General features: G+C 66.2%; 52 protein-coding genes and 2 pseudogenes (1 of these 54 cut by a window edge). 24 read left to right on the top strand and 30 right to left on the bottom strand.

Annotation, left to right across the window (positions count from 1 at the left end):
- Positions 1-698, top strand: partial view of an SH3 domain-containing protein gene (locus ACFOOR_RS11245; RefSeq protein WP_343164684.1) — the 3' portion only. The gene continues 226 nt to the left of window position 1, outside the view; the window shows 698 of its 924 coding nt (coding positions 227-924); the start codon falls outside the window, past its left edge; it ends in the stop codon at positions 696-698.
- Between the two features lie 119 nt (positions 699-817).
- Entirely contained in the window at positions 818-1,240 is a 423-nt protein-coding gene (locus tag ACFOOR_RS11250) for a hypothetical protein (protein ID WP_343164683.1), read from the top strand.
- Between the two features lie 7 nt (positions 1,241-1,247).
- Here ACFOOR_RS11250 and ACFOOR_RS11255 read toward each other — a convergent pair whose 3' ends face one another.
- Entirely contained in the window at positions 1,248-1,391 is a 144-nt protein-coding gene (locus ACFOOR_RS11255) for a hypothetical protein (protein WP_343164682.1), read from the bottom strand.
- A gap of 155 nt (positions 1,392-1,546) precedes the next feature.
- Here ACFOOR_RS11255 and ACFOOR_RS11260 point away from each other — a divergent pair, with 155 nt between their 5' ends.
- The gene (locus tag ACFOOR_RS11260) at positions 1,547-2,212 is read left to right on the top strand and encodes a glutathione S-transferase family protein (RefSeq protein ID WP_343164681.1); all 666 of its coding nucleotides are present in this window, start codon (positions 1,547-1,549) and stop codon (positions 2,210-2,212) included.
- A 3-nt stretch (positions 2,213-2,215) separates the two neighbouring features.
- Here ACFOOR_RS11260 and ACFOOR_RS11265 read toward each other — a convergent pair whose 3' ends face one another.
- The gene (locus ACFOOR_RS11265) at positions 2,216-2,941 is read right to left on the bottom strand and encodes an MJ0042-type zinc finger domain-containing protein (RefSeq protein ID WP_343164680.1); all 726 of its coding nucleotides are present in this window, start codon (positions 2,939-2,941) and stop codon (positions 2,216-2,218) included.
- Between the two features lie 50 nt (positions 2,942-2,991).
- On the opposite strand from ACFOOR_RS11265, the gene ftsE reads away from it, so the two are divergent.
- From ftsE to ACFOOR_RS11290, 5 genes are all read left to right on the top strand, one after another.
- Complete coding sequence (gene ftsE / locus ACFOOR_RS11270) at positions 2,992-3,714, top strand: cell division ATP-binding protein FtsE (protein WP_380214563.1); 723 nt, start codon at positions 2,992-2,994, stop codon at positions 3,712-3,714.
- Positions 3,711-4,616: a cell division protein FtsX gene (locus tag ACFOOR_RS11275; protein WP_343164679.1), complete on the top strand. Its 906-nt coding sequence runs from the start codon at positions 3,711-3,713 to the stop codon at positions 4,614-4,616. The genes ftsE and ACFOOR_RS11275 overlap by 4 nt, the downstream gene beginning before the upstream one ends.
- Positions 4,617-4,730: 114 nt before the next feature.
- A complete protein-coding gene (locus ACFOOR_RS11280) occupies positions 4,731-5,294 on the top strand; it encodes a YdcF family protein (protein ID WP_343164678.1) in 564 nt (187 codons plus the stop codon).
- Positions 5,295-5,324: 30 nt separating this feature from the next.
- Positions 5,325-6,047: a lysophospholipid acyltransferase family protein gene (locus tag ACFOOR_RS11285; RefSeq protein ID WP_343164677.1), complete on the top strand. Its 723-nt coding sequence runs from the start codon at positions 5,325-5,327 to the stop codon at positions 6,045-6,047.
- On the top strand, positions 6,044-7,072 hold the full coding sequence (locus ACFOOR_RS11290) for a DUF2125 domain-containing protein (RefSeq protein ID WP_343164676.1): 1,029 nt from the start codon (positions 6,044-6,046) through the stop codon (positions 7,070-7,072). Before ACFOOR_RS11285 ends, ACFOOR_RS11290 begins: the two co-directional genes overlap by 4 nt.
- On the opposite strand, the gene hisC is transcribed toward ACFOOR_RS11290, so the two are convergent.
- Both hisC and ACFOOR_RS11300 read right to left on the bottom strand, forming a co-directional pair.
- A complete protein-coding gene (gene hisC, locus ACFOOR_RS11295; RefSeq protein ID WP_343164675.1) occupies positions 7,073-8,161 on the bottom strand; it encodes a histidinol-phosphate transaminase in 1,089 nt (362 codons plus the stop codon). It abuts the gene before it with no gap.
- A gap of 4 nt (positions 8,162-8,165) precedes the next feature.
- Complete coding sequence (locus tag ACFOOR_RS11300; RefSeq protein WP_343164674.1) at positions 8,166-8,933, bottom strand: class I SAM-dependent methyltransferase; 768 nt, start codon at positions 8,931-8,933, stop codon at positions 8,166-8,168.
- 81 nt (positions 8,934-9,014) lie between these two features.
- Here ACFOOR_RS11300 and gloB point away from each other — a divergent pair, with 81 nt between their 5' ends.
- Both gloB and ACFOOR_RS11310 read left to right on the top strand, forming a co-directional pair.
- On the top strand, positions 9,015-9,785 hold the full coding sequence (gene gloB, locus ACFOOR_RS11305; protein ID WP_343164673.1) for a hydroxyacylglutathione hydrolase: 771 nt from the start codon (positions 9,015-9,017) through the stop codon (positions 9,783-9,785).
- Positions 9,786-9,794: 9 nt separating this feature from the next.
- Positions 9,795-10,226 carry a cupin domain-containing protein gene (locus tag ACFOOR_RS11310; RefSeq protein ID WP_343164672.1) on the top strand — a complete coding sequence of 144 codons (432 nt, stop codon included), beginning with the start codon at positions 9,795-9,797 and terminating at the stop codon, positions 10,224-10,226.
- A gap of 3 nt (positions 10,227-10,229) precedes the next feature.
- Here the strand turns inward: ACFOOR_RS11310 and ACFOOR_RS11315 are convergent, their stop codons facing one another.
- Both ACFOOR_RS11315 and phbB read right to left on the bottom strand, forming a co-directional pair.
- A complete protein-coding gene (locus tag ACFOOR_RS11315) occupies positions 10,230-10,976 on the bottom strand; it encodes a DUF4908 domain-containing protein (protein WP_343164671.1) in 747 nt (248 codons plus the stop codon).
- 99 nt (positions 10,977-11,075) lie between these two features.
- Positions 11,076-11,804: an acetoacetyl-CoA reductase gene (phbB, locus tag ACFOOR_RS11320; RefSeq protein WP_343164670.1), complete on the bottom strand. Its 729-nt coding sequence runs from the start codon at positions 11,802-11,804 to the stop codon at positions 11,076-11,078.
- A gap of 172 nt (positions 11,805-11,976) precedes the next feature.
- Between phbB and phaR the strand changes: the two genes are divergently transcribed.
- Positions 11,977-12,576, top strand: a complete 600-nt coding sequence (gene phaR, locus ACFOOR_RS11325) for a polyhydroxyalkanoate synthesis repressor PhaR (protein WP_343164669.1) — start codon at positions 11,977-11,979, stop codon at positions 12,574-12,576.
- A 16-nt stretch (positions 12,577-12,592) separates the two neighbouring features.
- Here the strand turns inward: phaR and ACFOOR_RS11330 are convergent, their stop codons facing one another.
- Complete coding sequence (locus tag ACFOOR_RS11330) at positions 12,593-12,910, bottom strand: helix-turn-helix domain-containing protein (RefSeq protein ID WP_343164668.1); 318 nt, start codon at positions 12,908-12,910, stop codon at positions 12,593-12,595.
- Complete coding sequence (locus tag ACFOOR_RS11335; RefSeq protein WP_343164667.1) at positions 12,910-13,266, bottom strand: type II toxin-antitoxin system RelE/ParE family toxin; 357 nt, start codon at positions 13,264-13,266, stop codon at positions 12,910-12,912. The genes ACFOOR_RS11330 and ACFOOR_RS11335 overlap by 1 nt, the downstream gene beginning before the upstream one ends.
- Positions 13,267-13,466: 200 nt before the next feature.
- Between ACFOOR_RS11335 and ACFOOR_RS11340 the strand changes: the two genes are divergently transcribed.
- Positions 13,467-13,781 carry a hypothetical protein gene (locus ACFOOR_RS11340; protein ID WP_343164666.1) on the top strand — a complete coding sequence of 105 codons (315 nt, stop codon included), beginning with the start codon at positions 13,467-13,469 and terminating at the stop codon, positions 13,779-13,781.
- 88 nt (positions 13,782-13,869) lie between these two features.
- On the opposite strand, the gene ACFOOR_RS11345 is transcribed toward ACFOOR_RS11340, so the two are convergent.
- Positions 13,870-14,277, bottom strand: coding sequence for a hypothetical protein (locus tag ACFOOR_RS11345; protein WP_343164665.1), 408 nt, complete (start codon positions 14,275-14,277; stop codon positions 13,870-13,872).
- Between the two features lie 117 nt (positions 14,278-14,394).
- Positions 14,395-15,129, bottom strand: coding sequence for a glycosyltransferase family 2 protein (locus tag ACFOOR_RS11350; RefSeq protein WP_343164664.1), 735 nt, complete (start codon positions 15,127-15,129; stop codon positions 14,395-14,397).
- 106 nt (positions 15,130-15,235) lie between these two features.
- On the opposite strand from ACFOOR_RS11350, the gene ACFOOR_RS11355 reads away from it, so the two are divergent.
- Both ACFOOR_RS11355 and ACFOOR_RS11360 read left to right on the top strand, forming a co-directional pair.
- Entirely contained in the window at positions 15,236-16,879 is a 1,644-nt protein-coding gene (locus tag ACFOOR_RS11355; RefSeq protein WP_343164663.1) for an ArnT family glycosyltransferase, read from the top strand.
- Positions 16,876-17,787: a hydroxymethylglutaryl-CoA lyase gene (locus tag ACFOOR_RS11360; protein ID WP_343164662.1), complete on the top strand. Its 912-nt coding sequence runs from the start codon at positions 16,876-16,878 to the stop codon at positions 17,785-17,787. Before ACFOOR_RS11355 ends, ACFOOR_RS11360 begins: the two co-directional genes overlap by 4 nt.
- Here the strand turns inward: ACFOOR_RS11360 and ACFOOR_RS11365 are convergent.
- The 6 genes from ACFOOR_RS11365 to cysS all read right to left on the bottom strand — a co-directional run bounded on the left by ACFOOR_RS11365 (position 17,768) and on the right by cysS (position 24,583).
- Positions 17,768-18,685 carry a glycosyltransferase family 2 protein gene (locus ACFOOR_RS11365; RefSeq protein ID WP_343164661.1) on the bottom strand — a complete coding sequence of 306 codons (918 nt, stop codon included), beginning with the start codon at positions 18,683-18,685 and terminating at the stop codon, positions 17,768-17,770. The two genes, ACFOOR_RS11360 and ACFOOR_RS11365, sit on opposite strands and share 20 nt — an antisense overlap.
- A complete protein-coding gene (locus ACFOOR_RS11370) occupies positions 18,685-19,899 on the bottom strand; it encodes an O-antigen ligase family protein (RefSeq protein ID WP_343164660.1) in 1,215 nt (404 codons plus the stop codon). The genes ACFOOR_RS11365 and ACFOOR_RS11370 overlap by 1 nt, the downstream gene beginning before the upstream one ends.
- A gap of 14 nt (positions 19,900-19,913) precedes the next feature.
- On the bottom strand, positions 19,914-21,845 hold the full coding sequence (gene thrS / locus ACFOOR_RS11375) for a threonine--tRNA ligase (protein ID WP_343164659.1): 1,932 nt from the start codon (positions 21,843-21,845) through the stop codon (positions 19,914-19,916).
- Positions 21,842-22,201 (bottom strand): membrane protein insertion efficiency factor YidD, encoded by a 360-nt coding sequence (gene yidD, locus ACFOOR_RS11380; RefSeq protein ID WP_343164658.1) that lies wholly within the window; start codon positions 22,199-22,201, stop codon positions 21,842-21,844. Before yidD ends, thrS begins: the two co-directional genes overlap by 4 nt.
- Before the next feature lie 158 nt (positions 22,202-22,359).
- Positions 22,360-22,806, bottom strand: coding sequence for an iron-sulfur cluster assembly scaffold protein (locus ACFOOR_RS11385; RefSeq protein ID WP_343164657.1), 447 nt, complete (start codon positions 22,804-22,806; stop codon positions 22,360-22,362).
- A 400-nt stretch (positions 22,807-23,206) separates the two neighbouring features.
- A complete protein-coding gene (gene cysS, locus ACFOOR_RS11390; RefSeq protein ID WP_343164656.1) occupies positions 23,207-24,583 on the bottom strand; it encodes a cysteine--tRNA ligase in 1,377 nt (458 codons plus the stop codon).
- A 196-nt stretch (positions 24,584-24,779) separates the two neighbouring features.
- Here cysS and folE point away from each other — a divergent pair, with 196 nt between their 5' ends.
- The 4 genes from folE (at position 24,780) to ACFOOR_RS11410 (ending at position 29,006) form a co-directional block, all read left to right on the top strand.
- Positions 24,780-25,424, top strand: a complete 645-nt coding sequence (gene folE / locus ACFOOR_RS11395; protein WP_343164814.1) for a GTP cyclohydrolase I FolE — start codon at positions 24,780-24,782, stop codon at positions 25,422-25,424.
- Between the two features lie 4 nt (positions 25,425-25,428).
- Positions 25,429-26,433 (top strand): RluA family pseudouridine synthase, encoded by a 1,005-nt coding sequence (locus ACFOOR_RS11400; RefSeq protein ID WP_343164655.1) that lies wholly within the window; start codon positions 25,429-25,431, stop codon positions 26,431-26,433.
- A gap of 600 nt (positions 26,434-27,033) precedes the next feature.
- Positions 27,034-27,936 (top strand): RNA polymerase sigma factor RpoH, encoded by a 903-nt coding sequence (gene rpoH, locus ACFOOR_RS11405; protein ID WP_236955723.1) that lies wholly within the window; start codon positions 27,034-27,036, stop codon positions 27,934-27,936.
- A gap of 83 nt (positions 27,937-28,019) precedes the next feature.
- Complete coding sequence (locus ACFOOR_RS11410; protein WP_343164654.1) at positions 28,020-29,006, top strand: DUF481 domain-containing protein; 987 nt, start codon at positions 28,020-28,022, stop codon at positions 29,004-29,006.
- Here ACFOOR_RS11410 and ACFOOR_RS11415 read toward each other — a convergent pair.
- Both ACFOOR_RS11415 and ACFOOR_RS11420 read right to left on the bottom strand, forming a co-directional pair.
- A complete protein-coding gene (locus tag ACFOOR_RS11415; RefSeq protein WP_343164653.1) occupies positions 29,003-29,662 on the bottom strand; it encodes a lysoplasmalogenase in 660 nt (219 codons plus the stop codon). The two genes, ACFOOR_RS11410 and ACFOOR_RS11415, sit on opposite strands and share 4 nt — an antisense overlap.
- A 1-nt stretch (position 29,663) precedes the next feature.
- Positions 29,664-30,953 (bottom strand): trypsin-like serine peptidase, encoded by a 1,290-nt coding sequence (locus ACFOOR_RS11420; RefSeq protein WP_343164652.1) that lies wholly within the window; start codon positions 30,951-30,953, stop codon positions 29,664-29,666.
- Positions 30,954-31,151: 198 nt separating this feature from the next.
- On the opposite strand from ACFOOR_RS11420, the gene ACFOOR_RS11425 reads away from it, so the two are divergent.
- Complete coding sequence (locus ACFOOR_RS11425; RefSeq protein ID WP_343164651.1) at positions 31,152-31,616, top strand: hypothetical protein; 465 nt, start codon at positions 31,152-31,154, stop codon at positions 31,614-31,616.
- Positions 31,617-31,668: 52 nt separating this feature from the next.
- On the opposite strand, the gene ACFOOR_RS11430 is transcribed toward ACFOOR_RS11425, so the two are convergent.
- The gene (locus tag ACFOOR_RS11430) at positions 31,669-32,487 is read right to left on the bottom strand and encodes a PhzF family phenazine biosynthesis protein (protein ID WP_343164650.1); all 819 of its coding nucleotides are present in this window, start codon (positions 32,485-32,487) and stop codon (positions 31,669-31,671) included.
- A 19-nt stretch (positions 32,488-32,506) separates the two neighbouring features.
- Entirely contained in the window at positions 32,507-33,148 is a 642-nt protein-coding gene (locus ACFOOR_RS11435; protein WP_343164649.1) for a MarC family protein, read from the bottom strand.
- A gap of 77 nt (positions 33,149-33,225) precedes the next feature.
- On the opposite strand from ACFOOR_RS11435, the gene ACFOOR_RS11440 reads away from it, so the two are divergent.
- A complete protein-coding gene (locus ACFOOR_RS11440; protein ID WP_343164648.1) occupies positions 33,226-33,648 on the top strand; it encodes a group III truncated hemoglobin in 423 nt (140 codons plus the stop codon).
- Here ACFOOR_RS11440 and ACFOOR_RS11445 read toward each other — a convergent pair.
- From ACFOOR_RS11445 to argH, 6 genes are all read right to left on the bottom strand, one after another.
- Positions 33,612-34,487 (bottom strand): thioredoxin family protein, encoded by an 876-nt coding sequence (locus tag ACFOOR_RS11445; RefSeq protein WP_343164647.1) that lies wholly within the window; start codon positions 34,485-34,487, stop codon positions 33,612-33,614. The two genes, ACFOOR_RS11440 and ACFOOR_RS11445, sit on opposite strands and share 37 nt — an antisense overlap.
- Positions 34,488-34,619: 132 nt before the next feature.
- The gene (locus ACFOOR_RS11450; RefSeq protein ID WP_343164646.1) at positions 34,620-34,775 is read right to left on the bottom strand and encodes a CsbD family protein; all 156 of its coding nucleotides are present in this window, start codon (positions 34,773-34,775) and stop codon (positions 34,620-34,622) included.
- Between the two features lie 76 nt (positions 34,776-34,851).
- Positions 34,852-36,030 (bottom strand): serine hydrolase domain-containing protein, encoded by a 1,179-nt coding sequence (locus tag ACFOOR_RS11455; RefSeq protein WP_343164645.1) that lies wholly within the window; start codon positions 36,028-36,030, stop codon positions 34,852-34,854.
- Positions 36,031-36,081: 51 nt separating this feature from the next.
- Positions 36,082-38,604 (bottom strand): DUF4175 domain-containing protein, encoded by a 2,523-nt coding sequence (locus tag ACFOOR_RS11460; RefSeq protein ID WP_343164644.1) that lies wholly within the window; start codon positions 38,602-38,604, stop codon positions 36,082-36,084.
- Between the two features lie 63 nt (positions 38,605-38,667).
- Positions 38,668-38,802: an LPS translocon maturation chaperone LptM gene (lptM, locus tag ACFOOR_RS11465; protein WP_343164643.1), complete on the bottom strand. Its 135-nt coding sequence runs from the start codon at positions 38,800-38,802 to the stop codon at positions 38,668-38,670.
- A complete protein-coding gene (gene argH, locus ACFOOR_RS11470) occupies positions 38,799-40,229 on the bottom strand; it encodes an argininosuccinate lyase (RefSeq protein WP_343164642.1) in 1,431 nt (476 codons plus the stop codon). The genes lptM and argH overlap by 4 nt, the downstream gene beginning before the upstream one ends.
- A gap of 36 nt (positions 40,230-40,265) precedes the next feature.
- Here argH and ACFOOR_RS11475 point away from each other — a divergent pair, with 36 nt between their 5' ends.
- Positions 40,266-40,850 (top strand): TlpA family protein disulfide reductase, encoded by a 585-nt coding sequence (locus ACFOOR_RS11475; protein WP_343164641.1) that lies wholly within the window; start codon positions 40,266-40,268, stop codon positions 40,848-40,850.
- Positions 40,851-40,933: 83 nt separating this feature from the next.
- Here ACFOOR_RS11475 and ACFOOR_RS11480 read toward each other — a convergent pair whose 3' ends face one another.
- Positions 40,934-43,783, bottom strand: a complete 2,850-nt coding sequence (locus ACFOOR_RS11480) for a TonB-dependent receptor (RefSeq protein ID WP_343164640.1) — start codon at positions 43,781-43,783, stop codon at positions 40,934-40,936.
- Positions 43,784-43,979: 196 nt separating this feature from the next.
- Here ACFOOR_RS11480 and ACFOOR_RS11485 point away from each other — a divergent pair, with 196 nt between their 5' ends.
- The 3 genes and pseudogenes from ACFOOR_RS11485 (at position 43,980) to ACFOOR_RS11495 (ending at position 45,639) form a co-directional block, all read left to right on the top strand.
- A complete protein-coding gene (locus ACFOOR_RS11485) occupies positions 43,980-45,017 on the top strand; it encodes a phytase (protein WP_343164639.1) in 1,038 nt (345 codons plus the stop codon).
- A 45-nt stretch (positions 45,018-45,062) separates the two neighbouring features.
- Positions 45,063-45,275 (top strand): annotated as a pseudogene (locus ACFOOR_RS11490) (type II toxin-antitoxin system RelE/ParE family toxin); the annotation flags it as partial.
- A gap of 43 nt (positions 45,276-45,318) precedes the next feature.
- On the top strand, positions 45,319-45,639 hold the full coding sequence (locus ACFOOR_RS11495; protein WP_343164638.1) for a HigA family addiction module antitoxin: 321 nt from the start codon (positions 45,319-45,321) through the stop codon (positions 45,637-45,639).
- Positions 45,640-45,694: 55 nt separating this feature from the next.
- On the opposite strand, the gene ACFOOR_RS11500 is transcribed toward ACFOOR_RS11495, so the two are convergent.
- From ACFOOR_RS11500 to ACFOOR_RS15285, 3 genes and pseudogenes are all read right to left on the bottom strand, one after another.
- The gene (locus ACFOOR_RS11500) at positions 45,695-46,636 is read right to left on the bottom strand and encodes an electron transfer flavoprotein subunit alpha/FixB family protein (RefSeq protein ID WP_343164637.1); all 942 of its coding nucleotides are present in this window, start codon (positions 46,634-46,636) and stop codon (positions 45,695-45,697) included.
- A gap of 2 nt (positions 46,637-46,638) precedes the next feature.
- Positions 46,639-47,388: an electron transfer flavoprotein subunit beta/FixA family protein gene (locus tag ACFOOR_RS11505; protein WP_343164636.1), complete on the bottom strand. Its 750-nt coding sequence runs from the start codon at positions 47,386-47,388 to the stop codon at positions 46,639-46,641.
- Between the two features lie 160 nt (positions 47,389-47,548).
- Positions 47,549-47,672: pseudogene (locus ACFOOR_RS15285) on the bottom strand (IS30 family transposase); the annotation flags it as partial.

Raw genomic sequence — 47,672 nt, forward strand, 5'->3', positions numbered from 1 at the left:
TGCTCTCGCTTCTGCTCTTCCTTCGCGGCACCCTGCTTCGGGTGGAAAATGCCGGGGCCTGGGTCAGTCATATCCGCGGCGGCGCGGAACACTGGAACATGCGTATCGTGATCGGCCTGTTCGCGATCGTGTTCTCGGCGGTGCTCTATTACACGTTCGGCGGCATCTGGACCGAGATGCAGATCGAGATCGACCTCGACACCGCGCATTCCGATTTCTGGTACGGCGCCTTCCTGGTGACCGCGTCGGTGCTGATCCTCGCCGTGTCCGCGGTCTTCCTGTTCTTTTATCCCCGCGTCCTGATGGCGGCCTGTGTCGCGGGCGGGTTGCTGCTCGGCCTCGATCTCGCGCTCGACCGGTTTGCCGAATCGACGGTCGAACGGGTAGCGGACGATTTCGGCGTCCGGTTTTCCGGGGCGTGGGCCGATACCGGCGTGATCGACGGCACGATCAACGGCTTCCCGATTGTCGACGGCACGATTGACGGACGCCCCGCCGCAGGCAGTTTCCGCGCCCGCACGAATGCGCGGTTGCGCGCCGGACCGACGATGAACAGCGACCATCTCGCAACGGTGCCCCAGGGCGGACGCCTGTCCGTTCTTGGTGTCTCGGCGGATGGCCGGTGGATCGCGGTGCGCTACGAGTCGCCACTTGGTCCGGTGACGGGTTTCGTCCACCGGTCGCTGATCGTTCACTAGCGGTGCGACCGCTTCCCGCTTGCCGCCCCGCTCCCGGAGGAAACGGACGGGACAATGCTTCCGGTCGACACAGGCGGCACTTGTGGGCACCATGAGCGACCGAGATATCAGGGGGCGGCATGAAACGCACCGCAATCACCGCTGGCGCGCTGGCGCTGCTGACGTCATCGCTCGCGCTGGGCGACCATCACGGCCGCGGCGCCGAACAGGTGAACGGTTTTCCGGGCGTCTATGTTCACCCGCAGATCACGATGACCTTCACCGGCGACGGCTATCTGATCACCACCGTGAATGCGAGCAATGTGACCGCCGGGGTCCAGACCTACACCGTCGCCGACGGCATTCTCACGGTGCAGGACGTGTCGCCGCCCGCCTTCTATTCGCAGGACATGGCCGATTGCGTGCGCGACAATCCGGCCACCTATCAGATCAATGATCTGCCGGACGGATTTTCCATGACGGCGATCGACGAGCCGTGTCCGCCCCGCGCCGGTCTTCTGACGCGGTTCGAATTGCGCGACTATGTCCGCCCGGCGGAATAGCCCGCCGCTAGCGCTTGTTCTTCATGTGCTCCAGGCCGCTGACCGAGCCGGTCTTCTGCGACGGCTGCGAGGCATTGGTCTTTTTCTTCTGATTGTGTTCGGCTTTCGGTTTCTTGGTCTCGCGGCTGGACTTCTGTTGACCCTTGGCCATGGCTTTGCCCTTTCAGGGGACGAGGCGTCCCCGGCACGGTTCAGGCTACGCCTTTTCGCGGTGTCGCGATAGCGTCGCGGATTTGACGCTGGCCGGATGCGGCGTATCTCGACTAGCCTCTGGCTACCCAATCCCGACCGCGAAAGCGCCGCCCCATGATCATTGTTCATCACCTTGAGAATTCCCGCTCGCAGCGCGTCCTCTGGCTGCTCGAGGAGTACGGGCTCGAATACGAGATCCGCCACTACAGGCGCGATCCGAAGACGATGCTCGCCCCGCCGGAGCTGCGCGCCGTCCATCCGCTGGGCAAGTCGCCGGTGATCGAGGATGACAGCATCAGGGTCGCCGAGACCGGCGCGATCTTCGAATGCCTGGCCGAGACCTATGACAAGGGAAGGCTGATGCCGCCGCGCGGCACGCCCGAGGCCCGCGCCGTCACCTACTGGCTGCACTATGCCGAGGGCTCGGCGATGACGCCGCTGCTGCTGAAGTTGATCTTCTCGCGCATGCCCGACAATGCCGGGGCGCTGGTCCGCCCGCTGGTCAGGGGCGTGGCGAAGAAGGCGATGGACAGCTTCGTCGATCCGCGCGTCAAGGAGCATGTCGACTACTGGGACGCCTCGCTCGACGCCACGGGATGGTTCGCGGGCGCGACGATGACGCTCGCCGACCTGATGATGAGCTTCCCGCTGGAAACCGCCGCCGCGCGGGGCGGCGCGGGCGAACGCACCAATATCCGCGACTTCCTGAAGCGCATCCATGAACGGCCGGCCTACAAGACGGCGCTGGAGCGCGGCGGACCCTACGCCTACGCCGGCTAGCGACTAGTGAGGGTCGGCGGGCGCGGCGTCATGCCCGGTATCGGCCAGGCGTGTCCCGCCGGGCTCCGTGGCCGGCAGGCTGGCCAGCGTGACTTCCGCCTGCACGGCACTGGCCGGGGCGTCGGAAACCAGCGTCCGGAAAGTGCGGGTCTCGCCCGGGCGCATCGGCCCGCCTTCGACCAGCACCGTCCATTCCAGCACCGCGGCCGCTTCGCCGTTCAACAGCGCCGCGCGCAAGGCCGGGGCGGTGCGTTCGCGGCGGTCGATATTGCGGATCGCGCCCTCGATCACGATGACCGGCAGGCCGTCCTCGCTGTCGCGGGTGATGGTCAGATCGCCCAGCGCGACGCCATAGGGATTGGCCTCGATCCCCACCGCGGCATAGGCGCTCGAGGCCTGCGGCCAGGCGCTGACGATGTCGGCCCGGAATAGCAGCGCGCAGACCAGCACGCCGGCCACCGCCGCGCCCAGCCCGCCCCAGGCACCGCCCGCGGCGGTGCGGATCGCATTCTTGCGCTTCTGCTCGACCTTTTCGCGATAGGCGCGGTGCGGCAGTTTCGGTTCGGTCTCGGCGGCCGGCCGGATTTCCGGCAGCGCGGCGGCATCGGTTTCCGGCGTCGCCATCCAGACATGGCCGCACGACGCGCAGCGCACCTTGCGCGCCTGCGCACCGAAGGTGCTGGCATCGGCGCGGTAGCGCGTGGCACAACTGGGACAGCTCAGTATCATCTCGGCTCGATTCACCGCATCGTAATCCTGTTCGTGTCTGGAGTATTCCCGTGCCGTCCGCCTCCCCCGAAACCCGCGCCGACGATGCGCTCGAAAGCGTGATCCGCTTCGACGGCGTCGGCATGCGCTATGGGCGCGGACCGGAAGTCCTCCAGGACATCAGCTTTGATCTACCGCGCGGGAGTTTCCAATTCCTCACCGGACCGTCAGGGGCCGGTAAAACCTCGCTTTTGAAGCTGATTTATCTCGCTCAGCGGCCATCGAGAGGCCTGATCTGGCACTTTGGACGTGATTCGTCGAAGCTTCACCGGAGTGATCTGCCCGATATCCGGCGGCGAATCGGCATGGTGTTCCAGGATTTCCGGACCCTCGATCATCTCTCGGTCTTCGAGAACGTCGCCCTGCCGCTGCGCGTCGCAGGCCGCAAGCGCAAGGAATACGCCGACGATGTCGCCGAACTGATCCACTGGGTCGGACTCGGCGACAAGATGGACGCCCATCCCCAGACCCTGTCGGGCGGAGAACAGCAGCGTGTCGCCATTGCCCGCGCCGTGGTCGGCCAGCCCGAATTGCTGGTCGCCGACGAGCCGACCGGCAATGTCGATCCGGCCATGGCACGCCGCCTCCTGCGCCTGTTCACCGAGCTCAACCGGCTTGGCACCACCATCCTCATCGCCACCCACGACATCACCCTCGTGCGCGCGCTCGACGTGCCGATCATGTCGCTGGCCGACGGACGGCTGTCGACCGGACGCCGGAAGGCGAGCGCATGACGGAAGACCCGCGTCCGCCCGCCGCGCCGGGAAAGCCCGCCCCGCTTCTGCCCGCCGATTCCGGGCGCGACCGGCCGCTGTTCGCTGTGGCGGCGATTCTCGTCTTTCTTGCCTGTCTCGCCGCGCTGGGCGCGCGCGGCGCCTGGACCGTGGCCGACGGCTGGATGGCCGACCTGTCCGGCCGCATGACGGTCCAGATCCTGCCCGTTGACGGGCGCGACACCGGGGCCGACGCCGCCGAAGCGGCGGGGCTGGCCCAAGCCCTGCCGGGTGTGCGCCGGGCAGAGGCGGGTACCCGCGCCGAGGCGGAAGCCCTGCTCGAACCCTGGCTCGGCGGGGACGGCCTGCCCGCCGACCTGCCGGTTCCGCTGCTGGTCGACATCGAACTGGCCGCGATGGCCCCCGCGACGGCGGCGGACCTCACGGCGGCGCTCGAGGCCGCCGGAATCCCCGCCCGCGTCGACGACCACGCGCGCTGGAGCGAGGCGGTGGTGCGCACGGCGCGTCTCGCGCGCCTGATGGCGCTCGGCCTGCTCGCTCTGATCGCCGGTGCCGCCGCCGCCGTGATCGCCTTCGCCGCACGCGCCTCGCTGGCGGCGCGCCAGTCCGTGGTCGATGCGCTGCACCTCGTCGGCGCGCAGGACGGCTATATCGCGCGGCTGTTCGAACGCCGCTTCTTCGTGCTCGGAATCCGCGCCGGGATTGCCGGCGCCTTTTTCGCCTTCGCGATTGCCCTGCTCGTGACCTATGGCGGGCCGGGACAGTCCGAGGGCTTCATCCCGGTGTGGAGTTTCAGCCTGTGGGACGGCGCCGTGCTGTTCTTGGCCCCTGTGCTTGCCGGGCTGATCGCGGCATTGTCGGCACGCCTCGCGGTCGCCAGTGACTTGCGGGCGCGCTGGTGATCGGCCTGTATCTTGCCATGATGACCGGGATAATCGGACAGGACGCGAAGGACGGGCCGGAAAGCGACCATGGCCAGACGGCGTAAACCAGTGACTTCCGGCGGCCCGTTGCTGATGGCTGCCCGCCTTGGTGCCTTCCTGGTGCTGGGGGCGCTGCTGGCCGGCTTTGTCGCCTTCAGCGTCCATATCGCGCGCCTGTCTCCCGACACGGGCGCAAGCGGCGATGCGATCATCGTCCTGACCGGCGGCGAGGGACGTCTGGCCGTTGCGACCGAACTCCTCGAACGCCGCGCCGGGTCGCGACTGCTGATCTCCGGCGTCCACCCGGACGTCACCCCGGACGAGCTGCGCGCGGCGATGGGCGCCAGCGCCCCGCTGTTCGACTGCTGCGTCGATCTCGGCCGCGAGGCGGCCGACACCACCGGCAACGCGATCGAGACGGCGGGCTGGGTTTCCGAGCGCGGCTATGACCGCGTGCTGATCGTGACCAGCGACTACCACCTGCCGCGCAGCCTGCTGGAGATGCGCGCGCGCATGCCCGAGGTTGAGCTCGTCGCTTATCCGGTGCCGTCCCCCCGGCCCTGGACGGATGTGAATTCCGCGCGCCGATGGGTGCTGGAATATCTCAAATTCACGGCGGTCTGGGCGCGCTACAGCGTGTCCAACCCGCACGCCTGATCCCGCCAACCCCCGAGCCGCGCGAAACCGATGACCCTCATCCGATCCCTTCTTTTCGTTGCATGGATGTACGGCCTCGTCCTGGTGATGGGGATGATCGGCATCTGGCTGCTGCTCTGCCCGCGCAGCTGGGTCCGCGCCTATTACCGGCTCTGGCTGACCCTTGTCTTCGGCGGGCTGAAGCTGATCTGCGGCCTGCGCTACAAGGTCGAGGGGCTGGAGAACATCCCCGAGGGGGGCGCGCTGATCGCCTCGAAACACCAGTCGATGATGGAAACCCAGGCCTTCTGGCAGATCCTGCCCGACCCGGCGATCATCCTGAAGAAGGAACTCGCCTACCTGCCCTTCTTCGGCTGGTTCGCGGTCAAGCTCGGCAATATCGTGGTCGATCGCGGCGCAGCGGCGAAAGCACTCAGGAAGATGCTCGGCGATGCCCGGCGCTGGGCCGCCGACGGACGCCAGATCCTCATCTTCCCGGAAGGCACGCGCATGGCGCCCTTCGAGACGGATGAATTCAAACCCGGCGTCGCGGGTCTCTATTCCGCGATGAAGGCGCCGTGCGTTCCTGTGGCCCTCAATACCGGGCATTTCTGGGCCGGGCGCGGCGTCATCCGCAAGCCGGGCGTGGCCACGATTCGCTTCCTCGAACCGATCGAGCCGGGCCTTCCGCGAGAGGAATTCATGGCGCTTCTGAAGCAACGCATCGACACGGCCACCGCCGAACTCGAAGCCGGACTGGAGACAGAGCGATGAGCCGGACCCGCCGCGGCGGCATGCCCGTACGCTTTCTCCTGCCCTTCATCGGTGTGATCGTGCTTCTCGTCGCCTACACCGCCTACTGGCTCTACGCGCAGGGCCAGATCCGCCAGTCGGCGCTGGCCTGGATCGATCTGCAGCGCCAGTCCGGCTACGAGATCGAGCACGCCCCGGTGCGCGTCGGCGGCTATCCCTTCCGCTTCGAGGTCAGAATCGCGCAAGCCACGGTCGCAACGCCGGAGGCGGTCGAGGGCTGGACGCTTCAGACCGGTTCGGCGGTTGCCGTGGCGATGCCCTACGACTTCAGTCACTGGATCGTCGAAATCCCGGATCCGATGACGATCGCATTCGACCGGGGCGGCGAATATCGCCTCGCCTCGCAGACGACCCGGTTCAGCGTCCGCGCCGGGCAGGGCGGCACGCAGCGGATCGCCATCGAGATCGACGATCTCGGCATCGAGACCCTGTCCGGACCGCCGGCCACGGTCGAACGGGTCGGCCATCTGCGCCTGATCAGCCAGCTCACCGGCGAAGACACGCTCGACACCCAGCTCGCCGCCGGAGCCATCGCACTGGGCAATGTTGCCCTCGACGAGGCGCTGGTCGATGAATTGGGCACGGAGATCGGCCTCGTCCGGCTCGAACTGTCGGTTACCCACTGGTCCGACCTGGTCCGGGAAGCCCGCACCGATCAGTGGGTCGATGCGGACGGCCGTGTCGAGATTACCGAATCGGGCATCGACTGGGGTTCGGTCGCCTTCCGGGCCGAAGGATCGCTGACCGTCGATCCGGCCGGCTATCCTGACGGCCGCGTCAGCCTCTTCGTGCTCGATCCCGAAGCGCTTGCCGACGTGCTGGTCGCCAGCGGGACGGTGCGCGGCGAGAACGAGAATGCACTGAGGCTGCTGGCCCAGTCCGCCCCGCGCGGTGAGCGCGGCACGGCGGTGCCGCTGACCCTGCGCAGTGGCGGCATCTATCTTGGTCCCGTGCGGATCGGTGACCTGCAACGCGTCGGCGGCTGATCAGGCGGCCATGAATTCGGTCAGCGCATCGACGACCTTGCGGTTGTCGTCCGCCCGTCCCGCCGTCAGGCGCAGCGCGTTCGGCAGGTTGTAGGGCACGAGCGGCCGCACGATCAGTCCGCGCGCAGTCAGGAAGCGGTCGGCATCAGCCGCCGTCTTGCCCGTCGTCTCGGGGAAATGGATCAGCACGAAATTTCCGACGCTCGGCGTGATTTCGAGGCCGATGCCGCGCAGCTGCTGGGTCAGATAGGCGACCTGCTCGCGATTGTGCGCGGCGGATTTTTCCCGGAACTCGATGTCCCGGATCGCGGCGATACCGGCATCGATGGCGGGCAGGTTCACATTGAACGGTCCGCGTACCCGGTTCAGCACGTCGATGATCGACCGGTCGGCATAGGCCCAGCCGAGACGCAGTGCGGCCAGGCCGTGGATCTTGGAGAAGGTGCGCGTGACGATGGTGTCGTCTCGCTCGCGCGCCATCGGCAGCATGGTTTCATAGTCCGGCACGTCGACATATTCGGCATAGGCCTCGTCGACGACGAGCAGGCAGCCCTCGGGCAGTCCGGCGCGCAGGCGGCGGACTTCCTCGCCCGAAAGATAGGTGCCGGTGGGGTTGTTCGGGTTGGCGAGGAAGACGATCGCCGCATCATCGCCCGCCGCTTCCAGCAGCGCATCGACGCTGGCCCGGCAGCCGGTCTCCGGCGCCGAGACGAAGTGCGCGCCCGACGTCATCGCGACGAGGCGGTAGACGAGAAAGCCGTATTCGGACTGGACCACCTTGTCGCCGGGTTCGAGATAGGCTCGGCCAAGCAATTGCAGGATCTCGTCCGAACCGCAGCCGCACACGATGCGGTCGGCTTCCAGTCCTTCGACCTCGGCGATCGCTTCGCGCAGTTTTCGCGCACCGCCATCGGGATAGAGATTCAGCTTCTTCGAGGCCGCCTCGAAGGCTTCCTTTGCCTTCGGCGAACAACCGAGCGGGTTCTCGTTCGACGACAGCTTCACCGGATTGGCGACCCCGGGCGCGTCAGCGGCGCCGGGTGTATAGGGGCGGATGTCGAGAATGCCGGGTCGGGGCGTCACGGGCATGGAATCACCGGGTCTTTCGAGGATTGGATGAAAATCGCGAGCGGGATAGCGCGGGGGCGGGTGCGCCTTCAAGTCCGCGTACCCGTGCAGGGCTGACCTTGACGGCGCGCGGCGTCATGCCGCCGACGCGTTTGACGGCTTCTACCATCAGGACACCGCCGAAGCCGGGAAACAGCTTGCCGCCGATCGCTTCCCACACATCCGAGCCGCGCGGGCCACAGCACCAGGAAAACGGCGGCGCAAACAGCGTGCGCGTCCAGTGGGTCACTTCGAACATGCCTTCGCCGAGCAGCGCGCCGAGTTGCCGCCGCGACCACGGGCGGCCATGGCCGAACGGGGTTGCGTCGGTTCGTGCCCAGAGCCCGGACCGGTTGGCAACCGCGAAGACAACCCGGCCCTCCGGGGCAGTGACGCGCCAGACCTCGCGCAGCAAGGCCTGGGGCGATTCGGCGTCCTCCAGCGCATGCAGGGCGATGACGCGGTCGAATTGCGCGTCCGCGAAGGGCAGGCGGACCTCTTCGGTCAGGGCGGTGCGCGACTTGCCCGCCGGCGGCCAGATCACCGCGCCCTGGCTGGCCGGCATGGCGGCCACCATGCGCCGTGCGCCCTGCGGCAGGCCATCGAGCAAAGGCGTGGCAAAGCCGAGACCCAGCACGTCGAGCCCGGTAAAGGACGGCCACAGCGCGCCGATCCGGTTCAGCATCAGCCGTTCGGCGGCCTGTCCGCGCCGCGTGGCGTAGAAGCGGTCAAGTTCGACGGCGTCCTGTCGCATGTCCTGTCCAATCGGGCGGTGGCCCTTCTGCGCGGCGATGCTAGGTTGGGCGGTGACACGCGCAACCGGAGCCTTCTACCTATGGCGTCTCTGCTCGTCCGGCAATTTCCCTGCCTGCAGGACAATTACGGTTTTCTCGTTCACGACCCCGAAACCGGCGAGACGGCGAGCATCGACACGCCTGATGCGCCGCGCATCAAGGCCGAGGCCGACAAGGCCGGGTGGACGATCACCCAGATCTGGAACACCCATCACCATTGGGACCACGCCGGCGGTAACGCCGCGCTGAAGGAGATGACCGGCGCACGCATCGTCGCGCCGTCCTATGACCGGGCGCGGATCGAGGGCATCAATGTCGAGGTGTCCGACGGCGACACGGTAGCGCTGGGGTCGAAGACGGCGCGGGTCTTCTACACGCCCGGCCACACGCTCGGTCATGTCGTCTACTGGTTCGAGGAGGACGCGGTGGCCTTCGTCGGCGACACCCTGTTCGCGCTCGGGTGCGGCCGCCTGTTCGAAGGCAGTCCCGAACAGATGTGGTCCAGCCTGTCGCGGCTCGCCGCCCTGCCGGAGAAGACCGCCGTCTACTGTGCGCACGAGTACACACAGTCCAATGCGCGTTTCGCACTTTCGGTCGAGCCGGATCATGCCGGGCTCAAGACCTATGCCGGCGAGGTCGAGGCGCTGCGCGCGCGCGGCGAACCGACCGTGCCGACCACGATCGGGCGCGAAAAGGCCGCCAACCCCTTCCTGCGCGCTGCCGACCCGGATCTACGCCGGGCACTGAACATGCCCGCAGCGAGCGACGCCGAAGTCTTCGCAGAAGTGCGCCGCCGCAAGGACAATTTCTGAAGGGACCCCATGACCGCCGACGAGATCATCGAGCTTTTAGAGCTCGAACCGCACCCGGAAGGCGGGGCGTTTCGTGAAACCTTCCGCGACCGCGGCGGCGATGATGGCCGCGCCCGCTCCACGGCGATCTACTTCCTGCTGCGAAAGGGCCAGCGCTCGGCCTGGCACACCGTCGACGCGATCGAGATGTGGCACTGGTATGCTGGCGCGCCGATGACGCTGTGGATCTCCGAAGACGGCCGGTCGGTCAGCGAAATCGACCTTGGCAACGACCTCGCGGCCGGCCAGCGCCCGCAGGGCATCGTGCCGGAAGGCGCATGGCAGTCCGCGGAAAGCCGGGGCGACTGGACACTCGTCGGCTGCACCGTTGCGCCGGGTTTCGAATTTTCGGGGTTCACGCTGGCCGAGCCGGGCTGGGAGCCGGGCCCACAACCGGGTTGAATGTCAGCTCGACTGGGTCTCGCCCGCGATGATGTGGGCGATCCGTTCCGAGGACGGGCGGCCGGCAAACCCGCCATCGGGATCGATCTCGACGATCAATTCGGTGCCGGAATAGCGGACATCGGCGGTCTCGCCGACCACGAAGCGGACGAGCACCAGGCCATTGGCCGCCGTTTCGTCGCGCAAGCGTGCCTTGCGAATACCCGTCACCGTCAGGTCGATCGCCTCGAACATCACGGCCAGGCCGTCGCGCGGTGCGGCGCCATAGTCGACCTGGACGCCGTGTCCCAGTTCGTCGCGCAGCGCGCTGGCGGCCCAGCGGATACGTTCGGTGACTTCCTCGACTGTGCGGCTGCCCATGCGCAGCGGACCGGCCGGTTCCCAGGCGTCGGCGATGACGCCGGACGGCACGTCCGGGGGGTAGAGCGTCGCGCCGCCGAACGTGTTCACCCGCAGGATTTCGAATCCCCAGTCTGTGACCAGCGACGTTTCGCCGCCGGCGGCACGCCGGGCGGACAGCACCATGACTTCCGTGGAATCCGTCCAGCGGAACAGGATGCCGCTGCCCGAGCGGTCGAGCACGAATCCGCCCTCACCGTCCGCGCGCTCGAATCGCGAGACGGAGGCCACCTCGGAGCGGCGGTTGCCGAGCCGGTCGCGTATGGCGTTGCTCTGCTCGCTGGCGCTCGCGGCGACGGTCGCGAAACCGGCGGCGAACACGAGCAGGGCGCGAAGAAGACGTCCTGTCATGACTTCGCGGTCTGACCCGGTATCAGGGCGCTTTTTTGGCAGCTTGATGAACGGCGCAGTTTTGGACGGGACCGTGTCTTTTCGGCCAGCCGCAAACGACTAGCCGCACATGTACTGGCCGCCATTGGCGGACAGTGTCGCCCCGGTGATGAAGCCGGCGTCCTCGCTGCACAGGAAGGCGACCGCCTTGCCGATCTCGTCCGCCTTGCCGAGACGGTTCACCGGAATGCCGGCAATGATCTGGTCGAGCACGTTCTGCGGCACCGCCGCGACCATGTCGGTATCGATATAGCCGGGCGCAACGCAGTTGACGGTGATGCCCTTGCGGGCGGTTTCCTGGGCCAGCGCCTTGGTAAAGCCGATCACGCCGGCCTTGGCGGCGGAATAATTCACCTGACCCATCTGGCCCTTCTGGCCATTGATCGAGGAAATGTTGACGATCCGGCCCCAGCCGCGCTCGCGCATCCCGTCGATCACCGGACGCGACATGTTGAACAGCGAGGTGAGATCGACGCGGATCACGTCATTCCAGGCTTCCGGCGTCATCTTGTGGAACATGCCGTCGCGGGTGATGCCGGCATTGTTCACGACGATGTCGATGCCGCCGCCGAGCGTGTCCTCGGCTTCCTTCAGACCGGCCGCGCAGGCGTCAAAATCGCCGACATCCCACTTCAGCGCCGCGATCCCGGTCTGGTCGGTGAAAGCCTTGGCGGCTTCGGCATTGCCGGCGAAATTGGCGACCACGTCGTGACCGGCCTGTTTCAGCGCGATCGAAATCGCTGCCCCGATCCCCCGCGTACCACCCGTCACAACTGCCCTGCGCGCCATTGAAAACTCCCGGTTTGCTGCACCTTTTGCTGCGCCGCGATGTCTTCGCGCTTGCAGCAACAGTGTTTGATCGCGATGATCGTTAATGAAGCAGGCGCGATGTCTTGTCGAGACGATCCGTTTCGATTCTGGCGAACCCCGCTATGCAAAAAGGAAAGGGAAGGGCGCTGCCATGAGCAAGTCCGGAACCAAGGGCGATACCATCGTCATCAAGAAGTATGCGAACCGCCGCCTCTACGACACCTCGACCAGCCGCTATGTCACCCTCGATCACCTGCGCGAACTGGTGAAGCAGGACGCCGAATTCGTCGTCCTCGACGCCAAGTCCGGAGACGACCTGACCCGCGGCGTACTGGCCCAGATCATCTTCGAGGAGGAGGCCAATGGCGCGAACATGCTGCCGCTGCCCTTCCTCAGGCAGTTGATCAGCTATTACGGCGACGCGCTGGAAGCGGTGGTGCCGAACTACCTGCAGATGACGATGAACAATTTCGCCGAGGAGCAGGAGCGTCTGCGCGAGAACTTCCTCGAGGCGATGGGCTCGCCCGGCACCATGATGCAGATGATGGAAGGCCAGACCCGCCGGAATATCGAAATCTTCCAGCAGGCGATGCGCATGTTCACGCCCTTCCCCGACGGCATGCCCGCAGCAGGCACCATGCCGGAACCGGAAGCCCGCCCGGCCGCGTCCGCCGAAAAGTCCGAACTCGAGAGCCTGAAGCAGGAACTCGAGGCGATGCGCTCGAAGATCGACAAGCTGGCCGGCAGCTAGGGTACCGGACGCGCGTCTAGGTTTCGTCACCCAGACCTTTCAGTATGAGCGGCTTGCCTCCCGGAAATGCGACACTCAACTCCAGTCGCCCGCCCATGGCCTCAATCGTCTCGCGCAGCGTCGATATCAGCAGATCGCTTCTCTTTTCCATCTCGGCGATGGTCGCTTGCTTCTTGCCGAGACGCTCGGCGAGCTGCGTCTGGGTCAGGCTCCGGGCTTCCCGAAGTGCGCGAAGCGTGACGTAGTCGGCTTCAAGCGCTTCAGCGCGGTCCTTGATCCGGGCCAGCCGATCAGGAGACAGGCCGGCGAGTTTTTCGTCGAGCGAGACGCCCATCATTCTCTCCTCTTTCCTTCAACATGGTCAGAAAACCGCGCATCCGCTGTCGCGATAAGCGATTTGTAGAACCGTTTTTCGTTTGCGCCGCGCTTGTCTCCAGCGACGAGCAGGATCGCGTCACGATCCGGGTCAAACGCGAATGCCAATCTCCACACGCCGCCTTCCGCTGAAAACCGAAGCTCCTTCATGTTCGGATGCTTCGATCCTTTCATCGTGTCGCAATAGGGACGGCCGAGTTCCGGACCGTGCGACTGCAGCAGAAGCGCCCGTGACAGGATCTCATCCTGCACCGCCTCCGAAAGTGAATTGAATTCCGGATCGAAGGCGCGGTGAAAGCGGACCTTCCAGCGCATGTGAATATTATAGGCCCAAGCCTATATCGGTTCAAGAATTATCGTACCAAGCCTGTTTTCGGCCCGTCCCAAATCGTTACGCAAATCTTAACGATCCCGGTCCCGATGGCCGGGATCGTGCCGTTTCCGGTGCGATTCCGTGTGTTTTCGGGGGTTAACGACCCCTTAACAACTGGCATCCCGATTGCGACATCGGGGTCATGACACAGATTCGTGGCCTTCTCTCCTACGTCCCGACCACCGGTGGTTCCCGTGTTCCGCCGGTCGATACGGTCACGAATGACAATGAGCACCACACCCGGAAAGCGCCGACCCACCTCTCCCTGGTACGAACCGGCGGCCGTCCCGCCCCGGTTCCGGCGCTTTCCGGCGAGCTCCTTGTCTCACTGTCGGCGCTGCCGCGCCGCCGCGGCCTGAAGGCCGATCCCAGCGAGCGCAGCCGCTATGCCCGGGCCTATGCCCAGCCGGCCGCCGATACGGCAACGCCGCCCCCGGTTCGGGAGCGGCGCGCGTGATGGGCACTATGACCCGGACGATCACCCTGAAGCGGCTGGCGCTGGCGATAGACGCCACCGTGGCCGCAGGGCTGCTACTGTTTCTGCTCTAGGCACCACCGTCGCCGACCGCGAGGTCGCGGCGAGAGGCCACGATCGTCACGACGAAACCGGCCATCACGTCGATCAGCGTCATCATCATCAGGATGAAGAAGGTCGACGTCGCGAAACGCCCGACCAGCAGGAAGAGCGCCAGCGCGATGACGAAGATAACCATCGACAGCGCGTGATTGATGATCGTCGTCGCGCCGGTGCCGGCCGATTCCATGAATTCGATGAACAGGAAGATCAGGCCGAGGACGAGGAGCAGGTCCCCGGTCCGAAGGCCCCAGCCGTCCGGCGTCGACATCATCGGGATCGTGAACAGCACATGGTCCATCGACCCCGTGCCCGCGATGAAGGCCACGATCGCATAAATGATGATCGGAACGATCATCTTCGGAAAGATATTGAACACGTTTCCACCCCCTGATTGGCGCCCGCCGGAAGTATTCCCCTGCCGTTCGCGAGCGCGGCGAGCGGCCATCATGCCCAGGAAGAACCCTGAATCTCCGGTGTTCGCCATTGGTTACCCCTACACTTCGTCTGACCCGCGCGGATTCCTGGCCCGCGCGTTGAGCCAGATCATTCCTATCATGTCTGCAAGTGAGGCGAAAAGCCGACCGAAATTCGTGTACTTCGATTTTCCCGCCCCGCGTGGCCGGTGACCCACATCGCGGAACTCGCACCGGAAGCCCTCGCGCTTCATCAGCGCGGGCAGGAAACGGTGCTGGTGATCGAAGAAGGGCAATAGCAGATAAGCCTGACGGTCGAAGGCCTTGAGTCCGCATCCCGTGTCGTCGGCATCGTCGTTCAGGAGGCGCTTCCGGACCCCGTTTCCGACCCGCGAAGCCAGCTTCTTCCACGCCGAATCCTGGCGTTTCGCCCGGCGTCCGCCGACCAGTTTCAGATCCTCCGGCGCATCCGCCCGGGTCAGCGCATCGACCAGGGTGGGAATGTCGGCGGGTGGATTCTGCCCGTCGCCATCCAGCGTCACGATCGTCTTGCCGCGCGCATGCAGGATGCCGGTACGCACCGAACGCGACTGCCCGGCATTGTGCCGGTGGGCGATGACGCGCAGCGTCGGCATTTCGCTCTTCGCCGCGACCAGTTCGGCGCGGGTCGTGTCGGTGGAGCAATCGTCGACGAAAATCATTTCATAGTCGCGGCCGTCCATCGCGGAGGCGATCTCGCGCGCGAGATTGGCGGCATTGCCGGCCTCGTTATAGGCGGGCACGACGACGGAGATGTCGGGAGCGTTGGTCGTCACGGTCTTCAATCCTTGCGGGCTTGCGGCAGCCGGTTCCGCGTTACATACCCGGTTTCGGCAGGTGTGCGAGTGTATTTCCTGCAGGACGAGGAAGGCGGACCCGCAAATGCAGCACTGGATCCAAGGCTGGCGCGCCCCGGCGATTGTCTGCGTGATCGCGGCAATCTGTGCACTGGCGGGCGTCTTCACCCTGCCGCCGCTCGACCGCGACGAATCCCGCTTCGCCCAGGCGACGGCCCAGATGCTGGAAACCGGCGATCTCGTCCGCATCGAGTTTCAGGACGAGCCGCGCCACAAGAAGCCGGTCGGCATCCACTGGCTTCAGGCCGCCGTGGTTGCGGTGATTTCGGATGCCGGTGCGCGCGATATCTGGACCTATCGCATCCCCTCCGTGCTCGGCGTGATGCTCGCCGCCTTCGCGACCTTCTGGGGTGGACAACGCGTGGTCGGGCGCGAGGCCGCCTTCGCTGGCGCAGCCCTGTTCGCCGCGACCGTGCTGCTCGGCATCGAGGGCGGGATTGCCAAGACCGACGCCATGCTGTGCGGGCTGACGACGCTTGCCATCGCCGCACTGGCGCATTTGAGGACGGGCGGCGGGCGCAAATCCGCATTGATTTTCTGGCTCGCGATCGGCGGCGGCATCCTGATCAAGGGTCCGGTCACCCCCATGGTCGCGGGCCTCACGATCATTGCCCTGCTCGTTTGGGAGCGGAAGGCGAACTGGCTGAAACCGCTCGCCTGGTGGCCCGGCCCGCTGCTCGCCATTGCGATTGCCGCACCCTGGCTGGTCGCCGTCCAGCTCGCGACCGACGGGGCCTTCCTGCGCGAGGCGATGGGCGAGGATCTGGGGCCGAAACTGGTCTCCGGCCACGAGCGCCATGGCGGCCTGCCCGGCTATCATCTGCTGCTGCTCCCCGCGCTCTTCTTCCCGGCCACGCTGTTCCTGATCCCCGGCATCGCAAAAGGCGTCGCGGCCCTGCGGCAGAAGACGGACTTCGCCCCGGCGGTCCGCTTCCTGCTGGCCTGGGCCGTCCCGACCTGGCTGGTCTTCGAACTCCTGCCGACGAAGCTGCCGCACTATGTTCTGCCCGCCTATCCGGCACTGGCGCTGCTCGCAGGCTGGGCGCTCGTTTCGCTGGGCGACCTCAAGGGCTGGCCGCGCTGGGTCTCGCTGGCGCTGGCGGCATTCGGGGCGATCCTGCTCGCCGCGGTCATCGGCGCCCTGCCGGCAATCTACGGCCCCGGCGCGACGCTCGGCATCATCCTGGCGCTGGTCTTCCTCGCCGTGGCGATCGGGGCGCTGGTCGAGGCGGCCCGCCGGCGGGTCCTGACCGCGCTGATCCTGTGCGTCGCGGCGGGCTTCACCTGGCATGTGGCCGCGCGCGGATTGGCGGCCCTGTCGGCGAGCGATGTCCATCTCGCAGACCGCGCCCGAACGGCCATCACCGAGCTTGGCGGGTCGCCGGACTGGCCGGTCTGGTCGACCTATACCGAGCCCAGCCTCGTCTTCTCGCTCGGCACCGACACGCAGCTCGCCGAGTTCGGCGAACTGCCCGGCCTTTTGCCCGATGGCGAAGATCCCTACATCACGATCGAGGACGTCTCCCGGTCCGGTGACGATCTCGCCGCGCTCGAAGCCCTTGATCGCAATGTCTGCGCCTCGCGCGAACTGCCCGGCTTCAACTATTCGAGCGGCGACGAGACCGTGCTGATCGTCCGCCTGCACAACTGCCCGGAGGCCAGCCAATGAGCCGCCCCATCGAAATCGTTGAAGTCGGCCCGCGCGACGGGCTGCAGAATGATCCCGCCCTGATGCCGACCGGCGTGAAGCTGGACTTCATCGGCCGTCTGATCGATGCCGGTGTCCGGCGCATGGAAGTGGCGAGCTTCGTCAATCCGAAACTGGTGCCGGCCATGGCCGATTCCGACGACATCATGGCCCGCGTGCCGCGTGACCGGGGCGTGAAATATATCGGCCTCGCCCTCAATGAGCGCGGCATGCGCCGGGCGCTCGACACCGGATGCGACGAGGTCAATTTCGTGATGGTCGCCTCACAGGGCTTCGGCAAGGCGAACCAGAACGCCACGCCGGAGGAAACCGCCGCCTTGTTCGACCGCATCGCCGTGCTGGCCCATGACGAGAAGGTCCCGGTCTCCGTGACGATCTCGGTCGCGTTCGGCGATCCGTTCGACGGTGAGGTGCCGATCGACCGCGTTGCCATCCTGGCCGGCCGTGCCGCCCGGGCCGGGGCGATGGAAATTGCTCTCGGGGATACGATCGGCGTGGCCAATCCCTGGGATGTCCGCGACCGCGTTGCGGCGGTCCGCGCGGCGGCACCGGACGCCCGTCTGCGGCTGCATTTTCACAACACCCGCAACACCGCGCTGGCGAACATCTATGCCGCGGTCGAAGCCGGCGTCGACGTGATCGACGCGTCCTGCGGCGGCATTGGCGGATGTCCCTTTGCGCCGAAGGCGACGGGCAATGTCGCGACCGAGGATGTCGTCTACATGCTCCACCGCGCCGGGTTCGACACCGGCATCGATCTGGACAGGATGATCGAGACGGCGCGCTGGCTCGAGGCCGAGGGTCTGAAACACCCCATCGCCTCGATGGTCGCCAAGGCTGGCGGTTTTCCTACGCGTCGAGCTTCCTGATCCGGCGGTACCAGCCGTCGATCCAGCCACGCAGCCAGATATAGACCGACCGGGCCACGACGAGGCCGTAGATCACCGGGATCGCCATCAGCGTCAGGACGCGCTGCGGGAAACGATCGTAGAATTTCCAGAAATATCGGCGGAAGCCGTGCGCCTTGTTCCACTCGACGCGGAACAGGCTGGCCTCGCTGGTCGAGCCGTAATGGAGAAGTTCGGCGCGCGGTTCGAACAGGACATGCCCGCGAGCCTCCACAACCCGGCGGCACAGGTCGATGTCCTCGACGTGCAGGAAATAGCCTTCGTCGAACCCGCCGAGCGCGTCGAAATCGTCGCGTCGCATCATCAATGCCGCGCCCGATGTCACCTCGATGCGAATCGGGCCGAGGGGTACCGGGTCGCGCTCGCGGTGGATGTCGTGGAAGGCCCGACCGAACACCGGTTCGAGCCGGTGCAGGCCGAGAAATCCGACCATCGCCGTCCACGGTGTCAGCAGACCGCGCCGCGCACCGCGCTGTTCCTTGCCGTTCTTGTCGAGCAGGCGTGCGCCGACAATCCACGGGCGATGCGCGGTTTCGCCGGTCTCCGCCATCTGACGCGCCACACCCGCCGGAAGCACGGCATCGGGGTTGAGAAAGAAGAGAAAATCGCCGGTCGCGACCTTCGCGCCGATATTGCAGCCCTTCGAGAAGCCGAGATTGGCGCCGGTGTCGATCAGCGTCATCTTCGCATTCTCGCCGGCGCGCGTTTCCAGCGCGGCCATCACGTCGGGCGGGTTGTCGTGATTGACCAGGATGAATTCGTCGACATCGGGAGCGGCCAGCACCGCCTCGACCGCCTCGGCGAGATGCGGCCCCGTCCGCCATGTCACCATGACGACGCTGATCCGGCCCTCCGCCATCAGGCCTGCCTCCGCGCGCCGAGCATGGTGCACCCGCCGATCGCGACGGCGGAACAGGCGATCAGCCATTCCTGCCAGATGCCATAGCTGCCCATGATCAGCACGGTGTGGACCGAGACCACCCAGGCAATCGCGGCGGCCTGCAAACGCGACAGTCGCGGCGCGCCGGCCACCCGTCCGCCGATCATGACGAGCGCGAAGGCCAGCAGCATCGCGCCGAACGCACCGGTCTCGAGCCAGACATTCAGCGCGGCGTTATGCGGATGCAGCGGCAAAAGGTCGAAGCTGAGCCCGCGCACTTCGGCGGGGCCGCCCAGCACACGCGAGGCATCGAGCCCCCAGCCCGTCCACAGCCGTTCGCGCAGCTGTTCCGAGGCATAGCTCCAGATTTCGAGCCGCATCACCCAACTCGTCGGCATGGCATCGATCAGGCTCTGCGGCAGGGCTCCGATCAGGCCGGGCAGGGTCAGCGGGATCACCACGAACATGCCGCCAACCAGGCCGAACAGAGCCGACAATATGCCGCGCGGCTGGAAGTAGGCGAGGGCGGCGACGAACAGCGCAGCAGCGACCGCCACGATATTGATCTCGGTCGCGAATCCGAAGGCCGAGATGACCGCCAGGGCGACAATCACAAGGCCGATCAGCGGCGCGCCCTCCCGCCAGGCCAGAGCGGCCGCTGGTCCGGCGAGCAGGATCAGGAAGGCGGCCCCATGGCCGAGACTCTTGTTCACGAGGTCCTGCAGGTCGGCGCCCGCGGCGGCGCCGCCCTCGACGGCGAGCTTGAACGACATCGTCCCGCCCCCGCCGGTGATGGTTTCCGCGACGAAGAACAGTCCGAGTCCGATCGTGCAGAACAGCAGGGCGGCTTCGACGCGTGTCTTCCACCGCCCCTCCAACTGCGACATGGCGAAGGCGAAGGCGGCATAGCTTGGCACGCCGATCGCCAGCTTCCAGACCTGATCCGGCCGGTCATAGGGCGACCACAGGAAGCTGATGCACGCCCACGCGATGAACAGGCCCGCCGCGATCGCCTCCCACGGGGCTTCCTTTCGGAATTGCCCCATGGCGCGTGCCGGGAAACCCAGCACGCCGGCGAAAAAAGTGAAGCCGCCCACCATCAAGCCGCCGGCAATCCCGCTGATGAAAGCGAGGCCGAACAGCAAAATGGCAATGAGGCCCATGCGGGCCTGCCCCTTCACCATGCGCGTCATGCGTCCTTCGCGGTCTAGCTGCGCTTCAGATCGGGCGGCGTGGCTTCACCGCTCAGCTTGGCGCAGGCGGCATCCAGCGCCATCACTTCCTGGTTGCGGCCTTCCTCGCCGAGGAAGCGCAGGGCGACCGTCTTTTCCTCGGCCTCCTTGCGACCGACCACGGCGATGACAGGCACCTTGGCGAGCGAGTGTTCGCGGACCTTGTAGTTGATCTTCTCATTGCGAAGATCGGCCCGCGCCCGCAGCCCGGCTGCCTTCAGCGCCTTTTCCACCTCGAGCGCATAGCCGTCGGCTTCCGACGTGATCGTGGCGACGACGATCTGCGTCGGTGCCAGCCACATCGGGAATTTGCCGGCATAGTTCTCGATCAGGATGCCGATGAAGCGTTCGAACGACCCCAGGATCGCGCGGTGCAGCATGACCGGACGGTGCTTGGCCCCGTCCTCGCCCGTGAACTCCGCGTCCAGCCGGTCGGGCAGGACGAAGTCCACCTGCAGCGTGCCGCACTGCCAGTCCCGGCCGATCGCATCGCGCAGCACAAATTCCAGCTTCGGCCCGTAGAAGGCGCCTTCGCCGGGATTGAGGATGACCTCCACGCCCGCGGCCGCCGTGGCATCGCGCAGCGCCTTCTCCGCCCGGTCCCACGTCGCGTCGTCGCCGGCGCGCGTTTCGGGGCGGTCGGAAAACTTCACGATGAAATCGTCGAAGCCGAGATCGGCATAGACCGACGTCAGAAGGCCGATGAAGGCCTTCGTCTCGTCCTCGATCTGGTTTTCCAGGCAGAAGATGTGCGCATCGTCCTGAACGAAGCCGCGCACCCGCATCAGCCCGTGCAGCGCACCCGAGGGTTCATAGCGTGAGCAGGAACCGAATTCGGCCATGCGCAGCGGCAGGTCGCGGTAGGAGCGCTGACCCGTACGGAAGATCTGCACGTGGGCGGGGCAGTTCATCGGCTTCAGCGCCAGGACTTCGCCATCCTCCGTCTGGGCCGTGAACATGTTCTCGCCGAACTTCTCCCAGTGGCCGGACTTCTCCCACAGCGTCCGGTCAATCAGCATCGGCGTTTTGACTTCCTGGTAGTTCTCAGCCTGCAGCCGCCGGCGCATGTAGTTCTCCAGCGCCCGGTAGAGCGTCCAGCCCTGGTCGTGCCAGAACACCTGGCCGCGCGCCTCTTCCTGCATGTGGAACAGGCCCATCGACCGGCCGAGCTTGCGGTGGTCGCGCTTCTCGGCCTCCTCGATCCGCTGCAAATGCTCGTGCAACTGGCTCTCATTGGCCCAGGCCGTGCCGTAGATCCGCTGCAGCATGGCGTTGCGGTGATCGCCGCGCCAATAGGCGCCCGCCACCTTCATCAGCTTGAACGCCTTGCCGATCCGGCCCGTGGAGGGCAGGTGCGGCCCGCGGCAAAGATCGATCCAGTCGCCCTGGCGGTAGATCGTGATCTCTTCCGTTTCCGGCAGGTCGCGGATCAGCTCCGCCTTGTACGTCTCGCCGATCGACTCGAAATGCCGGATCGCGTCCTTGCGGTCCCACACCTCGCGCACGAAGGGCAGGTCGCGGTCGACGATATCGGCCATCCGCTTCTCGATCGCCTCGAAATCCTCCGTGGAGAAGGGCTCGTCGCGGGCGAAGTCGTAATAGAAACCGTCCTCGATCGCCGGGCCGATCGTGACCTGCGTGCCGGGGAACAGCTCCTGAACCGCCTGGGCCAGGATGTGCGCCGTGTCGTGGCGGATGATTTCGAGGCCTTCCGGCTGGTCGCGCGTGACCAGCTCGACCTTCGCGTCGCCGGGCAGCGGCCGGACAAGGTCCCAGTCCTTGCCGTTCACGCGGGCAAAGAGCGCCTTCTTGGCGAGGGATTTCGAGATGCCTTCGGCCAGATCCATCGGCGACGCCCCGTCGGGGAGTTCGCGTTTTGCGCCGTCGGGCAGTTGCACTTCAATCATGATCTCGTCTCGTCTCTTGGTCCCGCCTGCGGCGCATCGGGGCGTCGGGGCGGGTCGCGGAATCGCGTTACCGCCCAGAAAGGCACGTCCTTGCGCTCCGCCGGCGCCGGGTCATAGCCATACGTGCCGCCGGGACGGCAACGCAGGACCCGGCCCGCCGCCAGGAAGAAGCCGCGCCACGCCCCCTGAACGCGCACCGAGTCCACCGCATAGTGCGAGCATGAAGGTTCATGCCGGCAGCGGACGCCGAACGCGTAGAAGACGGGCGAGAGCGTCCATTGATAGAGGCGGAGCGCCCCGATCAATATAACGCCGAACGGGCCGGAACCCGTCGCATGCTCCTTCGCCGAACGCATGGTCGTGACTTGCCTTTTAGCGCCGCCTGTTGGCGTGTCCACCGGGCCTTGCCGGTCAGGACCACATACCGGGCGGGAAATTCACTGTACTGGGGTTGGGAATGCCGGTTTCGGGCCGCACGGGGATCCGCGCCGGCGGGCGCGGGCCGCGGGCCCGGTCAAGTGAGCGTGGTTTCGGTCGACGTGTTCAGCGCGATGGCACAGGCCTCCGCCGCCGCCTCGAAGGCGAGGCGGATCGACGCATGGCGCGCTGGATAGCCGCGCGCGGCTTCAAGAACGGACAGCTCGGCGAACCGGCCCGCGGGCGCGTCGGCGCCTTTCAGCATGGCGGCAAGCCCGTCGCGGGCGGCGGCAATCTCGTCCGCCGTCGCGCCGATGGCGTGTTTTGCGAGGACGGCGGCGGACGCCTGCCCCAGCGCGCAGGCCTTCACGTGCAGCGCAATGCCGGAAACGACGCCGCGTTCCAGCGTGATCTCCACCTCCACCTCCGACCCGCACAGCCGCGACACCCGGCGCGCGGAACCGTCCGGCCGGGCGAGCCGGCCGATATGCGGAATGTCCGCCGCGAGACGCAAGATCTCGCTGGAGTAGAGCGCGTCACCCATGTCACCGCTGCATATAGGGGAATTGTGACGAAATCGGAATGGGTGTGTTTCGACGCAGTCGGTCGGACGTTCTTCCCCTCGCCCCCATTTGGGGGTTTCGAGCCGAAGGACGAAAGGCTCCAGTGGAGCCTTTCGCGGCGAGATGGGGTGGCGCGAAGCGCCGGGTGAGGGGGCGCACGCAGACTTCAATTACGGAGCAGAACCCCTCATCCGCCCTGGCGGGCACCTTCTCCCCTTCAAAAGGGGAGAAGGGAGCACTCAATCGTCACCCCGGCGGAAGCCGGGGTCCAGATTGACGGTTGTTCTGGATTCCGGCCTTCGCCGGAATGACGGTTTCGTTTTCAATTCAATAAGCCTTTCCCTCCCCTCAAGTGGGAGGGCAAGAAAGCGCCCGACGAAATCACCCCTTCCGCCAGGTGCTCCCCTCGGGACCGTCCTCGACACTGACGCCCATCGCGGCAAGCTCGCCGCGCAGCGTGTCGGCCAGCGCGAAATCCTTCGACCGCCTTGCATCACCGCGAGCCTCGACCAGCGCGTCGATGGTTTCCCGCTCCTCGGCCGGCAGGTCGGCGACGCCGAACCACGCATCCGGGTCCATTTCGAGAATCCCGATGGCGCGCCCCCCGGCGAGCAATGCCGCAGCGGCGGCTTCCCGGTCCTCATTACTCGCGGCGCGATTGGCCTGACCGGCGAGATCGAACAGCACGGCGAGCGCCTTCGGCGTGTTGAGATCGTCGGCGAGCGCGGCCTCCACCGCCTCGGGCACCTCGGCGGCGGGCTCGGTGCGGATGCGGCGCAGCACGCCGTAAAGCCGGTCGAGCGACTTCATCGTCCGGTCGATCAGCGCGTCGGTCCAATCCAGCGGTGCGCGGTAATGCCCCGTCAGCAGCGCATAGCGCAGTGCCTCGCCCGGCCAGGTCTTGATGAGCTCATGGACGAGTTTCACGTTTCCGAGCGATTTCGACATCTTCTCGGAATCCATCGACAGGAAGCCGTTATGCATCCAGTAGCGGGCCATCGGTGCGCCGCCATGGCTGCACACCGACTGCGCGATCTCGTTTTCGTGGTGCGGGAAGACGAGGTCCTGTCCGCCGCCATGAATGTCGATGGTCTGGCCCAGATGCGCTTCGGCCATCGCCGAGCACTCGATATGCCAGCCGGGGCGGCCGCGCCCCCAGGGGCTGTCCCAGCCCGGCTCGCCATCTTTGGCGGGCTTCCACAGCACGAAATCGGCGGCGTCCTTCTTGTAGGGCGCGACCTCGACCCGCGCCCCGGCGATCATGTCGTCCATGTCGCGCTTCGAAAGCGCGCCATACTTGTCGTAGCTCTTCACCGAGAACAGGACATGACCTTCCGCCGCGTAGGCGTGGCCCTTGGCGATCAGGTCCTCGATCATCGTGACCATCTGCGGGATATGCCCGGTGCAGAGCGGCTCGATCGTCGGCGCCTGCACGCCGAGCGCGCCCATGTCGGCGCGGTAGACATCGGCATAATGCTCGGTGATCTCCGAGATCGGTTTGCCGGTCTTCGCCGACGCCTCGATGATCTTGTCGTCCACATCGGTGATGTTGCGCGCATAGATCACATGGGTCTCGCCGTAGCGCCGCTTCAGGAAGCGGAACAGCGTGTCGAACACCACGGCCGGGCGCGCATTGCCGATATGGGCGTAGGAATAGACCGTCGGGCCGCACACATAGAGCGTCACCCGCTCCGGATTGCCGGGGGTGAAGACCTGCTTCTTGCCGGTCAATGTGTCGTGCAGCCTGATGTCGGTCATGACGATTTCCTGACGGGAATGCTTGGACGCGGCGCGTTCGCGCCCTACATAGCCGGGACGCAGCGATGCGCAAACCGGAAGGACGGCGAAGACAGGCTTCGTGTTCGGACTTTCGATCTGGAAACCGGCACTAACCGTATGAAGGCGGTGTTACCGCCCCAAGCGGACCCGACAACGCAAGGATCTGATGAGCACGATGGATGCCCAAACCCCTGCCAATTCCCGCGATGCGCTCCGCGTCGTGACGTCCAGCAAGACCCGACCGAGCCGCGAACAGGCCGAGGAGGCCGTCCGCACGCTGATCGCCTGGGCCGGCGACGACCCGTCGCGCGAAGGCCTGCTCGACACGCCGAAGCGCGTCGTGAAGGCCTATGAGGAATGGTTCTCCGGCTATCAGGCCGACCCGGCGGAAGAACTTTCCCGCGTGTTCGAGGAGGTCGGCGGCTATGACGATCTCGTTCTGCTGACCAATATCGACGTCGAGAGCCATTGCGAACACCACCTCGCCCCGATCATGGGTGTCGCGCATGTCGCCTATCTGCCGAACGAGACGGTCGTCGGCATCTCCAAGATCGCCCGCGTCGTGGAAATCTTCTCCAAGCGCATGCAGACGCAGGAGACGATGACCGCCCAGATCGCGAATGCGCTGATGGAGGCGATGGGCGCGCGCGGCGTCGCCGTGCTGGTCGATGCCAAGCACCAGTGCATGACGACGCGCGGCGTGCATCACCCGAATGTCTCGACCGTCACCACCACCTTCCTCGGCGAATTCAAGACCAATGAGGAATTGCGCGGCCGCTTCTTGAAGCATATCGAACGCGCGCCTGTGATTCAGCGGTAAATCCATGTCAGACGAGACGGTCCATGACTTCACCGCCACTGGCGAGGACGCCGGCGCGCGGCTGGACCGCTTTCTCGCCGACAAGGCCGCCGACCTCTCGCGCTCGCGCATCAAGGCGCTGATCGAGGCCGGGCAGCTGACCGCGAACGGCACGGTGCTGACCGATCCGTCCGCCAAGGTCGCCGAGGGCGTGACCTATGCCCTGACCGTACCGCCGCCCGAGGCCGCCACACCCGAGCCCGAGGACATCCCGCTCGACATATTGTTCGAGGACGATCACCTGATCGTCGTCAACAAGCCGGCCGGGATGACGGTGCATCCTGCGGCGGGCAACTGGACCGGCACGCTGGTCCACGCCCTCCTGCACCACTGCAAGGGCAGCCTGTCCGGCATTGGCGGCGTGGAACGCCCCGGCATCGTCCACCGCATCGACAAGGACACGTCCGGCATTCTGGTCGTGGCCAAGACCGACAAGGCGCATCAGGGCCTGTCGAAACTGTTCGCGAAACACGACATCGAGCGCGTCTACATCGCCTATGTGCGCGGCGCGCCGAGCCCGCGTGCCGGGACGGTCGACGCCCCGCTCGCCCGCTCCAATGCCGACCGCAAGAAGATGGCGGTGATCAAGGCGCGCGAGGGCGGGCCGGGCAAGGACGCTGTCACGCATTACCGCACGCTCGCCATGTATGGCCGCGACCCGAAAAAGCCGATCGGTCACCCGATCGCCGCGAAGGTGGAATGCACGCTGGAGACCGGCCGCACCCACCAGATCCGCGCCCACATGGCGCATATCGGCTGTCCGCTGCTCGGCGACCCCATGTATGGCCGCGGCCGCGCGCAGGCCCTGCTCAACCTCGATGACGGCCGAGACTTCCGGGATTTCCGCCGCCAGGCGCTGCACGCCGCCGTGCTCGGCTTCGTGCACCCGATCACGAAGGAAGAGCTGCGCTTCGAGGCGGACATCCCGGCGGACATGACCCGCCTCGAAGGCTTTCTGGAAACGCTGTGAGTGATAGGTCTGGGGTCCCCATGAAAATGGGGACCTGAAGCTTGCACCAGGTTTCGAGTTCCCAAGGCCTGTCCCCGTGAAAACGGGGATCGCGGGGAATTCAGGTCTCTCCTCCCTCATCCTGAGGAGCCCGCGACAGCGGGCCTCGAAGGGCGAGGGAGGACTGGACATTCTCGACGCTCCCCGGTTTCGCGGAACGCGAAGACCGGGGTCCATCTGGATCCTGGATCGCGCTCGCGCGCGTCCGGGAAAGGTCGGATAGATTGCACGATCACCCCACCCTGACCCTCCCCTCGAAGGGGAGGGAATAGGTACGGCGCTTATCTCCCTCCCCCTTGGGGGAGGCTTGGGGTGGGGGTGTCTTTTAGGAACGATCACACCACCCCGCTCCCGTCTTGCTTACGCAAGCCGCTCGCGTCCCTCCCCTTCAAGGGGAGGGAGACAACTCAGAGGGACCATCCCCGTGCCAATCCCGCATCACGGTCGCATGACTTTGCCGTGAAACCCTCGCAATCGGGAATGCGTTTCCCTAAATAGCGGTCTCAACGGAGTGGCGGGGGCGCCTCCGGGCCCGCTTTCGCCATCGCGAGGGACAGAATAATGGCCAATGCCGTACCTGCAATGACGCTGTCGCCGGAAGGCGGCCTTTCCCGTTACCTCTCCGAGATCCGGAAATTTCCGATGCTGGAGAAGGACGAGGAATTCATGCTCGCCAAGCGCTGGGCCGAGCACGAGGACCCGCAAGCGGCCGAGCGTCTCGTCACCTCCCATTTGCGTCTCGTCGCGAAGATCGCCATGGGTTATCGCGGCTACGGCCTGCCGATCGCCGAGGTGATTTCCGAAGGCAATGTCGGCCTGATGCAGGCGGTCAAGAAATTCGATCCGGACAAGGGCTTCCGCCTTGCCACCTATGCGATGTGGTGGATCCGCGCCTCGATCCAGGAATACATCCTGCGCTCCTGGTCGCTCGTGAAGATGGGCACCACGGCGGCCCAGAAGAAGCTGTTCTTCAATCTTCGGCGCATGAAATCCAAGATGCAGGCGCTCGAAGAGGGCGATCTGCGTCCCGAACAGGTCGAGGAAATCGCCACCAAGCTCGGTGTGACTGACGACGACGTCATCTCGATGAACCGCCGCCTGTCCGGCCCGGACGCCTCGCTGAACGCGCCGCTTCGCGGTTCGGAAGACGGCGACAGCCAGTGGCAGGACTGGCTCGCCGACGACACCAGCGTCAGCCAGGAAGACGATCTCGCCGAGCATGACGAGTTCGACCAGCGCATGGAGCTGCTCCAGGCCGCGATGGGCGAACTCAACGAGCGTGAGCGCCACATCATTCAGGAGCGCAAGCTGACCGACGAGCCCAAGACGCTCGAGGAACTGGCCGAGGTGTACGGCGTCAGCCGCGAGCGCATCCGCCAGATCGAGGTCCGGGCGTTCGAGAAGCTGCAGGCCGCGATGAAGAAGGCCGCCGCCGGCCGCGGCCTCGTTCCCGAAGAGGCCTGATCGGCTTCATCCTCCCGCTCGACGAAAACCTGCCGCCGTTCTAGGTGTAATGGCGAAGCCATTGCTGTGCGGGGATTGTCTCCATGCGTTTCATCCGTCTCGCCGGCCTCCTCCTGGCCGGCCTTCTCGTCACGTCTGCTGCATCGGCGCAGGAATTGTCAGACGGCTACCGGCGGCTGATCGCCGATGCTGCGATCTATGAGGACGGCGCCAATTTCGACGAGATCGTCGTCATGGTTGCGCGCAATGCCGCGGGCGGAGCGGGCGCGGTGATGGACGCGGTGCGCAGCGTGGCCCCGGACCGGGCCGCGCAGGCCGCCGCCCTGCTCGGGGTCGCAGAAGACGTGACCGTCGCACAGGCCGCCGCCGCTCCTGCGGCACCCGCCGCGCCCGCCTCACCGGCCGCCGCGCCGGCGCACACGCCCAACCATGACTGGACCGGCCGCGTCTCGGCGGGCCTCACCTTCGCCAGCGGCAATTCCGACCAGCAGACCTGGAATCTCGGGCTTCAGCTCGATCGCAATTTCGGCAATGGCTGGTCGCTGGCGAGCCGTCTGAACTACGCCTATGGCGAATCGGCCGGCGTCGTGTCGCAGGACCAGCTGCAAGTCGAGGCGCGCGGCGAACGCGAGATCGGCGACCGCTGGGGTGTCTTCCTCGGCGGGCAATATGACCGCGATGTCCTGTCCAGCTATGACTGGACCGCCTTCGTCTCTGCCGGCCTGACCCGCCATGTGATCAAGCGCGAGCACATGCACTGGACGCTGCGCGCCGGCCCGGGCGTTCGCTATCTCGTGCCGTCGGTCGGTGCGGGAGAGGAGACGCAAGTCGTGCTCGATCTCGGTTCGGACTTCGAATGGCAGATCAGCGACACTTCCACCGTCCATTCCGAGACCACGGTGCTGGCCGCGGAGTCCGCCAAGGTCGAGCACTCCGTCCGCTTCACCACGTCCGTGGCGCAGAACTGGGCGGTCGAGTTCGAATGGCGCTACCGCCACGAATTCGATCCGCTCCCCGGTTTCGAGGAGGGCGATTCCCGGGTCACGGCTTCGCTGGTGAGGGAGTTCTAACTCTCTCGGGAATCCGTCAGGCCGAGCACGAGGCCGAACTGCGCCGCGACATAAGTGACCCAGACAGCCGGGCCGCGCCAGGCGGGGTCGTAGTCCATGAACAGGTCCAGCGCGATCAGCGTGTCGGACAGGACGAAGATCAGCGCCCCCGCCACGGCGATCATCGGCGCGCGCGAGATCAGCGCCAGACAGGCCATCACCACGATGACGCCGTTGTAGATCGTTGCCGGTATACGAAGATCGCCCATGCCGGGCTGCAGCCAGACCAGCAGGGCGATCCCGGTCAGGGCCAGCACCCCCGCTGCGATGTATCCGGGCAGGCCGCGCGTGCCGCGCGCGCGGATGAGGCCAGCGAACAGCACCGCGTAGACGATGTGGGCGAGGCCGAAGGCGGCGATGCCGAACGTCATCTGCGCCTGCTGCAGCGCCAGCATCACGTCGCCGACGGCCGACAGTCCGAGCGCCAGCGCGACCAGGGGAAACCGCTTCAGACCGGCATAGACGGCCAGCAGAACGATGCCGGACGCCTTCAGAGCCGCATTCCACGGATAGGGCAGGCCGAGACCCGTCCCGTCGAACAGGTAGAACGTCGCCAGCAGCAGCGCCGGAACCAGAAGCAGCGTGCCGGTGCGTCCCGGCGTGATCGCGTTGGCCATCCTATTTGCCGATCAGGGGGTCGGGACCGGCCGCGACGCCCGGCTTCACCCCGCCGCGCATCGCGGTCTGGCGGCCCAGCCGTCCAGCGGCGAAATCCTCGAGATACTCGATCCAGTTCTCGCTGCGCGCCGCGATGTAGATGAAGGGCCCATTGGGGTTGCGCCGGAAATTCGAGTCCGTCGCCACGATATACCAGTCGGCGCCGTCGCGGATCATGAAGGGCGACCCGCTGTCGCCGCGCGTCGTGTCGCAATCGTGCGCCATCGTGCCGTCGGCATAGATTTCCGTCATGTGGCAGCGCTCGTTTCCGGACAGGTGCGCGCCAGTGTCCCAGCTATAGCCTGCCTGATAGAGGTCGGTCCGCATCGCGCCGCGATTGCCGAGTGCGTCGACCAGTCCGCGCGCGCCGACAAAGCCGAGTTCACGGCCGAGCGGCGTGTCGATCCGCAGAAGCGCCCAGTCCGTATTGTCGATCTCGTCCGTGCCGGAGAAGCGGGCATGGTCCCAGTCCGGATCGATGAAATAGTCAATGATCCGCGCCGTCCGCGGACCGCCGGGCAGGGCGAAGCCGGTTTCGAACCGGCCGGCGAACTGGACCTGGCCATTGTCGTGGATGCAGTGGCTGGCGGTGATCAGCACGTCCTCGCCGACCAGCGTCGCGGTGCAGGCGCTGCCCCTGTCGAGATGGATTTCGCCCACGACGACCCACGGGAAGACGGCGGTGTTCATGAACACCCGGTCGTCATGGCCGAAGAAGTGGTCGTTGATCGTCATCGGGCGGTCGCGGCCAGCGCAATCGGCGCGGTCGGTGCGTGCCGCACAGCGGCCCGACCCGATGCCGGGCTCTTCGCAAACGCCGTTGAACGCGGTCTCGCAGGCATCGGTGCGGAAGCGCAGTTCGACCACGTCGCCGCAATCGGAAATGTCGGTGCCTTGCGTGCACGCGCCGGTGCCGAAGCCCGGCTCGTCGCACTCGCCATCACTGGCCCAGCGGCAGGAATCGTCCTCGGTCCCGGCCACGATGCGCCAGCAATCGGAATAGTCCGTGCCCTGCTGGCAGGCGCCCGTCCCGTAGCGCGGATCGTCGCATTCGCCGTCATTGGCCCAGCGGCAGCTGTCATCTCCGGTAAAGCCGGACGGGCTGGCCGGACCGGTTCCCATGCCCGGCTTGACCTGCAGCGTGTGCAGATAGCGGCCGATATCGCGCGAACTCATCCGCTCGGGCGCGTCCGCATGGGCCCCCCCTGACAGCAGGGCTGCAACAAGGGCGAGGCTTGCCAGTATCCGCATCAATCCGTCTCCTGTCCCTCGATGCCTGTTTAGCCGCGCAATCGGGGCGGGTCCATGACCCGAACGGGGGAGGTGTGCCGGGAACCGGACCGGACCGGCGGCGTTCATGGGGCTGAACGCTGTGTTCAGGGTGGAGACAGGTGCGCACTGCTACACGCAAGGCGTGCTTGGGACGTCCAGACCAAGGAGACGGCAGATATGTTCACTCCCCTGAAACTCGGCGCTGCCGCCATATTCGCGTCGCTCACGGCGCTGGCTGTCGCGCCGGCGGCCAATGCGGGCACTTGGCATCTGGATGCCCGCGCCTGCCCCGACATCCGCGAGGACTACCGCGACGCGCGCCGCTGGAGCGGCCGCGGTGACCGCCGCGAGGACATTCGCGATGCACGCCAGATCCGTTGCCCGGCCCGCGCCTGGTCCTATCAGCCGGACCGCTATGAGCGCAGCTATCACCGCGCCGGATATTCGACGCCCGGCATCGTCTATCAGGCCCGTTATGGCGGCTATTTCACGGTCGATCACTATGGCCGCCGCACGCCGATCCGCGTGGTGATCCACAATGCACCGCGCTATGCCCACCGCCCGGGAGATCGTGACCGCTACGACCGCTACCGTGATCGCCATCACCGTTATCGCGATCGCCACGGTTACCGCGGCTGGTAGCGCCGGTCCGGCAGATCAAGGGAAGGCCGCTCCGTGACCGGGGCGGCCTTCCTCATGTGATCGTCAGCACGCCGTCGAGATAGGGCAGGGCACGGCCGAACAGCGTGACGCGTTCCCCTGAGGGCGACACTTCGAGCGCGCCCGGCCGCGGCCCGATCTGCCGTGCCGTCAGACGCGATTTGCCCAGCCGCTCCGCCCAGTAGGGGGCGAGTGTGCAGTGCGCGGACCCGGTGACCGGGTCCTCCATCACGCCGGAGGCCGGGGCGAAAAAGCGCGACACGAAGTCGGTGCGGTCGCCGGGTGCGGTGACGATCGTGTTCGTGTTGGCGATCGCCAGCGCGCCGTGATCGGGCTTCAGGTGCGCGATCACGCCTTCATCGGGATAGACGACAAGCTTGTAGTCCGCGCCATGGATGCGCTTCACGTCGAACACCGCGTCCGGCGCGCCTCCGCCCAGGGCTTCCTCGATCAGCGGATTGGACAAACCCGGCTCATACCCGACCTTCGGCAGGTCCATCGCGAACAGGTCGCCGTCGCGCCGGACCGTCAGCCGTCCCGACCGCGTGTCGAACTTCGCCGCCGCGCCCGACACGGCATCGCGCCCGAACAGCCACGCCCCGGACGCAAAGGTGGCATGGCCACAAAGATCGACCTCGATCGCGGGGGTGAACCAGCGCAACTCCCACGTATCGGCCTCACTGGGTTTGCGCACCAGAAAGGCCGTCTCGGATAGGTTGTTCGACCGCGCGATCCCCATGAGGATCCGGTTTTCCGGCCAGCCATCCAGCAGGCAGACTCCCGCCGGATTGCCGGTGAAGGGCCGGTCGCCATCGGGGAAGGCATGGAGTTCGGCATAGGGAAGTGTCGACATGTCGTGTCCCTGAATATGTCTATCCCGGCAGTGGAACGAGTTGCGCGCCGCGCAGACCGTTGACGATCATTTCCACCGCCAGCGCTGCCAGGATCACCCCCATGATGCGGATCGAGACGGTCCGGGCGGTCTGCGACACCATCCGGTCCAGCAGGGGCGCGACGATCAGCGCCGCGCCGACGATCGCCACCACGGTGAAGATGCCCGCGCCATAGGCGAGGAGGCCACCGAGCGTCCCCGTGCTTTCCGAGAAGATGATCAGTGTCGACATCGTGCCGGGCCCGACGATGATCGGGATGGTCAGCGGATAGATCGCCGGATCGTCGACCGCGTCCTGCTGTGCGCGCTCGCCGGGCTGACCGGCATGGCTGGGGTGGCGGGCACCGGAAATCATCGTCAGCGAGATCGTGAACAGCAATATGCCGCCCGCGATGCGGAAGGAATTGATGTCGATCGAGAAGGCCGACAGCACGGCCCGTCCGGCCACCGCCACGAGGATGCAGGTAATCAGCACCGCGATCGTCGCGCGGATCGCGACGGCCTGGCGCTGCTGGGTCGTGCGGCCTTCCGTCAGCGACAGGAAGATCGGCATGTTCACCGGGGGGTTCAGGATCGCGAACAGGGCCGCCGTGAAGCGCACATAGAAATCGAGATCGAACATGGCGCGCTGCGATTCCTCCCCGGGGTGCGACGATCGGCACCTTGCCCCGATTGCCTCGGGTGCGCAAAGGGTGGTGCATGCAACCCACGCGAATAATTCCGGACCGCCGTGGACCGCTCGCGCCCGGCATCGACGAGGCGCTGATCGAGCGTGTCGTGCGCGGCTTCTATGGCCGCGTTCGCGAGGATGACATGCTCGGTCCGGTCTTCGATGACGTGATCGAGGACTGGGAGCCGCATCTCCGCACGATGATGGATTTCTGGTCGTCGGTCCTGATGATGACCGGGCGCTATCATGGCCGGCCGATGCCGAAACACATGCGCCTGCCGATCGGCCGCAATCACTTTGTGCGCTGGCTCACCCTGTTCGAGGCGACGGTGAACGAGGAATGCGAGGGCGAGGCCGCGGCGCTGTTCATCGACCGCGCCCACCGCATCGCGGATTCCCTGCTTCTCGGGCTGAGCTACTCGCCGTCTTCCCAGGGGCCGAGCGGGCCGTAGACCGGCAGGTCGAGCGCGATCTCCGGCTCGGTGGCATCCCAATCGGCGGCGACGCTCGAATCAAGCGCGCGCCCGTCTGCAAAGGTGAGCAGGGCCGACCGCGCGTCGTCCCGCGCATCGCCGCGCAGTCGGTCCATGTCGTTGCGCATCCGCCGGCGCTGGCGTTCGACATCGTCCTCGAAGGCGTGGAAGGCTTCGACCGCTTCGGTCGCGGCATCATCATTGCCCGCGCGCGCGAAGTCGTCCGCCATCTCGGCACGCACGGTTTCGATCTCGCGGTAGGCGCGCATCAGTCGCGCACCCTCCCGTGCCTCCCAGGCATCGATTTCGGCGACAAGTGCCTGATAGGTGGCGGTATTCTCTACCAGTCCTGCCGACCCCGGCCGGATCGACGCGTGGGAAGTGAAATACTCGACGGCGTCGGATGTCGGGCGGGAATAGGCATTGCCCCAGTCGTGCACGCTGGGTCCGTTGACCAGGCCCAGCTCGGGATCGACGACGAGGATGGTCGGCGTGGCATAGATGACCGGAACCCCGAACCGCACCGGAATCTCCTGATGGCGGTTGCGCATCCCGACATCGACATAGACCAGTTCATAGCGTTCCAGCACGGGCTGCATGGCCTCGCTCGCCATGTGCGACGCGAAACCGATGCTGTCATGGCACCAGTTGCCCCCCAGCACGACGATCACGCGGTGACCGGCCGCGCGGGCACGGTCCAGCGCCGCATCGACCGCGGCCGATGCATCGGCCGTCTCGTCGAACGGACGGATGTCGTCATCGGCGAGGGTTTGACCTGAGAGGATCAGGAGGAAAATCAGTGCAAACGCGCGAAACATCGTGGAATCCGTCATCCGTCTTGAGAATGCCAGCATAGCGGCTGGCGCGGATGACGCGACCGGTTTCGCGGCAGGCAGGGTGGCCCTGCGAGGCGGGCGCACTGAAGCCCGCCTCGTCGAAACCGGGAGGGGCTACTTCTCCTTGCCGACTTCCTTCTGGGCCTTGCCGAATTCCTTCTGCACCTTGCCCTGGGCCTCGCGCAGCTTGTCGCCGGTCACCTTGCCTTCGGCTTCCTTCAGACTGCCTTTGGCGAAATTGGCATCGCCCTGTTTCTTCACCGTGCTCATGTGCGACTCCGATTGAAATCGTCCGGTCGCTGTCCCGGCAGATCAACGCCCGGATCGGCAAGGCGGTTCCGCGATGTCAGCGGCTGTCAGCGATTTCAGCCGCGAGGCCGAGCAGCGCCTGTTCCAGCGCGTTGAAGCCGGTTTCGGCATCGGCCTCGCGCACGAAATGCTCGTCGGTACCGTTCACGACATAGCCGATCGAGATCCGTCCGTCCGGCGTCACCCACGCCCCGGCGACGAGGCCATAGGCTTCCCCGGCATGCCCGGTCAGACCGCCCGGCCAGCCTTGGGCTTCGCCCGGTTGCACGAGGCGCGGCCCCAGCCCCCAGGTCTGCCCCGGTGCGCGCCACATCGGCCGCGTCAAGTCGTGGCCCATGCCCTCCGGCCCGAAGGCCTCGGCCAGCAGCGCCATGTCGTGCGCGCTCGCCCGCCACCCGCCCTGCGGCGAGAACAGCGTGCCGTTCTGTCCCGGCTCATAGCTGTCGAGGCTCGCCCCGTCCGCCATCAATATCGTGGGCGCATCGCCGTCCAGCATGGCGCGTCCGTCGACCTGCTCCACCCAGATACTGTCTTCGCGGACGTAAAGCGTTGCGCCGTTGCGGCGGATTTCGGCAGGAACACCCGACCAGTTGAACCCGGTATGGCCGAGGCCGAGCGGTTCCAGCACGCGGGTCCGTGCAATCACGTCGAAACGCTCCAGTACCGCTGCTTCCATCGCCGTGGCGAGCAGGCCGTAATTGATGTTGGCGTACTCCCAGCCCTCCTCGGGCGCGTGATCGGCCCAGTGCGGCTGGTCCAGCAGGGTTTCGATCCGGCCCGGATGCGCCATCCAGTACACGTCCGGGTCGCGGATTCCCGACGTGTGCGACAGCAGCATGCCGGGCGAAATCCGCGCATCGGGGTCAAGCGGGTGATCGAGCGGGAAATCGAGCCAGACATGAAGGTCGGCGCTCAGCACGAACCATTGGTTCAATGCGATCTCGTGCGCCGCCAGCGCCGTCACCAGCTTCGAGACCGATGCCGCGCGGACGGGTGACCGCGTTGTCATCGGCCGCAGCGGCGTGATCCCGTCCGTGTCGAATTCGGCTGTTCCGGTGGCCCCTTCGAAGACGGTCTCGCCCTCAATCCGGACAACGAGTGCGACGCCGGCGATCGCCTCCGCGCCCTCCCGGCGCACGAGCGCGTCCAATTCATCCTGCGGCGGCGGCGTGCTCGCACAGGCGGTGAGGGTGAGTGCAATGAAGCAAGTGATCACGGTGCGCATCCGCGGACCCTAGCAAACGGCCCGCTTCACCGGCACTGAAATCTACGAGCCGAAACGTTCGAGCAGGCGTTCGATATAGTCGATCTCGTCCTGCGGCCGGCCCTGTTCGGCGGCGCGTTCACGCAGTTGTTCCAGGATGCGGCGGGCGCGCTGGCGCGTGTCCTCGTCGGGAATGTCGACGCCGGTGCCAGACGAGAAGGAGCCGCTGCCCGGACGGCCGAGCGGGTCGTTCTCGCCCTCTTCGCCTTCCGCGCCGCCCTCATTCTCGGCCATCCGGTCGAGCATGTCCTGCGCAATACCTTCCGCGCCTTCGCGCAGCGCCTGCAGAGCCTCGTTCTGGGCTTCGAGCGCGGCTTGTGCATCGCCCTGTTCCAGCGCCTCCTGGGCCTGACGCATGGCTTCCTGCGCGCCTGAGAGCGCCTCTCCGGTTTCCGCGCCGGGGAAGCCTTGCGCGATGGCGGCCAGCTCTTCGGCAAGACGGCCCTGTTGCTGCGCCAGAGCCTGTGCCTGTCCGCCACCCTGCTGGTCCTGCGGTCCCTGCATGCCGGACCCCTGGCCTTGCTGCGGCGGCGCATTTGGTTCACCGGGCAGGCCCTGGCCCTCTTCGGTCATGCCGAAAGTCTGGTCCTGCAATTCGCGCTGCTCGCCGATCACGTCGCCGAGTTCCTCGAGCGCCTCGCGCATCGCCTGGGTCAGCGCGTCATCGCCCTCACCGGAGCCGCCCTGCGCCATCTGCATCTGCAGATTCCGCAGGAGTTCCCCCAGCGTCTGCAATGCCCGGCGGGCATCGGCGGTATCGCCCAGCTCGGCGGCTTCGCGCAGCGCGTTGAGGAGCTCCATCAGGCCCTGCGTATCGAGACCGCCTTCGCCGCCGCCCTCGGCCATCTCGCCGCTTTCGGCAGCTTCGCGGGCGAGCGCGGCGAGGTAGTTTTCCATCGCCTGCTGATAGGCTTCGAACAACGGCGCCAGCTCGCTTTCGTCGGCGCCGCGGGCGAGCGCTTCCATCAGGGCGCGCTCGGCGGCGCGCAGTGCGGCCTCGGCGTCGGACAGCGAGCCGAGTTCGGCGCGCAGCGCGATCTGCCAGAGATTCTCCTCGACGGGGCCGATCTCGTCATGGCTGCGGGCGCGGCGGATTTCCAGCAGCGTCCGTCTGAGGCCGAGATAAACGATCGGGTCGTCGAAGAAATATTCCGGCGCGTCGGTGATCGCATCGATGGCGTCGGCGGCGTTCTGAAGACCTTCGGGCGCACGTTCGATCCGGCGTTCGGGTTCCTCGCCAACGAAGACCGGGCCGGTCGGCACGTCCCCGGACAGGATGATCGGCAGCTCCGTCAGCTCGGCATAGTCCTCGCCGCGTGCGCTCATCACGTCTCGGCGCTGTTCGGCCACGGCGCGTGCCAGCGAGTCGAGGAAGATCCGTTCCGGCAGTGTAAAGGCGATCGACGGCGAGCGGCCGGTATTGTCCGCTGCATCGGTCGCGGTCACGCGGAGATCAACCCGCGAGCCGGCGAGCCGGTGCTGGCCGGTGTCGACAATGGCGCGGAAGCCCTCATCGGTTTCGGCAGTGGAGGCGGGCTGGATTTCGAGACTGTCCCACTCGGCGTTCTCGTTGCCGCGCCGGCGGAACTCGACCGAATAGCTGACCGCACCATAATCGTCGTCGGCCCGGAAATGCAGGACGAGTTCGCCGGTGGCCCGCGCCTCGGGCGCGTCGGTCAGGCGCACGACCGGCTCGGTATCGGGAATGATGTGGATGCGCCAGGACTGGCGGCGGCCGCCGGCGCGCAATTCCGGAATCGCGTCAGTCATCAGCGGGATGCGGCTTTCCCACACGCCGTCGCCGATGCGCCGGTTTTCGCCGCGTTCGCCATCGAGCCGCAGCGAGGGTTCACGGCCCACCCCGGCGGTCCGCACGATCAGCGTCGAGCCTTCCGGCGCTTCGATCCTCGCCATGTCCTCGCGGATGATGACGGGCGCGCGCCCGGTATAGGCCGGCGGGTCGAGCCAGGCATCGACCGTCAGATCGCCGCTCGACCGGTAGATCGGCCGAAGCCCGAAGGCATCGCCCAGTCGTCCGGCGGAAAACTCGCCGGCGACGCCGACGCCGACGATCACGAACAGGACGAGCGCGACCCGCAAGCCCCAGGCGTCGATCGCAGCCCAGGCCGCTTTCGGACGGCGGGCATTCGCCCCTGACAGGCGGGCCGACATGCGATCGCGGTGGGCCTGCCACAGCGTAACGGACACCTCGTCCCGGCCGGCCGGCTGGTCGAGCAGGGCTTCGTGCGGCCGCGCCGTGATGCCGGAATCTTCCTCGACCCGGCGCGCAGCGTCCTCATGGGTCGGGCACCGGAAGTGTTTCAGGGCACCGCGAACAAACCAGCCGGCCAGACCCAGCCCGGCCAGCGCCGCCAGCGCGCGCCAGGGGTCGCCAACCGCGTCCCACAGGCCGAACAGCGCCAGTCCGGCGTACACGGCGAGCAGGATCGCGACCGGCCACAGGACCGGCGCAAGGCGCTCCCACCAGAGCGCGGCAAAAGCCTTGTAGAGGGCGAACCGCTTCATCGGTTCAGAAGCTATCACGCCTTCCCGGCGCGAAAAGCCGCGGAGTCATTACACTTTGGTGAGTCAGAGCGGCGTCGCCGTCTCGCCCGCAAGGGTGAACCAGGCGGGGGGCGGACGGTCGAGATCACCGCGCAGGCCGCAGGCCGACAGGGTCAGCGCCGACAGCGCGATGAGGGCGATGGTGAGGCGTTTCTTCACGACGTCGCTCCTTGAAGCCGGGCGCGCCAGCGCGCCACCTGTTCTTTAACCCGGACCGGGGCGGTTCCGCCATAGCTGGTCCGGCTTTCCATCGAGGCCCGCGCCGACAGCACCGAGAACACATCCTCGCGAATGTCGGGATCGACGCTGCGGAAATCGTCGAGCGTCAGGCCGGACAGCGGCACGCCCTTCGATTCGGCCAGCTTCACCGCCGTTCCGGCGATGTGGTGCGCGCTGCGGAACGGCTTGCCGAGTTCGCGCACGACATAGTCAGCGAGATCGGTGGCGTCGGAATAGGCCTCGCCCGCCGCCTCGGTCATCGCCTCGGTGTTGAAGGTCAGATCGCCCGCCATGCCCGTCATCGCGGCGAGCGCCAGTTCAAGATCGTCGAGCGCCCGGAAGACCGGCGCCTTGTCCTCCTGCAGATCCTTGGAATAGGCGAGCGGCAGGCCCTTCACCACGATCAGCAGCTGGGTCAGCGAACCGATGATGCTGCCCGGCTTGGCCCGCACCAGTTCGGCGGCGTCGGGATTGCGCTTCTGCGGCATGATGGACGAGCCGGTCGACCAGGCGTCGGACAGTTTCGCGAAGCCGAAGCGGCGCGACGTCCACAGCACGATCTCCTCGGCGAAACGCGACAAATGCGTCGCCGTGATCGCGGCCGCCGAGAGCACTTCCAGCGCGAAGTCGCGGGAGGATACGGCGTCGAGGCTGTTGCCCATCGCCCGATTGAAGCCGAGCGCCTTTGCGGTGCGGTCACGGTCGATCGGGAAGGCCGTCCCGGCCAGCGCCGCCGCGCCGAGCGGGCTTTCATTGAGGCGCTTCTTCGCATCGGCAAAGCGGCCGCGATCGCGTTCGGCGGCCTCGACCCAGCACAGCAGGTGATGACCGAGGCTGATCGGCTGCGCCGTCTGCAGATGCGTGAAGCCGGGCATCACCGTATCGGCGTGTTTCGCGGCCTGTTCGACCAGCGCGGCCTGATAGGCGGCCAGCGCTGCGTCGGCGCGGTCGCACGCCTCGCGCATCCACAGCCGGAAATCGGTCGCGACCTGGTCATTGCGCGACCGCGCGGTGTGCAGACGCCCCGCCGGGTCGCCGATAATCTCCTTCAGGCGCGACTCCACATTCATGTGGACGTCTTCCAGTGCCTTCGACCATTGCATCGCGCCGGAGCGGACCTCGTCGCGCACCTGTTCGAGGCCGCGCTTTATCGCCGCGCCATCGGCGCTTGAAATGATACCCTGTGCGGACAACATCTCCGCATGGGCAATCGAGCCGGCAATGTCCTGCTCGGCAAGCCGCTTGTCGGTATCGATCGAGGCGTTGATCGCCTCCATGACCGCCGACGGGCCGGCTTCGAATCGCCCGCCCCACAAGGCATTCGCCTGCTGGGATCTGGAATCGCGGGAGTCGTCGCGGCCTGTCATGGGTCGGCTCCTGATGGGAGGGAGGGCAGTCGCCCGATGAAGATTTCACCGCTCAAGGCCGGGCTGATCGTCCTGCCTCTCGTTGGTATTGCCGTGTTCCTATACGTGGTTTTCGCGGCCATGAACAATCCGTCGCATGGCGCCTTTTCCGACTATGCGACCGGTGAAATGCGCCAGCTCGAATTCCTCGATGCGCCGCCGCCCCGCCCATCCACCGCCTTTGTCGACGGCGAGGGCAATACGGTGACGCTTGCTGATTACGAGGGCCAGGTCATCCTGGTGAATCTCTGGGCCACCTGGTGCGGGCCGTGCATCGTGGAGATGCCGGAACTCGACCGGTTGCAGGCCGATCTCGGCGGCGCCGACTTCCAGGTCGTCACGATCAGCCTCGACCGCTCGATCGAGGAACCGCGCGAATTCTACGCCGAGAACGGGATCGAACATCTGCCGCTGCTGCACGAGAACACGTTCGGCATCGCGTCCGCAGCGCAGGCGCGCGGCCTGCCGATGACGATCCTCTACGACCGCCGCGGCATGGAGATCGCGCGCATGCCGCGCGACGCCCACTGGGCGAGCGAGGACGCCTACGCCTTCATCCGCGCCGCGATTGCGATGGAGTAGGCGGCACGTCGCATTCTCACGCTGAACGAAGAAGGCCCCGGAGCGTGCTCCGGGGCCTTCACTCTTAAGCTGGGACAGCCCGGTTAGCGCGTGAAGCGGAAACCGAACTGGGCGCTCCAGCCATATTCCTCGTACTGGGCGTTGTAGTCGCCCGCCGCGTAGCGCTGCACCGCGTAGAACGGCTCGTCGGAGATGTTCTTGAACTCCAGAAAGCCGCGGAACTGTTCGGTGAAGTCGTACTCGGCCGAGAAATCGACCCCGAGATGGTCGGTGTAGAAGCGGTCGACGCCGGCGCCGCCTTCGTCGATCGTGGCAAGGTATTCGTCACGGTAGGACAGGGCTGCACGCACATCCCACGGACCGTCGTCATAGCCGACAATGACGTTCCAGACATTCTGCGACTGGTTCGGCAGCGGAATCGAGCGGCCGGTCGGCAGGGTCACCTCGGAGTCGACGAAGGTGTAGTTGGCTCCGACGATCAGGCCGTCGAACGGACCCGGCAGGAAGGTCAGCGCCTGCTGGTAGTTCAGCTCGATCCCGAACAGGTCGGCTTCCGGCAGGTTGATCCAGGTCGCACCCTCATCGATCTGGATGTTGTTGACGATGACGTTCTGGGTCTCGATCTCGGCGACGAGATTATCGATCCGCTTGAAGAACACACCGCCCATCAAGACCGAGTCACGGTTCGGATACCAGGCCAGCGAGACGTCGAAATTGTGCGCCTGGGCCCGGTCGAGATCCGGATTGCCGTATTCGGCCGCGACGTCGTTGTTGTCGTCCTGTTCGATGAAGACACGCGGCGCGGCGGCTTCGATCGAGGGGCGCGAGATCGAGGCGTAATACGCCGCACGGCCGACGAGATTGTCCTCGAAGGCATAGCGGAAATTCACGCTCGGAAGCACGTCGGTGTAGTCGTTGGTCGCCTGGGTCGGCGTCACGAACAGCGTATCGCCGTTGATGACCTGGCCGTTGTAGGTGGCGCCGTCCTCGACGAACAGGGTCTGGTTGCCGCGCGCATCGTATTCGGTCTGCTCGATACGCACACCGCCGACGATCCGCAGTTCGTTCACATCGACGCTCGCCATCGCATAATAGGCAAACACGTCCTCGTCGGCCGTGTAGTCCGCTGCCGTCGACTCGATCAGCGTGTCTTCGGCGTGCAGATCAAAGGCATTCCGGTTCGCGAAGAAGAAGTTGCGGACCATGTCCGGATTGGCGCCCGGCCCGAAGGTGTCGAGTCCGTAATTGACCGTACCGAGGAAATCCGTCAGCGGCAGGTCGTCGTCGCCGGTGAAGCCGGCCGGAGCGGTGAAGCCGTCATAGACTTCGAGATCGAGGTCGTAGGACTTGTTGCGCAGGCGGCCGCGGACACCGGCCTGAACATAGCCCGGATGACCGAACAGCGTGGCTTCGCGGCGGAAATTGAATTCACCGGCCCATTCGAAGTCGCGGGACAGGCCGTTGGTGAGCTCCAGACCGTCGAACTCGTAGTTCGCCGGATCATAGTAGGCGTTCGAGCTCGCCGCGTCGCCGAAGATGAGCGTCGGGGTGGCGCGATCGGCGATATCGAGACCGAAGGAACCGAAATCGAACTCGGCGCGCCATGTCGTGTCGAGACGGTTCGGCTCGGCTTCCTCGGCATAAGCGTAGGACAGCGCGTAGTCGAAGCTCCACGGGCCACGGAAATGTTCGCCGCCGACGAGCGCGGTCCAGATTACCTGGTCTTCGTAGCGGTCCTTCAGGTCACGATCGACGCGGAACTCGTCGCTGTTGGTCCCGTCCACGAGGAAGCGCGTCCCGCTGCTGGCCGGCGTGTTGTACTCACCGCGTTCGAAACCGTTCTCGATACGCTGGCGGTATTCCTGGTCGGAGAAGTCGGAATAGAGCGTGCGGAGGAAGAAGTGGTCCTCATCGTTCGGCTCGAAATCCAGATTGAGCGCGATCGAAAGGCGCTCGCGCGTGAGCGTGTAGTCACGCAGTTCGAACTCTTCCGGGAAGGGGACGGTCTCGCCGAGATCCCAGGCCCCGTCGACTTCCATGTTGTCGGAGCCGAAATCGCGGTTCTGATAGGCGATCGAGCCGGCAAAGCCGACGGTCGGCGACAGGCGGCCGGCCGCGGCGAACGAGCCGCGATAGCCCCATTCCTCCTGCAGTTCGGAATAGATACCGGCGGCGCGGGCGCGCAGGAAGAATTCCTGCTGATCGAGACCGTTCAGCGTTTCGATCTCGATATTGCCGCCCACCGAGTCGCCGTCCATGTCCGGGGTCAGCGACTTGGTCACCACGATGCCGGACAGGATGTCCGCGTCGACCACGTCCAGCGGGACCTGACGCGCGTCGGCTTCGGGAGACGGGGCGCGGACGCCGCCGATCGAGACGGTGTTGAGATTCGGGTCGATGCCGCGGATCGAGACGAAGCGGCCTTCGCCCTGGTCGTTCAGCACGTTCACGCCGACAGCGCGGCGGGCGGCTTCCGCGACGTTTTCGTCGGGCATGCGGCCGATGGCATCGGCGGACAGAACCGAGACGATGCCGTCGGCGGCGCGTTCGCGGTTGAGCGCACTGGTCAGCGCGCCGCGCTGGCCGATGACGAGGATGTTGTCGCGAAGCGGAACATCCAGGCCCACCGCGATGACGGTATCAACGGTTTCGGTCTCGTTCGTGATCTCGACGACCACGGTCTCGACCTCGGCCCCGAGATAGGAGACTTCCAGCGTGTACTGTCCGGCCGGAAGGCCGCCGAAGCGGAATTCGCCCGCCTCGTCCGAGGTCACGGTCTGGCCGGTTTCGGCGACGCGAATGATCGCGCCCTCAAGCGCATAGGCGCGCGTGGCTTCAGTGACGCGGCCCTGGATATCGCCGGCGAGTGCGTGACCGGCAGAAGCGAGCGCGAGCACAGAGGCTGCGCCGAGCATGGCGAGTTTCATCCGCATGAAAGTGTCCCCTCGACAAGACTGGATTCCTCCCGGTCGGACAATCCGACCGGATTGGGCGGGGACATGACTCGATTGCGCGACAGCTTGATGAGTGTTCGGCGACAGTGATTTGTCACCGATGCGACAATTCTTTGAATGACTTGATCAATGCACCCCGTTCCTGCAGGAAATAATCCGAATCCGGGGGCTTTCGATGAAGTTCAAACTGGTCTGCTCTGCCGTCCTGCTGCCGATCCTCGCCGCCTGCGAGACCACGCCGCCGCGCGCCGATGTGGCACAAATTCAGGCTTTTGCCGAAACCGAACGGGTGGCGAGCACCGGCGATGCGGCGGACGACCCGGCGCTCTGGATCGCTCCCGATCCGGCCGAATCCCGGATTGTCGGCACCGACAAGCAGGCCGGTCTCTATGTCTATGATCTCGCCGGCAACAGCGTTCAGTTCGTCGCAGCGGGCCGGGTCAACAATGTCGATATCCGGCAGGGTGTGGCGCTGGGGCCGCAGGTGCGCGACCTCGCCGTCGCGAGCGATCGCGACAACATCGCCCTGGCTGTCTTCACCATCGATGCCGAGAGCGGTGAACTGGCCCCGGCGGCGAACGGCCTCATCCCGATCGAGGGTTTCGTCGACCCTTACGGCGCCTGCCTCTATCACGCGGCCGATGGCCGTCTTTACGCCTTCGTCACCGACCGGGATCCGGGGACGGTCGTCCAGATCGCGCTCGGCTGGGACGAGGCGGGCGTGACCGGCGAGGAAGTCCGCCGTTTCACGGTCGGATCGATCACCGAGGGCTGCGTCGCCGATGACCGGACGGGTCAGCTCTATCTCGCCGAGGAAATGGTCTCGGTCTGGCGCTATTCCGCCGAGCCCGGCGGCGGCGATGCGCGCGTGGCAGTGATCCCGGTCGACGGCGTCCACCTGACGGAAGATGCCGAAGGCCTCGCGCTTGTCGAGCGCGGCGACACAGGCGGCTGGCTGTTCATCTCCAGCCAGGGCGATTCCAGCTACACCGTCGTCGATCTGCAGACCTTCGATGTCGCCGGACGGTTCGGCATTGGCGGCGGCGCAATCGACGAGGTCTCCGGCACCGACGGGATCGAGGTGAGCGCCGCTGCGCTGCCGGGTCATCCCCGGGGCATCATGATGACCCAGGACGACGAGGACGACGAAGGCGGGCAGAATTTCAAATTCGTCGATCTCGGAGCCATCCTCGACGCACTGGGCCTCGAATAGCCATGACGCCTTGCGTTATGTAACGCATCGCGTTATATCTTGGGCATGATCCGGAGCTTCGCCGATCGCGAAACCGAGACCATCTGGTCAGGCCGGCGGAGCCGCAAGCTGCCGCCGGACATCCAGACCGTAGCCCTGCGGAAGCTTCGCTATCTCAACCAGGCACGGGCACTGGATGATCTGCGCGTCCCACCGGGCAACCGGCTGGAGGCGCTGAAGGGCGACCGGCGCGGCCGGCACGCCATCCGGATCAACGGCTAGTGGCGGATAGCTTTTGTCTGGAGTGATGGAGGTGCGGATCATGTCGAGATCGTCGACTAACATGGCTGAAGCCGATCTTTTGCCGAACCCCCATCCGGGCGAAATCCTGCTACACGACTTTCTGGAGCCCATGGGGCTCAGCCAGAACGCGCTCGCCCGCGCCATCGGGGTGCCGCCGCGCCGGATCAACGAGATCGTGCTCGGCAAGCGCGCGGTGAGTGCCGATACCGACCTTCGGCTCGCCCGCTATTTCGCCATTTCCGAAGGCATCTTCCTCGGGCTTCAAGCGGACTTCGATCTGATGCAGCGCCGCCGCGAGATCGCAACCGAGCTTGACCGGATCGCGCCCCGCGCGGCGTGAATCGAAAAGCCCCGGCGTTTCCGCCGGGGCTTTTCAATTCAGGCTGTAAACCCGCTCAGTAACCGGCCTTGGCCAATTCCGCGTCCAGTTCCGGCAGCGCCTTGAACAGGTCCGCCACGAGGCCGTAATCGGCGACCGAGAAGATCGGCGCTTCCTCGTCCTTGTTGATCGCGACGATCACCTTGGAGTCCTTCATCCCGGCGAGGTGCTGGATCGCGCCGGAAATGCCGACGGCGATGTAGAGCTCCGGCGCCACGACCTTGCCGGTCTGGCCGACCTGGTAGTCGTTGGGCACGAAGCCGGCATCGACCGCGGCGCGGCTCGCGCCCACGGCGGCGTTCAACTTGTCGGCGATCTTGTCCAGCAGGTGGAAATTCTCACCCGAGGCCATGCCGCGGCCGCCGGAGATGACGATCTTCGCCGCCGTCAGTTCCGGGCGGTCAGACTTCGCCAGCTCTTCCGACACGAAGGCCGACTTGAACGGACCGGCGGGCGCATCGACGCTCTCGACCGGCGCCGAGCCGCCGTCGCCGGCCTTTTCGAACGTCGTGCCGCGCACGGTGATGACCTTCTTCGCGTCGGTCGACTTCACCGTCATCATCGCATTGCCCGCATAGATCGGGCGCACGAAAGTGTCGGCGCTTTCCACCGAAGTGACGTCGGAAATCTGCATCACGTCCAGCTTGGCCGCGACGCGGGGCATGAAATTCTTCCCCGTCGTGGTGGCCGGAGACAGGATGGCGTCATACCCATCAGCGAGCGACAGCACGAGCGCGGCCAGCGATTCCGCCATCGGATGCTCGAGATGGCCGGCATCGGCGTGCAGCACCTTGGCCACCCCGTCGAGCTTCGCGGCGGCTTCGGCGACGCCGGAAGCGCCCTTGCCCGCGACGAGGACATGGATGTCCCCGCCCATCTTCGAGGCGGCCGTCACGGCCGCGCGCGTCGCGTCATTGAGGCTCTTGTTGTCGTGTTCGGCGATAACCAGCACGGCCATGATCAGAGCACTCCCGCTTCATTCTTCAGTTTCGAGACCAGTTCAGCGACCGACCCGACCTTGATGCCGGCTTCGCGCTTCTTCGGCTCGCTCACCTTCACCACTTCGAGGCGCGGCGAGATGTCGACGCCGTAATCCTCGGGGGTCTTCATGTCGATCGGCTTGCGCTTGGCCTTCATGATGTTCGGCAGCGAGGCATAGCGCGGCTCGTTGAGCCTGAGATCGGTGGTCACGATGGCCGGGCCGTCGAGCTTGATCGTCTGCAACCCGCCATCGATCTCGCGCGTCACGGAGACCGACTTGCCGTCGATCTCGACCTTCGAGGCGAAGGTGCCCTGCGGCCAGTCAAGCAGCGCGGCCAGCATCTGGCCGGTCTGGTTGGCGTCGTCGTCGATCGCCTGCTTGCCGAGCAACACCAGGTCGGGGCTCTCCTCGGCGACGATCTTCGCCAGGATTTTCGCCACGGCGAGCGGTTCGACCCGGCCTTCGGCGGTGACGAGGATGCCGCGGTCGGCACCCATGGCCAGCGCGGTGCGGATCGTCTCCTGCGCCTGGGCCGGCCCGATCGAGACCACGATGATCTCCTCGGCCTTGCCCTTTTCCTTCAGGCGGATCGCCTCTTCCACGGCGATCTCGCAGAAGGGGTTCATGCTCATCTTGACGTTGGCGAGGTCCACGCCCGACTGGTCGGGTTTCACGCGGACCTTCACATTGTAATCGACGACCCGTTTGACGGGCACCAGGATTTTCATGCGCGTGCGTCTCCGGTTCCGGCTCTGGCAAGCCATCTAGGGGGCTTGTCCGGCAGGGAAAGGTGAGGGCGGAAACTGCCCCCCGGACCCTGCCCTGTCAACGTGACGCTAGGGTCAACTGGCAGGTGGGTCGGCGGTCGCTTCGCGTCCCCCTCTTGCGTCACCCCCGCGCAGGCGGGGGGGTGGATTCTCGTTTGAAGTGCAACAGGTGGTCTGAGAAGGCCTCTGCGGGGGTTCTGTAGTCAAGGCATTTGCGCGGGGTGTTGTTGTAGGCGGCCAGCATG

It is taken from the genome of Hyphobacterium vulgare (genome assembly GCF_042643335.1).
Taxonomy (GTDB): domain Bacteria; phylum Pseudomonadota; class Alphaproteobacteria; order Caulobacterales; family Maricaulaceae; genus Hyphobacterium; species Hyphobacterium vulgare.

Excerpts from the sequence above, each read along its gene's own strand:
- ACFOOR_RS11250 (WP_343164683.1), top strand. The coding sequence starts at position 818 with ATGAAACGCACCGCAATCACCGCTGGCGCGCTGGCGCTGCTGACGTCA.
- ACFOOR_RS11255 (WP_343164682.1), bottom strand. The coding sequence starts at position 1,391 with ATGGCCAAGGGTCAACAGAAGTCCAGCCGCGAGACCAAGAAACCGAAA.
- ACFOOR_RS11260 (WP_343164681.1), top strand. The coding sequence starts at position 1,547 with ATGATCATTGTTCATCACCTTGAGAATTCCCGCTCGCAGCGCGTCCTC.
- ACFOOR_RS11265 (WP_343164680.1), bottom strand. The coding sequence starts at position 2,941 with ATGATACTGAGCTGTCCCAGTTGTGCCACGCGCTACCGCGCCGATGCC.
- ACFOOR_RS11275 (WP_343164679.1), top strand. The coding sequence starts at position 3,711 with ATGACGGAAGACCCGCGTCCGCCCGCCGCGCCGGGAAAGCCCGCCCCG.
- ACFOOR_RS11280 (WP_343164678.1), top strand. The coding sequence starts at position 4,731 with ATGGCTGCCCGCCTTGGTGCCTTCCTGGTGCTGGGGGCGCTGCTGGCC.
- ACFOOR_RS11285 (WP_343164677.1), top strand. The coding sequence starts at position 5,325 with ATGACCCTCATCCGATCCCTTCTTTTCGTTGCATGGATGTACGGCCTC.
- ACFOOR_RS11290 (WP_343164676.1), top strand. The coding sequence starts at position 6,044 with ATGAGCCGGACCCGCCGCGGCGGCATGCCCGTACGCTTTCTCCTGCCC.
- hisC (WP_343164675.1), bottom strand. The coding sequence starts at position 8,161 with ATGCCCGTGACGCCCCGACCCGGCATTCTCGACATCCGCCCCTATACA.
- ACFOOR_RS11300 (WP_343164674.1), bottom strand. The coding sequence starts at position 8,933 with ATGCGACAGGACGCCGTCGAACTTGACCGCTTCTACGCCACGCGGCGC.
- gloB (WP_343164673.1), top strand. The coding sequence starts at position 9,015 with ATGGCGTCTCTGCTCGTCCGGCAATTTCCCTGCCTGCAGGACAATTAC.
- ACFOOR_RS11310 (WP_343164672.1), top strand. The coding sequence starts at position 9,795 with ATGACCGCCGACGAGATCATCGAGCTTTTAGAGCTCGAACCGCACCCG.
- ACFOOR_RS11315 (WP_343164671.1), bottom strand. The coding sequence starts at position 10,976 with ATGACAGGACGTCTTCTTCGCGCCCTGCTCGTGTTCGCCGCCGGTTTC.
- phbB (WP_343164670.1), bottom strand. The coding sequence starts at position 11,804 with ATGGCGCGCAGGGCAGTTGTGACGGGTGGTACGCGGGGGATCGGGGCA.
- phaR (WP_343164669.1), top strand. The coding sequence starts at position 11,977 with ATGAGCAAGTCCGGAACCAAGGGCGATACCATCGTCATCAAGAAGTAT.
- ACFOOR_RS11330 (WP_343164668.1), bottom strand. The coding sequence starts at position 12,910 with ATGGGCGTCTCGCTCGACGAAAAACTCGCCGGCCTGTCTCCTGATCGG.
- ACFOOR_RS11335 (WP_343164667.1), bottom strand. The coding sequence starts at position 13,266 with ATGCGCTGGAAGGTCCGCTTTCACCGCGCCTTCGATCCGGAATTCAAT.
- ACFOOR_RS11340 (WP_343164666.1), top strand. The coding sequence starts at position 13,467 with ATGACACAGATTCGTGGCCTTCTCTCCTACGTCCCGACCACCGGTGGT.
- ACFOOR_RS11355 (WP_343164663.1), top strand. The coding sequence starts at position 15,236 with ATGCAGCACTGGATCCAAGGCTGGCGCGCCCCGGCGATTGTCTGCGTG.
- ACFOOR_RS11360 (WP_343164662.1), top strand. The coding sequence starts at position 16,876 with ATGAGCCGCCCCATCGAAATCGTTGAAGTCGGCCCGCGCGACGGGCTG.
- ACFOOR_RS11365 (WP_343164661.1), bottom strand. The coding sequence starts at position 18,685 with ATGGCGGAGGGCCGGATCAGCGTCGTCATGGTGACATGGCGGACGGGG.
- ACFOOR_RS11370 (WP_343164660.1), bottom strand. The coding sequence starts at position 19,899 with ATGACGCGCATGGTGAAGGGGCAGGCCCGCATGGGCCTCATTGCCATT.
- thrS (WP_343164659.1), bottom strand. The coding sequence starts at position 21,845 with ATGATTGAAGTGCAACTGCCCGACGGCGCAAAACGCGAACTCCCCGAC.
- yidD (WP_343164658.1), bottom strand. The coding sequence starts at position 22,201 with ATGCGTTCGGCGAAGGAGCATGCGACGGGTTCCGGCCCGTTCGGCGTT.
- ACFOOR_RS11385 (WP_343164657.1), bottom strand. The coding sequence starts at position 22,806 with ATGGGTGACGCGCTCTACTCCAGCGAGATCTTGCGTCTCGCGGCGGAC.
- cysS (WP_343164656.1), bottom strand. The coding sequence starts at position 24,583 with ATGACCGACATCAGGCTGCACGACACATTGACCGGCAAGAAGCAGGTC.
- folE (WP_343164814.1), top strand. The coding sequence starts at position 24,780 with ATGGATGCCCAAACCCCTGCCAATTCCCGCGATGCGCTCCGCGTCGTG.
- ACFOOR_RS11400 (WP_343164655.1), top strand. The coding sequence starts at position 25,429 with ATGTCAGACGAGACGGTCCATGACTTCACCGCCACTGGCGAGGACGCC.
- rpoH (WP_236955723.1), top strand. The coding sequence starts at position 27,034 with ATGGCCAATGCCGTACCTGCAATGACGCTGTCGCCGGAAGGCGGCCTT.
- ACFOOR_RS11410 (WP_343164654.1), top strand. The coding sequence starts at position 28,020 with ATGCGTTTCATCCGTCTCGCCGGCCTCCTCCTGGCCGGCCTTCTCGTC.
- ACFOOR_RS11415 (WP_343164653.1), bottom strand. The coding sequence starts at position 29,662 with ATGGCCAACGCGATCACGCCGGGACGCACCGGCACGCTGCTTCTGGTT.
- ACFOOR_RS11420 (WP_343164652.1), bottom strand. The coding sequence starts at position 30,953 with ATGCGGATACTGGCAAGCCTCGCCCTTGTTGCAGCCCTGCTGTCAGGG.
- ACFOOR_RS11425 (WP_343164651.1), top strand. The coding sequence starts at position 31,152 with ATGTTCACTCCCCTGAAACTCGGCGCTGCCGCCATATTCGCGTCGCTC.
- ACFOOR_RS11430 (WP_343164650.1), bottom strand. The coding sequence starts at position 32,487 with ATGTCGACACTTCCCTATGCCGAACTCCATGCCTTCCCCGATGGCGAC.
- ACFOOR_RS11435 (WP_343164649.1), bottom strand. The coding sequence starts at position 33,148 with ATGTTCGATCTCGATTTCTATGTGCGCTTCACGGCGGCCCTGTTCGCG.
- ACFOOR_RS11440 (WP_343164648.1), top strand. The coding sequence starts at position 33,226 with ATGCAACCCACGCGAATAATTCCGGACCGCCGTGGACCGCTCGCGCCC.
- ACFOOR_RS11445 (WP_343164647.1), bottom strand. The coding sequence starts at position 34,487 with ATGTTTCGCGCGTTTGCACTGATTTTCCTCCTGATCCTCTCAGGTCAA.
- ACFOOR_RS11450 (WP_343164646.1), bottom strand. The coding sequence starts at position 34,775 with ATGAGCACGGTGAAGAAACAGGGCGATGCCAATTTCGCCAAAGGCAGT.
- ACFOOR_RS11460 (WP_343164644.1), bottom strand. The coding sequence starts at position 38,604 with ATGAAGCGGTTCGCCCTCTACAAGGCTTTTGCCGCGCTCTGGTGGGAG.
- argH (WP_343164642.1), bottom strand. The coding sequence starts at position 40,229 with ATGACAGGCCGCGACGACTCCCGCGATTCCAGATCCCAGCAGGCGAAT.
- ACFOOR_RS11475 (WP_343164641.1), top strand. The coding sequence starts at position 40,266 with ATGAAGATTTCACCGCTCAAGGCCGGGCTGATCGTCCTGCCTCTCGTT.
- ACFOOR_RS11480 (WP_343164640.1), bottom strand. The coding sequence starts at position 43,783 with ATGCGGATGAAACTCGCCATGCTCGGCGCAGCCTCTGTGCTCGCGCTC.
- ACFOOR_RS11485 (WP_343164639.1), top strand. The coding sequence starts at position 43,980 with ATGAAGTTCAAACTGGTCTGCTCTGCCGTCCTGCTGCCGATCCTCGCC.
- ACFOOR_RS11495 (WP_343164638.1), top strand. The coding sequence starts at position 45,319 with ATGTCGAGATCGTCGACTAACATGGCTGAAGCCGATCTTTTGCCGAAC.
- ACFOOR_RS11500 (WP_343164637.1), bottom strand. The coding sequence starts at position 46,636 with ATGGCCGTGCTGGTTATCGCCGAACACGACAACAAGAGCCTCAATGAC.
- ACFOOR_RS11505 (WP_343164636.1), bottom strand. The coding sequence starts at position 47,388 with ATGAAAATCCTGGTGCCCGTCAAACGGGTCGTCGATTACAATGTGAAG.